Source organism: Prevotella heparinolytica (genome assembly GCF_002998535.1).
GTDB classification, from domain to species: Bacteria; Bacteroidota; Bacteroidia; order Bacteroidales; family Bacteroidaceae; genus Bacteroides; species Bacteroides heparinolyticus.
The window spans coordinates 2,577,744-2,635,414 of record NZ_CP027234.1 but is presented as its reverse complement, the minus strand read 5'-3'; the positions used below and the strand labels follow the sequence as shown (position 1 = coordinate 2,635,414).

The 57,671-nt window shown below is 49.9% G+C and carries 41 protein-coding genes, 1 tRNA gene and 2 pseudogenes (2 of these 44 cut by a window edge); 31 read left to right on the top strand and 13 right to left on the bottom strand.

The features are described from left to right. From ftsZ to C3V43_RS10560, 3 genes are all read left to right on the top strand, one after another. A protein-coding gene (ftsZ, locus tag C3V43_RS10570; RefSeq protein ID WP_106069779.1) for a cell division protein FtsZ crosses the window boundary here: on the top strand, positions 1 to 1,284 show its 3' portion. It extends 42 nt beyond the left edge of the window; 1,284 of the gene's 1,326 nt are visible here — the last part of the coding sequence; its start codon lies off the left edge, out of view; it ends in the stop codon at positions 1,282 to 1,284. Positions 1,285 to 1,373: 89 nt separating this feature from the next. Beyond that, positions 1,374 to 1,823 carry a GatB/YqeY domain-containing protein gene (locus C3V43_RS10565; protein ID WP_106069778.1) on the top strand — a complete coding sequence of 150 codons (450 nt, stop codon included), beginning with the start codon at positions 1,374 to 1,376 and terminating at the stop codon, positions 1,821 to 1,823. Positions 1,824 to 2,513: 690 nt separating this feature from the next. Continuing rightward, on the top strand, positions 2,514 to 3,008 hold the full coding sequence (locus C3V43_RS10560) for a DUF3836 domain-containing protein (protein WP_106069777.1): 495 nt from the start codon (positions 2,514 to 2,516) through the stop codon (positions 3,006 to 3,008). 11 nt (positions 3,009 to 3,019) lie between these two features. Here C3V43_RS10560 and recO read toward each other — a convergent pair whose 3' ends face one another. Next, the gene (gene recO, locus C3V43_RS10555; protein ID WP_106069776.1) at positions 3,020 to 3,748 is read right to left on the bottom strand and encodes a DNA repair protein RecO; all 729 of its coding nucleotides are present in this window, start codon (positions 3,746 to 3,748) and stop codon (positions 3,020 to 3,022) included. A gap of 285 nt (positions 3,749 to 4,033) precedes the next feature. On the opposite strand from recO, the gene C3V43_RS10550 reads away from it, so the two are divergent. The 3 genes from C3V43_RS10550 to gyrB all read left to right on the top strand — a co-directional run bounded on the left by C3V43_RS10550 (position 4,034) and on the right by gyrB (position 6,582). After that, positions 4,034 to 4,105 (top strand) — tRNA-Glu (locus C3V43_RS10550). Between the two features lie 36 nt (positions 4,106 to 4,141). Beyond that, complete coding sequence (gene rpsT / locus C3V43_RS10545; protein ID WP_106069775.1) at positions 4,142 to 4,396, top strand: 30S ribosomal protein S20; 255 nt, start codon at positions 4,142 to 4,144, stop codon at positions 4,394 to 4,396. A 212-nt stretch (positions 4,397 to 4,608) separates the two neighbouring features. Further along, entirely contained in the window at positions 4,609 to 6,582 is a 1,974-nt protein-coding gene (gyrB, locus tag C3V43_RS10540) for a DNA topoisomerase (ATP-hydrolyzing) subunit B (RefSeq protein ID WP_106069774.1), read from the top strand. 392 nt (positions 6,583 to 6,974) lie between these two features. Here the strand turns inward: gyrB and C3V43_RS10535 are convergent, their stop codons facing one another. Then, positions 6,975 to 7,556, bottom strand: a complete 582-nt coding sequence (locus C3V43_RS10535) for a DUF3109 family protein (RefSeq protein ID WP_106069773.1) — start codon at positions 7,554 to 7,556, stop codon at positions 6,975 to 6,977. Positions 7,557 to 7,736: 180 nt separating this feature from the next. On the opposite strand from C3V43_RS10535, the gene C3V43_RS10530 reads away from it, so the two are divergent. Further along, the gene (locus C3V43_RS10530) at positions 7,737 to 8,366 is read left to right on the top strand and encodes a porin family protein (protein WP_106069772.1); all 630 of its coding nucleotides are present in this window, start codon (positions 7,737 to 7,739) and stop codon (positions 8,364 to 8,366) included. An 84-nt stretch (positions 8,367 to 8,450) separates the two neighbouring features. Here C3V43_RS10530 and gpmI read toward each other — a convergent pair whose 3' ends face one another. Then, positions 8,451 to 9,965 carry a 2,3-bisphosphoglycerate-independent phosphoglycerate mutase gene (gpmI, locus tag C3V43_RS10525; protein ID WP_106069771.1) on the bottom strand — a complete coding sequence of 505 codons (1,515 nt, stop codon included), beginning with the start codon at positions 9,963 to 9,965 and terminating at the stop codon, positions 8,451 to 8,453. A gap of 194 nt (positions 9,966 to 10,159) precedes the next feature. On the opposite strand from gpmI, the gene C3V43_RS10520 reads away from it, so the two are divergent. From C3V43_RS10520 to C3V43_RS14955, 7 genes and pseudogenes are all read left to right on the top strand, one after another. Further along, complete coding sequence (locus C3V43_RS10520; RefSeq protein WP_106069770.1) at positions 10,160 to 11,713, top strand: outer membrane protein assembly factor BamB family protein; 1,554 nt, start codon at positions 10,160 to 10,162, stop codon at positions 11,711 to 11,713. 552 nt (positions 11,714 to 12,265) lie between these two features. Continuing rightward, positions 12,266 to 13,039: a hypothetical protein gene (locus C3V43_RS10515; RefSeq protein WP_106069769.1), complete on the top strand. Its 774-nt coding sequence runs from the start codon at positions 12,266 to 12,268 to the stop codon at positions 13,037 to 13,039. Between the two features lie 2 nt (positions 13,040 to 13,041). Beyond that, entirely contained in the window at positions 13,042 to 13,848 is an 807-nt protein-coding gene (locus C3V43_RS10510) for a DUF7689 domain-containing protein (protein WP_106069768.1), read from the top strand. A 21-nt stretch (positions 13,849 to 13,869) separates the two neighbouring features. Then, a complete protein-coding gene (locus tag C3V43_RS10505) occupies positions 13,870 to 14,484 on the top strand; it encodes a hypothetical protein (protein ID WP_106069767.1) in 615 nt (204 codons plus the stop codon). Between the two features lie 28 nt (positions 14,485 to 14,512). Further along, positions 14,513 to 17,047: a TonB-dependent receptor gene (locus C3V43_RS10500; protein ID WP_106069766.1), complete on the top strand. Its 2,535-nt coding sequence runs from the start codon at positions 14,513 to 14,515 to the stop codon at positions 17,045 to 17,047. Between the two features lie 2 nt (positions 17,048 to 17,049). Further along, a complete protein-coding gene (locus C3V43_RS10495) occupies positions 17,050 to 18,045 on the top strand; it encodes a DUF4249 family protein (protein WP_106069765.1) in 996 nt (331 codons plus the stop codon). A gap of 14 nt (positions 18,046 to 18,059) precedes the next feature. After that, positions 18,060 to 18,149 (top strand): annotated as a pseudogene (locus C3V43_RS14955) (glycosyltransferase); the annotation flags it as partial. Between the two features lie 383 nt (positions 18,150 to 18,532). On the opposite strand, the gene C3V43_RS14825 reads toward C3V43_RS14955, so the two are convergent. Further along, positions 18,533 to 18,685, bottom strand: a complete 153-nt coding sequence (locus C3V43_RS14825) for a hypothetical protein (RefSeq protein ID WP_164996242.1) — start codon at positions 18,683 to 18,685, stop codon at positions 18,533 to 18,535. Positions 18,686 to 18,840: 155 nt separating this feature from the next. Between C3V43_RS14825 and C3V43_RS10485 the strand changes: the two genes are divergently transcribed. Then, positions 18,841 to 19,767: a magnesium transporter CorA family protein gene (locus tag C3V43_RS10485; RefSeq protein WP_106069764.1), complete on the top strand. Its 927-nt coding sequence runs from the start codon at positions 18,841 to 18,843 to the stop codon at positions 19,765 to 19,767. A gap of 26 nt (positions 19,768 to 19,793) precedes the next feature. Here the strand turns inward: C3V43_RS10485 and C3V43_RS10480 are convergent, their stop codons facing one another. From C3V43_RS10480 to C3V43_RS10465, 4 genes are read right to left on the bottom strand one after another with little or no spacing between them, the layout of a single operon-like run. Further along, entirely contained in the window at positions 19,794 to 20,399 is a 606-nt protein-coding gene (locus C3V43_RS10480; RefSeq protein WP_106069763.1) for a ribonuclease HII, read from the bottom strand. A 59-nt stretch (positions 20,400 to 20,458) separates the two neighbouring features. Continuing rightward, positions 20,459 to 21,100: a hypothetical protein gene (locus C3V43_RS10475; protein ID WP_106069762.1), complete on the bottom strand. Its 642-nt coding sequence runs from the start codon at positions 21,098 to 21,100 to the stop codon at positions 20,459 to 20,461. Positions 21,101 to 21,110: 10 nt separating this feature from the next. Beyond that, a complete protein-coding gene (locus tag C3V43_RS10470; RefSeq protein ID WP_129588752.1) occupies positions 21,111 to 22,043 on the bottom strand; it encodes a 4Fe-4S dicluster domain-containing protein in 933 nt (310 codons plus the stop codon). Continuing rightward, positions 22,019 to 22,552, bottom strand: coding sequence for a hypothetical protein (locus C3V43_RS10465; protein WP_129588751.1), 534 nt, complete (start codon positions 22,550 to 22,552; stop codon positions 22,019 to 22,021). Before C3V43_RS10465 ends, C3V43_RS10470 begins: the two co-directional genes overlap by 25 nt. 721 nt (positions 22,553 to 23,273) lie before the next feature. Between C3V43_RS10465 and C3V43_RS10460 the strand changes: the two genes are divergently transcribed. After that, positions 23,274 to 24,896 carry a tetratricopeptide repeat protein gene (locus C3V43_RS10460; protein WP_106069759.1) on the top strand — a complete coding sequence of 541 codons (1,623 nt, stop codon included), beginning with the start codon at positions 23,274 to 23,276 and terminating at the stop codon, positions 24,894 to 24,896. A 24-nt stretch (positions 24,897 to 24,920) separates the two neighbouring features. On the opposite strand, the gene C3V43_RS10455 is transcribed toward C3V43_RS10460, so the two are convergent. Beyond that, positions 24,921 to 25,814, bottom strand: a complete 894-nt coding sequence (locus tag C3V43_RS10455) for a helix-turn-helix domain-containing protein (protein ID WP_235655839.1) — start codon at positions 25,812 to 25,814, stop codon at positions 24,921 to 24,923. Between the two features lie 81 nt (positions 25,815 to 25,895). Between C3V43_RS10455 and C3V43_RS10450 the strand changes: the two genes are divergently transcribed. The 15 genes and pseudogenes from C3V43_RS10450 to C3V43_RS10380 all read left to right on the top strand — a co-directional run bounded on the left by C3V43_RS10450 (position 25,896) and on the right by C3V43_RS10380 (position 50,293). Beyond that, the gene (locus C3V43_RS10450; RefSeq protein WP_106069758.1) at positions 25,896 to 26,741 is read left to right on the top strand and encodes an aldo/keto reductase; all 846 of its coding nucleotides are present in this window, start codon (positions 25,896 to 25,898) and stop codon (positions 26,739 to 26,741) included. A gap of 56 nt (positions 26,742 to 26,797) precedes the next feature. Next, positions 26,798 to 27,397 (top strand): flavodoxin, encoded by a 600-nt coding sequence (locus C3V43_RS10445; protein WP_106069757.1) that lies wholly within the window; start codon positions 26,798 to 26,800, stop codon positions 27,395 to 27,397. 303 nt (positions 27,398 to 27,700) lie between these two features. Continuing rightward, positions 27,701 to 27,967: pseudogene (locus tag C3V43_RS10440) on the top strand (cupin domain-containing protein); the annotation flags it as partial. Between the two features lie 251 nt (positions 27,968 to 28,218). Further along, positions 28,219 to 31,389: a SusC/RagA family TonB-linked outer membrane protein gene (locus C3V43_RS10435; protein ID WP_106069755.1), complete on the top strand. Its 3,171-nt coding sequence runs from the start codon at positions 28,219 to 28,221 to the stop codon at positions 31,387 to 31,389. A gap of 21 nt (positions 31,390 to 31,410) precedes the next feature. Beyond that, positions 31,411 to 32,925: a RagB/SusD family nutrient uptake outer membrane protein gene (locus C3V43_RS10430; RefSeq protein WP_106070559.1), complete on the top strand. Its 1,515-nt coding sequence runs from the start codon at positions 31,411 to 31,413 to the stop codon at positions 32,923 to 32,925. Between the two features lie 140 nt (positions 32,926 to 33,065). Continuing rightward, a complete protein-coding gene (locus tag C3V43_RS10425; RefSeq protein ID WP_106069754.1) occupies positions 33,066 to 33,344 on the top strand; it encodes a LysO family transporter in 279 nt (92 codons plus the stop codon). Next, positions 33,341 to 33,943 carry a LysO family transporter gene (locus C3V43_RS10420; protein ID WP_106069753.1) on the top strand — a complete coding sequence of 201 codons (603 nt, stop codon included), beginning with the start codon at positions 33,341 to 33,343 and terminating at the stop codon, positions 33,941 to 33,943. Before C3V43_RS10425 ends, C3V43_RS10420 begins: the two co-directional genes overlap by 4 nt. 164 nt (positions 33,944 to 34,107) lie before the next feature. Continuing rightward, a complete protein-coding gene (gene lacZ / locus C3V43_RS10415; RefSeq protein ID WP_106069752.1) occupies positions 34,108 to 37,227 on the top strand; it encodes a beta-galactosidase, LacZ type in 3,120 nt (1,039 codons plus the stop codon). Between the two features lie 81 nt (positions 37,228 to 37,308). Next, on the top strand, positions 37,309 to 39,240 hold the full coding sequence (locus C3V43_RS10410) for an MGH1-like glycoside hydrolase domain-containing protein (protein WP_106069751.1): 1,932 nt from the start codon (positions 37,309 to 37,311) through the stop codon (positions 39,238 to 39,240). 149 nt (positions 39,241 to 39,389) lie between these two features. Continuing rightward, complete coding sequence (locus C3V43_RS10405; RefSeq protein WP_106041464.1) at positions 39,390 to 39,956, top strand: RNA polymerase sigma factor; 567 nt, start codon at positions 39,390 to 39,392, stop codon at positions 39,954 to 39,956. Between the two features lie 57 nt (positions 39,957 to 40,013). Beyond that, positions 40,014 to 40,997 carry a FecR family protein gene (locus C3V43_RS10400; protein ID WP_106069750.1) on the top strand — a complete coding sequence of 328 codons (984 nt, stop codon included), beginning with the start codon at positions 40,014 to 40,016 and terminating at the stop codon, positions 40,995 to 40,997. Then, positions 40,994 to 43,030: a beta-glucuronidase LacZ4 gene (gene lacZ4, locus C3V43_RS10395; protein ID WP_106069749.1), complete on the top strand. Its 2,037-nt coding sequence runs from the start codon at positions 40,994 to 40,996 to the stop codon at positions 43,028 to 43,030. Before C3V43_RS10400 ends, lacZ4 begins: the two co-directional genes overlap by 4 nt. Positions 43,031 to 43,463: 433 nt before the next feature. Continuing rightward, a complete protein-coding gene (locus C3V43_RS10390) occupies positions 43,464 to 46,883 on the top strand; it encodes a TonB-dependent receptor (RefSeq protein WP_106069748.1) in 3,420 nt (1,139 codons plus the stop codon). Between the two features lie 21 nt (positions 46,884 to 46,904). Next, positions 46,905 to 48,839, top strand: coding sequence for a RagB/SusD family nutrient uptake outer membrane protein (locus tag C3V43_RS10385; protein WP_106069747.1), 1,935 nt, complete (start codon positions 46,905 to 46,907; stop codon positions 48,837 to 48,839). 101 nt (positions 48,840 to 48,940) lie between these two features. Beyond that, positions 48,941 to 50,293, top strand: a complete 1,353-nt coding sequence (locus tag C3V43_RS10380) for a sulfatase (RefSeq protein ID WP_106069746.1) — start codon at positions 48,941 to 48,943, stop codon at positions 50,291 to 50,293. A 30-nt stretch (positions 50,294 to 50,323) separates the two neighbouring features. On the opposite strand, the gene C3V43_RS10375 is transcribed toward C3V43_RS10380, so the two are convergent. The 4 genes from C3V43_RS10375 to C3V43_RS10355 all read right to left on the bottom strand — a co-directional run. Then, positions 50,324 to 52,525: a sodium-translocating pyrophosphatase gene (locus C3V43_RS10375; protein WP_106069745.1), complete on the bottom strand. Its 2,202-nt coding sequence runs from the start codon at positions 52,523 to 52,525 to the stop codon at positions 50,324 to 50,326. Positions 52,526 to 52,705: 180 nt separating this feature from the next. Beyond that, positions 52,706 to 53,026, bottom strand: coding sequence for a heavy metal-binding domain-containing protein (locus C3V43_RS10370; protein WP_106069744.1), 321 nt, complete (start codon positions 53,024 to 53,026; stop codon positions 52,706 to 52,708). A 483-nt stretch (positions 53,027 to 53,509) separates the two neighbouring features. Next, entirely contained in the window at positions 53,510 to 56,731 is a 3,222-nt protein-coding gene (locus tag C3V43_RS10360) for a cyclically-permuted mutarotase family protein (RefSeq protein WP_106069742.1), read from the bottom strand. A 28-nt stretch (positions 56,732 to 56,759) separates the two neighbouring features. Beyond that, positions 56,760 to 57,671 carry the 3' end of a family 20 glycosylhydrolase gene (locus C3V43_RS10355; RefSeq protein WP_235655838.1) on the bottom strand. Its footprint extends 1,149 nt past the window's final position, so only the last 912 of its 2,061 coding nucleotides appear in the window; the start codon falls outside the window, past its right edge; the stop codon is at positions 56,760 to 56,762.

Genomic DNA, 57,671 nt, shown 5'->3' with positions numbered 1-57,671 from the left:
AAAATCATCAAAGTAATCGGTGTGGGTGGCGGTGGCGGCAATGCCGTGAACCACATGTATCGGGAAGGCATACATGATGTGGCTTTCGTGGTGTGCAACACCGACCGCAAAGCTCTTGAAGAGTCACCCGTACCGGTGAAACTGCAATTGGGGCACGAAGGCTTGGGAGCCGGCAACCTTCCCATCAAAGCCAAAGAAGCTACCGAAGAGAGCATCAGCGACGTGCAGAATATGCTGAACGATGGCACCAAGATGGTATTCATCACTGCCGGAATGGGTGGAGGAACCGGAACCGGAGCCGCACCGACCATAGCCAAGATAGCCAAGGACATGGACATACTGACGGTGGGCATTGTCACCATCCCGTTTCGTTGGGAAGGCGATAAGAAGATAGACCAAGCGTTGGACGGCGTAGAGGAAATCAGCAAACACGTGGATGCGTTGCTCGTCATCAACAACGAGAAATTAGGCGAGATATATCCCGACCTCTCCGTGAAGACAGCCTTTGCCAAAGCCAACGACACCTTGCTGGTGGCCGCCAAGAGCATTGCCGAAATTATCACTATGAGAGGTATCATAAACCTCGACTTCAACGATGTACGCACGGTGATGAAAGATGGCGGCGTAGCCATCATGAGTACCGGCTACGGCGAAGGCGACAGCCGCGTAAGCATGGCCATCCGCAACGCCCAACACTCGCCGTTGCTGAACAACAACGACATCTTCAACTCCAAGAAAGTGCTGCTCAACATCTCGTACAGCAGTGAGCACGAACTGATGATGAGCGAAATGGACGAGATAAAGGAATTCATGAACCGCTTCAACCGCGACTTCGAGACAAAGTTCGGCATGGTGGAAGACGACAAGTTGGAGCAGAGCGTAAAGATTACCCTGCTCGCCACCGGGTTTGGTATTCAGGACATCCACATGAAGGAGATGGACGACCGCATCAACCAGCGCACCGCCGAAGAACAGCAGCGCCTTGCCGAATTGGAAGAAGAGGAAGAACAGAAGCGAAGCCGCCGCGAAGTGTACTACGGCAAAGACGTCAATGCACGGTCGCAGCGTAACCGCCGTCGCCACATCTACCTCTTCAATCCCGAAGACCTGGATAATGCCGACATCATCGGCATGGTAGAGAACTCGCCCACTTACTTACGTGACAAGAGTACGCTAAATGCCATCAAGCAGAAAGCCGAGAGCAACGCCGAAGAAGCACTTGCTGCCGAGGCTGCCCGCGAGGCGGAAGCCAACGAAGGGGGAATTATCCGGTTTAGCATATAATGCCCAACCATGTGCCGGGCCTGATACAATCTTGCCGGACACACAAACCATTCTTTAAATAGTAAATAGTCAAAATAGCAAATAACAAAATGGATTTATTTGAAAAAGTCAGCGAAGACATAAAAACCGCCATGAAGGCTAAAGATAAAATAGCCCTCGACACCTTGAGAAATGTAAAGAAAGTATTCCTCGAAGCAAAAACAGCCCCCGGCGCCAACGATACCTTGAGCGACGCAGACGCTTTGAAGATTATCCAAAAACTGACCAAGCAAGGCAAGGATGCCGCCGAGATCTATGTACAGCAAGGCCGGCAGGACCTGGCAGATGCCGAACTGGCCCAAGTGAAAGTGATGGAAGCCTATCTGCCCAAACAGTTGTCTCCCGAAGAGTTGGAAGCAGCCTTGAAAGAGATTATCAGTGAAGTAGGCGCCACCGGCGGTAAAGACATGGGCAAGGTGATGGGCGTAGCCAGTAAAAAATTAGCCGGACTTGCCGAAGGACGCGCCATCTCTGCCAAAGTGAAAGAACTGCTGGGATAAAAACAGCTCCACCCGAATCATACTGCTTGTTTATAGAAGCGTGCTTCAACCCTATTGCTTTCTCTCTATCGGATAGAAGAGAGACGGCAGCGGGTTAAAGCACGCTTTTTCTATCCCCGGACGCTACCAACAGACTATCCGGGCGGCATAGACAGGATGGGGGCAGAAGTGCTTGTATCTGCCTTTAAAAAAGAAGATGATTTCATGAAACATAGGGAAGAAAGCCCGCAATGTAACAATCGTTTACCTTACTGAAAACCTCTTCGAGGAAAAAAGAAAAAGCAAAAGCACCCTTGCCAGAGCACCCTCTGACGAGGGGGTACATAAGTATACGACTGATGTACCATCAGTATACGACTGAGGCACCATCAGTATAGGACTGATGTACCATCAATATACGTCCTATCCGTCCCATCTTTTTTTTCTCGGCCCTCAAAAAAGAAAATTTGGCAAGATTTTTCAAAAGGAAAGCCGAAATGTCCGTTCATAGGCGGACAACCGTTCGAAAACGAACAGTCAAGCAAACCATAATCACGCTGATTTACAGACAATTACCTGTTTGGCACAGCTATTGACCATTATCTTGCGAAGACGCAGGAGCAAAAGAGAGGACAGGCATGCAACTTTCCAACCGGCTGCAGCGTCTAAAAGTAAAACAAGGAAAGTAATAACCCTAAAAAATAAAAGAGTATGAAAACAACAGTTTTATTCAAGGCAATGGTATTCGCAGCAATGATTATGGCAACTGCTATGAATATGAAAGTGAAAGCACAAGAAGAGAATTTCATCACCAACGAAGAAGTAAAGAACGGACTAGTGACGGCCAAAACCATCTTCAAGCAAGAGGGAAGCTACCTCAGCAAACAGTTCCGCTATGAATTTACGTACGATGAACAGAATCGTCTCACCGGCAAACAAGCCAGCAAATGGAACAGCATAAAGGAACAATGGATGCCCTATTATAAGATAACCTACACTTACGGCACCGAAAAAATCATCATGGATTATGCGCGCTGGAATGAAAAACACCGCGCCTACGACAAAGATGTACAAAGAAGCCAATACGAGCTGAACGAAGAAAACATGCCGGTGGCACAGAAAATCTACCGGCAAAACGCAGCAACCCATGATTGGACACTGGTCAGCTTCAACAAAAAAGACCGCCTGGCCAACGGATGGGTATAAGAGTAATGAAGTCAGTCGAACAATTCTTTCAACACTTCGATTGACTTCAGCACCGGGAAATCAGGAAGATGCAACCGATAATACTCGTTCATGATGATCAGGCAACGCATGCGTTCCTCGCGGCTCATGGCAAAAAGATGCATCGTCTCATAATTCATCCGCATCAACCGTGTCAGCCGGGCGGCTTCTGCCGGAACGATATAATTAGAATGGACCTGCGGCCGCAAAGAGGTGAAGCAGGCATTCCGCAAATCGAAATAGTCGCCCGGACGATAATCTTCCAAATTGGGATAGAGCCCCAGGAAACGGGAAAGGCGCATCAGGAAAACCAGATGAAAATTGGCAAACCCTGTTCGGCATTCATCCAACCAAATAACAGAATGCTGCAAATAGGCAAACAATGGGCGGTTCTCAGCCTCCTCACGAACTGCACGATAAAGAAATTCTGACAGAAACATGGCTATGGCCGACTTATAGGGGTTATAAGGCAAGGAAGAGAACGGATAATGCGACTTCGCCTCCCTCACTTTATATATGGTGGAGGTAGGACGAAGTTCAACCTCCAAATCAACCAACGCCAACGGCTGGAAAAGCACCGACTTCACCATCGCCTTGCGCGAACGGGGAACAGACACCAGGAACGAAGCCCTGCCAAACGCCTCTGTATAGACATCGACTATGAGTGAAGTATCTTTGTATTTCAGGGTGTGCAGCACAATCCCCAACGTTTTCTGTAACATTCCGTCCGCTCTTGTTTGGTTTCAATCGGATAACAAAGCTACGAAAAAAGCCCGAGAAACAAAGAGCGAATAAAAAAGAATAAGAAAAACAGCAAAGGACAAAAAAATAAAGCATTAATACCTTATTGATTATCAGCCCATAAAATAAGAAAAAACGAAGATAAAGCAACTAAGCCAAATTATTTTTTAGCAAGAACATTTTGCCAATTCAAAAATAGTTTCTACCTTTGCATCCGCAAACGAGAGAAAAGGTGTTTGCACAAGCGGAAACGCTCGACAAAGGATGGCCCGTTCGTCTATCGGTTAGGACGCAAGATTTTCATTCTTGAAAGGGGGGTTCGATTCCCCCACGGGCTACAAATAAAAATAAACGAATTAAAAAGATTAGTCGAGATGGCAAATCACAAATCATCACTGAAAAGAATCAGACAAGAAAGAGCAAGAAGACTTCACAACAGATATTATGGCAAGACCATGAGAAATGCTGTTCGTAAACTTCGCAACACCACGGAAAAGGCCGAAGCAATCGCCATGTATCCCGGTGTTACAAAAATGTTGGATAAATTGGCAAAGACCCACATCATCCACAAAAACAAAGCGAACAACTTGAAGTCCAAATTGGCAATCTACATCAACAAGTTGTCATAATCAGATTTGTCGTGCACAGAATACAAGAGGCTGAGCTTTTTTAGTTCGGCCTTTCTTATTTGTACCCGGTTCACCTTCCCCACTCCCCCCCCTATTATCACCACTTCCTGTACTAAAAAGCTGTAAACTAATCGAATTTATCCACGCAACAAACGTCATATCTCAATAAAATTCAGTATATTTGCTCTGTTATTACAATAAGAAAAAATATTATGACTGAAGAAGAAAAGATAATTGGCGAGAACAATTATTCCGCAAGCAACATTCAGGTTCTGGAAGGATTGGAAGCTGTGCGGAAACGTCCCGCCATGTATATCGGAGACATCAGCGAGAATGGTTTGCACCATCTGGTGTACGAAGTGGTGGACAACTCCATCGACGAAGCCATGGCCGGCTATTGCGACCACATCGAAGTTACCATCAATGAAGACAACTCCATCACCGTACAGGACAACGGTCGCGGTATTCCGGTAGACTGGCACGAAAAGGAACAGAAATCCGCTTTGGAAGTCGTTATGACCGTGTTGCACGCAGGCGGTAAATTCGACAAAGGGTCTTATAAAGTATCCGGCGGTCTGCACGGCGTGGGTGTATCTTGCGTAAACGCACTTTCCACACACATGACCACTCAGATATTCCGTGGCGGGAAAATCTACCAGCAGGAATACGAATGCGGAAAGCCTCTTTATGCCGTCAAAGAAGTTGGTGTTTGCGACACGAACCTGTCGGGAACCAAACAAACCTTTTGGCCGGACGGCAGCATCTTCACCGTCACCGAATATAAATATTCCACCCTCCAAGCACGCCTGCGCGAATTGGCCTACCTGAACAAAGGCATCTACATCACACTGACCGACCTTCGCCAGAAAGACGAGGAAGGCAATCCGATAAACGAAACATTCCACAGCGAGGAGGGCGTCAAAGAATTTGTACGCTACCTCAACAGCAACAACACTCCGCTCTTCGACGACGTCATCTATCTGAACACCGAAAAGGCAGGCATTCCCATCGAATGCGCCATCATGTACAATACCGGCTATCGCGAGAACCTGCACTCTTATGTCAATAACATTAACACAAGAGAAGGAGGTACGCACGAAGGAGGTTTCCGCGCCGCACTGACCCGCGTACTGAAGAAATATGCCGACGACAACTGCGCCAAAGCTTTGGAAAAAGCCAAAGTGGAGATTTCCGGCGAGGACTTCCGCGAAGGGCTGATTGCCGTCATCTCCGTAAAGGTTGCCGAACCGCAGTTTGAAGGACAGACCAAGACCAAGTTGGGCAACAGCGAAGTGAGCGGCGCCGTGAACCAAGCCGTGGGCGAGGCGCTGACTTACTATTTGGAAGAGCATCCCAAAGAAGCCAAAGTAGTGGTAGATAAGGTGCTGCTTGCCGCAACCGCACGTGTTGCCGCACGCAAAGCCCGCGAGTCCGTACAACGCAAATCCCCGATGTCGGGCGGCGGCATGCCGGGCAAGCTGGCCGACTGCTCCAGCAAAGACCCCGAGGAATGCGAACTCTTCCTTGTCGAAGGAGACTCCGCAGGCGGTTCGGCCAAGCAAGGACGCAACCGTGCGTTCCAAGCCATCCTGCCGTTGCGCGGTAAAATCTTGAATGTGGAAAAAGCCATGTGGCACAAGGCATTCGAAAGCGACGAGGTAAACAACATCATCCAGGCATTAGGCATCCGCTTCGGCGTGAACGGAGAAGACAGCAAGGAAGCCAACATAGACAAGTTGCGCTATAAGAAAGTGATTATCATGACCGATGCCGATGTCGATGGCTCTCACATCGACACGCTGATTATGACACTCTTCTTCCGCTACTTCCCGCAAGTCATCCAGCAAGGCATCCTCTATATCGCCACCCCACCGCTTTACCTCTGCACCAAAGGCAAGGTGAAGGAATATTGCTGGACAGACCAGCAGCGTCAGAGGTTTATCGACACTTATGGCGGAGGCTCGGAGAATGCCGTCCATACACAACGCTACAAAGGTTTGGGTGAGATGAATCCGGAACAGTTGTGGGAAACCACCATGAATCCGGAAAACCGCATGCTGAAGCAAGTGCATCTTGAGAATGCCGCCGAAGCCGACTACATCTTCTCCATGCTGATGGGCGAAGACGTGGGACCACGCCGCGAATTTATCGAAAAGAATGCAACGTATGCAAACATCGATGCATAACCTCGGTGACGAAAGTCGCCAAACCATACATCTTTATTAACTAACTTCGCATCTTACAACGAAGAAGCTCCGGACGGGCAGGAATTTCCTGCTGACCGGAGCTTTTCTTATTAACGTGAGTTCGATATAAGAAATTTCTCTAATATGTTATCTATAAGGCACTTAGAGATTTATAAACCCTAAAATAAAGAAATAATCTTGTAATTCGAGTATTTATTACCACTTAAAAGGGTTATAGTGAGCTATTTTATCTAATCAAGTCCATTTTAAGAAGAATTGATAATAACTTAATGTACTTATAATCAATAAGAAACGGAATATTTTCATTTAATTCTTATATCGAACTCACGTTCTTATTACAGCGCATCTTGTTTGTTTATAGAGCCGGAGGATTACAGCATCTTCTGCTGCCTCATCTCATCTGCCACCAATTCCAATTCGGCATACCAATCCTCGCCGAATTTGCGAATCAACGGCGCTTTCAGAAACTTATATACCGGGAGGCTCTCCCTCTGTCCAAGCAATACGGCAGCTTTGCACACATCCCAACGATGGTAGTTCACAGCCTTGTAAGGTCCGTAATCACCTACTCTGATAGGATATAAATGACAGGAGACCGGTTTATAAAAATCGGTTTTCCCTTCCCGGTATGCCTTCTCGATGACACAATAGCAACAACCTTTCTCGTCATAGCAGGTAAAGACGCAATCTTTGCCGTTGACGATGGAAGTCACCAAATCTCCTTCTTCATCCGTATATACCACACCTTGCTTCTCTATTACGGCACGAGCTTCGGGAGCCAGCTCATCCCAAATCACCGGCAAGGCTTCTTCCAGTTTCCCCACCTCTTCCGGCTCCACCGGTGCTCCGGCATCTCCTTCTATGCAACATGCTCCCTTACAGGCGTCCAAGTTGCAAAGAAACTTCTCGCGCAGCACATCAAGGCTGACCACTACATCATCTATCTGAACCATTTCTCTATCGCACATTATAAAATGAGGTCGCAAAGATAACACTTCCATCTGACTGAAACCGGTCTTATCATCAAAAAACAAAGGTAAAGAACCTGCTTTTTTAATATATTATTTATCTTTGCCCCCGGTATCTAACTGATATCCATTCGAAATCAACTGAACTATTAAAGTAAAAAAGACATGAAAAAGAAAATTATGTTAGTGCTATTTGCACTGGTAGTTTCCATGAGCGGTTTTGCACAAGTATCATGGAACGTAAAAGGAGGTCTGAACATGAGCACCTATGTAGGCGACAACACAGACGATGCCAAGTTCAAACCGGGCGTACGCATCGGTGTGGGTATGGAGTATGCTTTGAGTGAGATTATGTCATTGCAACCCTCTTTATACCTTAGCTCAAAAGGAGCAAAGTTTTCCGGTTCCGCCAATTTCCTCGAAGAAAATATCAAAGGCGACATCACCTTCAATCAAACCTATCTGGAATTGCCTGTCAACCTACAATTCCGCTTCAATGCTGCGGGGAACACCAACATCGTTGTGGCCGGCGGTCCTTACTTTGCTTACGGCATAGGCGGAAAGACGACCGCTACAGTTACTGCCGGTGACAACTCAATAAAGAAGAAAGCCGATACATTCGGTAAAGATGGGGTTGACTTGAATCGTTTCGATGCCGGTATCAACATTGAAGCCGGTCTTGAATTCGGTGCCATCCTCGTTGGCATCAACACCCAATTGGGAGTTTGCAGACTTGGAGAGAGTGGATCGCCCAGAAATGCCAACATCGGTGTTACCGTAGGATATAAATTCTGATAACAGACTCTCAAAAACAAAAAGACCGTAACCTCTTTGAAGATTACGGTCTTTTTTTCTATTTATAGATTCTAAGAAACGCTCTTACTTTATCAAGTCCTTTCCTGTCATCTCCTCAGGCTGTTTCATGCCCAAGATGTGCAGGATAGAGGGAGCTACGTCGGCAAGTACGCCGTTCTCCACCTTCGCACTCTTGTTTTCAGTGACGTAGACAAAGGGAACGGGATTGAGAGAGTGAGCCGTATTCGGCGTTCCGTCTTCGTTCAGCGCATGGTCGGCATTGCCGTGGTCGGCAATGATGATTACCTCGTAGTCGTTTGCTTTGGCAGCCTCCACTGTATCTTTCACGCATGCATCGATGGCTTTCACCGCCTTCTCGATGGCTTCATAAACACCGGTATGTCCCACCATGTCGCCGTTGGCAAAGTTCACGACGATGAAGTCGAACTTCCGGGTACGGATGGCTTCCACCAATTTGTCTTTTACTTCGTAGGCACTCATTTCCGGCTTCAAGTCGTAGGTAGCCACTTTCGGTGAAGGAACCAGAATGCGCTCCTCACCGTCGTACGGAGTTTCGCGGCCTCCGTTGAAGAAGAACGTGACATGAGCATATTTCTCGGTCTCGGCCATGTGGAGCTGCGTCTTGCCGTTGGCCGAAAGATATTCGCCCAACGTGTTCTGAACGTTTTCCTTATCGAAAAGGATGTGCACGCCCTTGAAGCTTGCGTCATACGGCGTCATGCAATAGTACTGCAAACCCGGCACGGTGCTCATGCCCTGTTCCGGCATATCCTGCTGGGTCAGAACGATGGTCAGCTCTTTGGCGCGGTCGTTGCGGTAGTTGAAGAAGATAACCACATCGCCTTCCTTGATGGTGCCGTCGAAGCCTCCGTTCACAATCGGCTTGATGAACTCGTCCGTAACGCCCTCGTCGTACGACTCCTGCATGGCCCGGACCATGTCCGTAGCCACCTTGCCTTCACCGTTTACCAACAAATCATAGGCAACCTTGACGCGCTCCCAACGCTTGTCACGGTCCATTGCATAGAAACGCCCCACGATGGAGGCAATCTTGCCGGCTGACTTGCCACAATGGGCGGTCAGCTGCTCGATGAAGCCCTTACCGCTCTTCGGGTCGGTGTCGCGGCCATCCATGAAGCAGTGGATGAAAGTGTTCTCAATGCCATATTCCTTAGAAATATCGCAGAGTTTGAACAAATGGTCGAAAGAGCTGTGTACACCGCCGGTAGAGGTCAACCCCATGAAGTGAATGTTCTTTCCCTTCTCTTTTGCATAAGAAAAAGCCGAAACGATTTCCTTGTTTTTCAGGATGCTTCCATCGGCACAGGCACGGTTTATCTTCACCAAATCCTGATATACGATACGTCCGGCACCGATATTGAGATGGCCTACCTCGGAATTGCCCATCTGTCCGTCGGGCAAACCCACATTCTCGCCGCTTGCCTGAAGTTGCGAGTGCGGGTAATCGGCCAGCAGACTGTCCCAATAGGGAGTAGGCGTATTGAAAATCACATCGTCTTTGCCTTGATCGCCGATGCCCCAGCCATCAAGAATCATTAAAAGGGCTTTCTTGCTCATAATATCAATCGAATTTTAATTGTACAATCCTTTTACATCATAAAAACAAACTTTGCGCAAAGATGTTCTTTTTGCGGATACAAAGGTACAAAAAACAGGAGTTAAAATCTATGATTTCAAAAGAATTATATACTTTTGCCACGTGTTTATACCACCCGTAAACCAATGAATAAACTCATAAACAGCCATTCGTCATGAAAACACGCTTCCTGCTCCCATTGCTCTGCTTCGTTTCTGCAAGCCTGCTTGCCCAAGTACAACCCGACACTGTTTCCATCGGGACAAAAGCCGACGGTACAGAGTTGCGCGCCATCGCCTACTCATTGCCGCAACGAGCCGAAACTTTCTCCATGAGCGAAGAGGGAGATTACCTCTGCATCAACTTCCGCGAAACGACCAAGAGCGGGAAGTATCTGCAAAACAAAGGTGAAATCGGTTTCTACGATTTAAACCGGCAAGAACTGTTGTGGAAAAGTCCCATCAACTACCTTTCCACCGCCACCAGATGCCTCTCGCAGGGTGTGCTTATCAACCGCAACGGCAAGGTGTGGCTGCTGAACAAAGAAGACGGAACGAAACGATGGGAAACCAAACTGCACCCCATCTACATAGACGATTCGCTGGGGCTGATGCTGGGCTACCAATCGGCCACCTCGAACAAGCTGTGCGCCATTGACCTGAATTCGGGCAACGAGCTGTGGCAGACAAAGATGCCCCACCAATACGGTTGGAGCCGGATAGAGGAGTTGGCCGACGGACGGCGGCTCATCGTGGCAGACGAACTGCACCGGCTGAATTTCCGGACAGGCGAGATGGAGACATTCCCCGGAAGCCCCGGCGCCTACGACACGAAAGCCGCCATATTGCAAGGATTGGCAGCAGTGGCTATGGGAACGATGGGTGCGGCAGTGAGCGGAGGAAACATGTACTACGCCTACGTTCCAGTAGCGAACAACACCATCACCTCGCTCTCATCGAACATCCTGCAACACGAAGGCCGGTATTATTGGGCCGACCGTGAGCAGATAGCCTGCATCGACTCGACCATGAACCTTGTCTGGAAGCGGGAGTTTCCGGACGTGAAAGCCGGGCGTTCCATCCTCTTCGTACAAGACGACAAGCTGTACATGCTAAGCTACGGGTACGGATTGCGTGCAAATGGCAGCCGAAAGAAGTACGGACGCCCTTTCATTGCCTGCTACGACCTGCAAGAGGGCACAGAACATTTCTTCAACAAGCTCAGTATGAAGAAAGACATCGTAGAAGATGCGCTGCACACCAAGGATGCGCTTTACATGCTTTTCGACGATGGCCTGGCCTATCAGGAGCTGACCGACTCCGTCGTGAACATCACCCCTTGGGATACCGACCGGAACGGACACCTCTACGCCATGCGACCCGACACCCTTTATGCCGCCAACAACGACTGCACCGCTTTCACACCCCTGTATTTCGACGGGCAATACTGCCCGGTATATAACGATAAGGGAACCCTTTACGAGATAGACAAAGAGCTGAACATCAGCCGCACTTACCACTTGTCAGAAGTGTACCCCATCCGCATCCGTCTTCGCGACTACCTCTGTATAGGATTCAACAACAAATACCATTTCATTCACCGGATAGGCATGCCCGTAGCCCGGATGCCGCTTTCGCTCCGCAAAGGCGAAGCAATCGGCAACAAGCTGTTGATGCTGACCCAAGAAAACCGCCTGCTTTTCCTCAACATGAACGAGGCCGTCCGGTAACCGGCCGGTGATAGGGAGCGGCAGTGACGGACAGCCGCCTCAAGCACGACGCATATCCGGAGAAAAGAAGCATTAAAAAGGCCGGAATCCAAGACCGGACTTCTTTTGAAAAATATCACCAAATAAAGCCTTTTGGAGAAGCGATGAAAAAGGAGAAGCGAAATCAGTCCTATATCGAGGGTACATCAGTCGTATACTTAGGATACCTAAGTATACGACTTAGGTCACCCCCTCTCAGAAGCACTTCCGGCACGTTCTTTTTTCACCCTCCCAATTCTTTGCCAAAGAGAAATTCGGACAGTAAACAATTACAACATTCCTTATTCTCCCCCTTGCTGCTTCCTCTGTTTTATGCCCGAGTTCGATATAATTCTACACTGCCATTTTAGTGACATCATAACTATTTACCTAATTTACAAAGTAATATGTACATGGGAGTTATACCGAATTCAAGCCATCAGAGGGTTAAAAAAGAATAAATAAACAATCCTTTTTTTTTGATTTATAAATGTTTTTTTATTTTAGGCTCATACAGTTTAAAAACGTTTTGCTATGAGAAAAATTTTATTTGTTGTTATTCCATTTATATTGCTATATGCGTGTGATGGAAATGTAAATCGTGTAATAGAGACTGAAGCACAGAAGCAAGTAGAAGTAAAAGCTGTTGATGCCCCTTTCTCTTTTGATGCTGTAACGAACCCTACTGTTTGGCGAACATTTCAAAGCCTTGAAGAAATGCAGGCAGCTTGCCAAATTCCGGATGAAATACTGAAAGGTATGTCAACGGATGATTTAATACAAACATGTATGAGTTATCCATTATACGGGAATTATTTAGCTTATAATAATGAGCTGGATGGCATAAAAACAATAATGGATCATTTCAATGGTTTTGCGGAACTGCAAAAACGACAAGATGCTGCTGATAAGTTGATAGCCTATTATGAAAAAATTGATGTGGGAAATATTGCGAAAAAAGCAATGACACGCTCTTCTACTACAAATAATGAGTTGTCTATTTTACATATAGGATACTTGGAGCTGATTTTATGTTCGGAAGCTATTCCTAATCTGTATTCAGATTCGAATATATCTCGCTTAGAAAGCGTACGAGATAAAAGATACGAAGAGAAGTTGCTGTATCCCAATATTTATAGTATGCATTCTATTAAAAAATCCCTACTATTAGGGGCTCAAATAAAGTTGAAATCGGATGTAGTGGATGCCAAAACAAAGAATTTTCTCTCTAACTATGTGAAAATGGGAGGCGAAGTAGAGAGTTTGGAAGATTATACAAAAGTTTCATTAATCATTAACAACAAATAATTATGAAGGCTTATATATTCAGTTTATGGATGCTATTTTTATCCATAAGCACTTATGCAGAAAACCATGTCACATTATACACTAAATGCGGGAAAGCTGTCACAGGAGTAATTCTTCCGGAAATATCAGATGCGGAAAAAAATGCACTGAATACCTTTACCATCTCAACCTACCCTAACGCCACTTTTTTGGCAGGTTCTACTCGTTCATATAACTGTCATAGTTATGCCTGGAATATGACACAGGGCGGTCAGACTTGCTGGGTTGATGCAACAATAAACACATCCAATGATAACCTTTCTAAATATTGGACAGGAGATTATTACACGAGTACTACTCCGCAACTTGCTCAAAAGATTTTTTATATCCAGTCTGACCATTCGGCCGTGGTTTCTTCTGTTTCAGGCATGTATGAATCTAAATGGGGAAAAGGGCCTTTGATGCGGCATGCCCCGGGATACGGTCCTTATAATAACATGAACACGAGGAAATACTATAGGCATGTAAATATTAATGGTTTATTGAATTGCAGTAGTGGAACAGGAGAAACTTATGTGGGAATTAGTAGCGATTATTCTCCCGCTACTTCCGAAATTTTACCATATGGAAGTTTTGTGCAGACAGCCTGGACGGTAGAGGATGCAAAAGGTGATAATGCTATAGGAACTAAAGCTAACGTTTCAATATCAGGGGCAAACGCCACCATCTCATTCAATACGCCCGGGCTTTATGATCTGACTTATAGCATACATTTATCCACTGGCGAGTTGCTGGCTACCTATTGGTTTATGGCCGTTGTTGAACAATAGACTTTAAAAATACCACTCACTATGAAACGTTATTTATTTTGCTTGTTTTCCCTGCTTTTTTCAAGTGCCGTATGCGCTCAGGAGTACATCCCCCGGCACGAGTTCTTTGCCGGCTATGGCCTGAACCCTACTTTGTCTTTGCCTGAACCGGGATTGCCGCTGAACACCTATTTCAGCAGTCGTTACTCCACGGGCAACGAGCGGCTGTCAGGCGTGCTGAATGCGGGCTATCTGTATCACGCCTCCCGTTCCTTTGCCATAGGCGTGACTTACTCTTTTCTGACAGTGAAGCAAGAGGCGTTTTTGGGCTCTTCGGATGTGTTGGGCAAAATAAGCAACGACTGTCATCTGCTGATGCTGACCGGCAAGTTTACTTGGCTGCGCCTGAATGGGTTGTCTTTCTACAGCCGTGCGGGTGTGGGGCTTGCGATGACAAAAAAATATAAGATTGAGGTTTGCGTGCCTCCGGAAGATCCGTTTTTGAAGGCTGCCAAAATTGAGGACGGCAAATCCGCGGCGTGGCAGGTGATGCTCGCGGGTGTGGAATGGAACTTTGCCAAGCCGATGGCCGTTTTTGCCGAAGGAGGCATGGGCGGCGCAGGGTGCGGGATAGCCGGGCTGAAACTGTTTTTTTGATTAAACCGCAACGAATCATTCCATCGCCATGAAACCGATTATTTGTTTCGTCGGTCTGTGTTTGTCGTGCCTCATCGGGCTGTGCGCGCAGACGGTCTCCGTCAGTGGGTATGTGAGGGACGCCGCTTCCGGCGAAGCTTTGCAGGGTGCCAATGTCTACAGCCCGTCCGGACATTACGGGAAGACGACTGACGAGAAAGGCTTTTTCCGCTTCCGTATGCCTCAAGGCAAACCGGTGGAGCTGACTTTCAGCTTTGTAGGCTATACCCCGCAGACACACTGCCTTGCGCTTGTCGGCGACACCGTGCTTGCGGTGGCGTTGCTGCAAAACAACCGATTGCCCGACGTGCGGATATACGCCCCCCGCCGCGACTTCGGGGTGAAGAACTCGCAGATGAGTGCGGTGGAGCTGCCCGTGGCGCAGGTGCGCTCCATGCCCGCCCTGTTTGGCGAAACCGACGTGATGAAGGCCTTGCAGCGACTGCCGGGCGTACAGTCGGCCGGCGACGGCAATGCGGGCATCTACGTGCGTGGCGGAGACTACGACCAGAACCTGATTACGCTGGACGGCTCCACGCTCTATAACTCGGAACACCTGAAAGGCTTTGTCTCGGCTCTGAACACCGACATGATAGAAAATATCATCTTTTATAAGGGAGCTTTCCCGGCACGCTATGGGGCAAGGCTCTCCAGCGTGGTGGATATCGGCATAAAAGACGGAGACATGAGCCGCTATCACGGAGCCCTCAGCGTGGGTATGCTTGCGTCGAAAATACATATTGAAGGGCCTGTCCGCCGTGGGACGACTTCGCTCAACGTGGCGGCCCGGGCTTCTTATTTCGATGCCATTGTGCAGCCTCTGTTGAGAAAAGTGTATGACAAGCCGGAGGTCATGCGCCCCTACGCGCAAATGAACTACTATGACATCAACGCCAAGCTGGTGCACCGCTTTTCGGGCCACGACAAGCTGTCGGCCGTATTTTATAAAGGGAGGGACGTGAATGACGCGGCTCCGACAGACAGCAAGCAAAAATACCGCCGCCAAGAATATGAGTATTCCAACGAAAAGATGAACTCCACGGAAAACTCATGGGGCAACATGGTGTCGAGCCTGTTTTGGACGCATGCCGTGAACGATCGGCTTTCGGTGAACACCAACCTGAGCTACAGCCGTTACAATTACCGCTTGCAGATGAGGTCGAAGATATACAACGAGACATACAATAATTCGGTGCCTGAGGCGAAGCCTTGGAAACTGTATAAAGAAGACTCTTATGCACGCTACCACTCGGGTATAGACGACGCGGCACTGACGATAGACTTTCACTGCCTGCCGCAGGCAAGGCACAGCGTCCGCTGGGGGGCGAAAGCCGCCTTGCAGCGTTTCACGCCAATAGTGGATGTCTATAAAAACGTATATACCAAGGAATGGGACCTCGGAAAATATCGGGAATTCACGCAACTTGTGGACACGGTGCTGGGCGAGAGGCAACGCCTGAAGACTTTCGCCCTTTATGCAGAAGACGATTTTGAGCTGGCGGAGCGGTGGAAGGTGAACGCGGGCTTGCGATACACGCTGTTCGCCGTGAAAGGAAAAACCTATCACTCTCTGGAGCCACGCTTGTCCGCACGGTTTCTGCTGACGGACGACATGGCACTGAAGTTCTCGTATTCGCGGATGACGCAGGGCATTCACCTGCTGAGCAGCAGTAACTTGGTCATGCCCTCGGACATATGGGTGCCTGTCACCGGAGATATCGCACCGATGCAGGCCGATCAATGGGCACTGGGGTATAACTACACGACAGGCAAGGGAATAGACCTGTCGATAGAAGCATACTACAAGCGGATGGACAATGTGATAGACTATCGGGAGGGAGTGTCGTACATGACCTCCTCGGCCGACTGGCAAAAAATGGTGGCGATGGGCAAGGCACGCTCATATGGAGTGGAGCTGTTCGTGCAGAAAAAAGCGGGCAGCACCACAGGATGGATAGGCTATACGTGGGCCAAGTCGTTGAGGACATACGACCGCCCCGGACAGGAAATAGCCAGTGGGGAAGAGTTTTACGCGGGCAATGACCGCCGGAATAACTTCAACGCAGTGCTGACGCAGCGCCTCGGATCGCATTGGGAGGTGTCGGCCGCATGGACCTATCAGACGGGGCGGAGGGGAACGCTTACCACCACGGCACTGTATAGTGGGATGCCGGATGAATACGACCCCTACGGAGAACCGTTTGCCAGCGATACTTACATGCATGGAGATGGTGAGGCAAGCAGTCCGGCGGGCGGAGCGTACTTCCGGAAATTCCTCCGTTTCTATTCTTATGCCGAGCGGAACGGCTACCGGATGCCCGCCGTTCACAGGTTGGATATCAGCGTGAACTTTTCCATCAAGCACCGGCAGGCCGAAAGCATCTTGGGGCTGAGCATCTATAACCTGTATAATAGGCAGAACATATCGAACGTCTATATAGGATATGAACGTAACGAAACGGTACTCAAGGGCATTTGCATGTTCCCTTTCATGCCGTCATTGAATTACACCTTAAAGTTTTAGGAATGATGAATCTGAAGAAAATAGTGGTGGGATGCGCAGGGCTTCTCCTGCTTGCGGGCTGCGAGCGTGTACTGCATTTTGAGGATGGGGGCACTCGCCTTCGCGGCCTCGTGGTCAATGCGATTGCCGCCACGGACACCTTGTTCGCGGTGTCGGTTTCCCAAGCCTATCTTTTCAAGGAGGTGCCCGCATTGCTTTATTTTGATTATTGGAGGTATTCCATGTGTCCCGACTCTTTTTATTATGATAAAGCCGTACGTTCCGATGCGGAGGTGGAACTGACCGTCAACGGACAAGAACGCTACATCTTACGCTACGATGAAATTCACCGGAACTATGTGAGCGACTATACACCCCGCAGCGGCGACCGGCTGGAATTGTGTGTCAGGGCCGGGGAGGAAGAAGAGGCGGAAGAGGTGACAGCCGAGACGGTGGTGCCCGCCTCACGGAAATTGGAGGTGCTGGGCTGCGAGAAATTTTACGATAAAAACTGGTATTCCAGTTCGGGAGAACTGATGGACTTCTCGACAGATACGGTGGCCCGCATCACGCTTCGACTGACCGACCCCAAAGGGGGCGACTACTACCGGCTGAAAGTCAGAAGCTCCTCCAACCCGGCCCCGAATGACTCGTGGCCGGTTTGGAGGTACAGCGACATCTATACTTCCGGCGATATTATCTTCATGGATCAGCAGTTGGAGAAAGCGTTTGGCGGCTGGCCCGCCCACTTTTCGAACGTGTTCGACGACCATCTGTTCGACGGGAAAGAATACACGTTCACGGTGGAAACCCGCTTGCGGTGGGGCGAATCCCCCCATGCCGTCATAGAACTCCAGTCCATTACTCGTGATTTGTATTACTACCTGAAATCGGCCATGCTTTATCGGATTACGGATGAGGACTCTTATACTGAGTCCATACTTATACATAGCAATGTAAACAATGGCTGGGGCATATTGGGAGGGCTTGGTACACAAAAGCAAATCGTATGGTTTTGAAGAAACTGTTTTAGAACCGCAGGGCATCTCTCGCTGAGCGTTTCCGCATCATGCCGAAACACTATGGGATGATAAGCACGGCAACCCATCACGCATGGTTAGTGCCGCCTGCTCTAAATTTATGGCTTTCGGCAACCTGCCGCCACTTTCGCAAAGATATTTCCCCCGGGTGGCGGGATAAAGTCTCCAAAATGGATTATTCCGGCAAACCCACCCCATCGGTCGTCTCTTTTTTTTAAAAATCTTACCAAATAAAGTCTTTCAGAGAAGCGATGAAAAAGGAGAGGCAAGCTCAGTCCTATATCGAGGGTACATCAGTCGTATACTTATGTACCCCCTTGTCAGAAGCTGTTCTGGCAGGGGTATTCCGGTCTTCGTTTTCTTTATCGGATACAAGCTTCAGGGTAGTAAATAATAATTACACACAAACATCCTTGCAAGCGATTCATGCAATTTCCTCTTGAAGGGCAGACGGAAAGAGAACTTATTATCCCCGCCCTGTATTGAAGCAGCCGCTTTCCTGCCCGGAAACCGCCTTGATTCTGTTTTCGGCCTTCCTGCCGGACAACGACAGGGCTTCTCCCCCGAAGAAGCCGTTTTGCAGGCCGACAGTACAAAAAACAGCGACTAAAGCGTACATTTTGAAATGATTTATGTACTTTTGTCACGCTTAAAAAATCTAAAAGAAGAGAATATGGACGATTCAAACCCACGAACGTGCAACAATATTAACCATTAAAACGAACGGAGACGTTGCCCGCAATGCCTCTGTTCCAAACCGAAAGGAGGCAAACAATGAGAAAGTATCTGTACAGCGAAAACGGCTTTGTGGAAAAAGCCGAGTGGCAACCCAACTGCTGGGTAAACGTGGAATGCCCTGACGATGACGATTTCCGGTTTCTCACCGAAGAACTGAAAGTTCCCGAATCTTTTCTGGAAGACATTGCCGACGTGGACGAACGCCCGCGCACGGAAAAAGAAGACAACTGGCTGCTGACCATCCTGCGCATTCCCATGCAGAGCAACCAGCGCGGCGTGCCGTTCATCACCGTTCCCATCGGCATCATCACCAACAACGACATCGTTGTCTCCGTATGCTACCACCACACGGAGCTGATACCGGACTTCATCCAACATACCCGACGCAAAGGCATCGTCGTGAACAACAAACTCGAACTGATTCTGCGCATCATCTACTCCTCGGCCGTATGGTTCCTGAAATACCTGAAGCAGATAAACAACGACGTGACCGCCGCCGAGAAAGAACTGGAAAAGAGCATCCGCAACGAAGACCTCCTGCAACTGATGAAGCTGCAAAAGACGCTGGTATACTTCAACACCTCCATCCGCGGCAACGAAGTGATGATAGGCCGGCTGAGAAACATCTTCCAGGGAACCGGCTATCTGGATATGGAACTGCTGGAAGACGTTATCATCGAGCTGAAACAGGCCTACAATACCGTGAACATATACAGCGACATCCTTACGGGAACCATGGATGCTTTTGCCTCCATCATCTCCAACAACGTAAACTCCATCATGAAACGCATGACAAGCCTCTCCATCACTCTGATGATACCCACCCTGATTGCCAGCTTCTACGGCATGAACGTGGACATACATATAGAGGAGTTTCCCCATGCCTTCGTGTTCATCGTCCTGTTGTCGGCCCTGCTGTCGACAGTGACGTTCGTATGGTTCAGGAAAATCAAGTGGTTTTAGCCTGTCTCCGAAAGGGGAATATCTTCTTAAAGAAAGTCGAGCGCCAGTTGTCCGTCGCTCAGCAGATTGAACGTCATGCGGTGATAAGGAGTTGTGCCGTGGGCTGCAATGGCGGCACGGTGCTTCTTGGTGGGATAGCCCTTGTTGCCGTCCCAACCATATAGGGGATACTCTTTGTGCAGCCCGTTCATATAGTCGTCGCGATACGTCTTGGCCAGTACGGAAGCGGCGGCGATGGAGAGATACTTCCCGTCGCCTTTCACCACGGTGGTATGCGGCAAATCGCGGTACTTCCTGAAGCGGTTTCCGTCGATAAGCAGATGTTGCGGACGCACGGAAAGGCGGTCCAAGGCACGGTGCATGGCCAGAAACGAAGCGTTGAGGATGTTTATCTTGTCTATCTCTTCGGGAGAAACAATGCCCACCGCCCACGCCAAGGCTTCCCGTTCGATGACTTCGCGCAGTGCATGACGCTGCTTCTCGGTCAGTTGCTTGGAATCATTCAGCAACTCGTTCCTGAAATCCTTGGGCAGAACAACGGCGGCGGCATAAACCGCACCGGCCAGACAGCCGCGACCGGCCTCGTCGCAACCCGCCTCCACCAAGTCTTCATGCAAATAAGGTAATAGCATAGTTCGTATATCGTTATCTTTGAGAGGCAAAGATAAAATAATTACTGCGTAGTTACCCTCTATTTTATGTTTTTCATCTCGCCGAGACTATTCTCTTTTTTCAGTGGAAAAATGTCATCTTTCAAACTGTAGCCCATCGTATATTTTTCAATATACTTCACTCGTCCTCCATCTGGATGTTCATTGGTCAATTGGAGTTTACAGCCTTTTCGCAATGCTATGTCGAGATTCTCAATTGCTTCCATGGAGATATTCAAATCTGCCGGAAATGCAAAATTTGCACACTTCAATATTCCATTCAAATCGAAATCAAGCCACATAAGGAAAGTGTCGTCATTGATGTGTTCCAAAACATCCTTTTTCAAATATGGTTTAAGATAGATATATAACGCTTGTTTTAAATAGCGACTGATTTCATGCTTATTGTCAATTCTGTAAAAAAATTGCCACTCTATTTCATTCTTTATACCCTCAAAAGGATCATGGACATTAGAAGTAATCACTACTCTATGATCTCCTGATTCATCCGAACCATAATAATTCACAATATATCTGTAAGTTTTCCCTATATACAATTCTGTTTTTGATGGGATATTATAGATATTCGATTTAGCAGAGTCTGTCTGTGCATAAACGTGTATGCTTAATAATAAGATGAATAATAAAAAGAAGTGTTTTTTGCATTTTGTTTTCATAACCATATTATTTAGATTAAATACAATTCTGGGATAAAGATAGAGCTTTTATTATCGCATTACTATTATAATGGGAAGGAAAATTCTTATGCATGTATGCACGACTGCATGTTTTGAAAACCTCTGCCCACTTGGAGAAGTCTTCGTTAGGAATGGATGTGGGAACTTTCTTTCTGTTTTTTGTAATATATTTCAGCCAATCTCTATATTCTTTGGATACTGCTCCATTCGCTCCATTATCGATCCATGGACTTCTTCTATAATCTCCATTATCCCCATATTGGATGTAATACATTATATCAGTGAACAAAGTTCTTTCATACTCCATCATTCCATCGGATTCTATTCCCCAATTTGAATGTTTTTGCTGAAATAAGTGGAACATTTCATGAAATAAAGATTCACCATCTATGGTAGAAGCGTTCCTAAAAGTGAGACTAGCATTCGAAAAGTTATATCCAGCATTTCCTAATAACGAAGGATCAATACTAACACTAGTGAACCTATATCCATTATTAATTAAGTAGTTATAAATGGCACTACTACAAACTTCCAACATTTCATCAAAAGCTCTATCAAGAGATTGAAGTGCAGCCCCATTAAGATTCTTATTTTTGAAAATCAATTTATTAAACTTAGCGGGTAAAGCAGGTATGTCTCCCCACTTTCCTCCTCCATTATATATTCCAGAATCATTATTATCTTCCATACCACCACTTTTTCCTCCATCTTCTTCTTCAATAGTACAACGTAACCATGTATCGGAAGTTAATTTATATTTGAGACAATTAATTGGACATACACTTACACACTCTCCACAGCAGTTGCATAAAAATGTGTCTACAAATGTATTTTTATATTCCTCGTTGACAAAAGCCAATTTAATAGCTTTTGTAAGACATATATCACTACAAGCTCCACATCCTATACAATCAAAGAAGATTCCCATATTTTTATTTGATTTAAACTACGCGTATTCGCATTTGCAACAATAAAATTCTTTTTAAAAGTATCTGCTTGCATAATACAAGGCAATGAGAATTCCTTATCCAGAATAAGTTCCGGGTAAAATCTTTTTACTCTAATAGGAATTCTCAGAACAGTCGGCTCCGGAAACTGAACATAACTTATAATATCTTCAGGAACATCTGTCTCTATTTTGAATGTATGAAAGTTTATTTGCTTGATATCAATTATCCTATTCTCGAATTTATAAAAATCAAAATTACATTTCATAATGGCAAATGTTGTAATAAATAGTATATAGTCTGCCTTATTCTTTCTGAGAATTTCTTCATCATTCACAAAGTCAATTTTATCAGCAATTACTATGGAGCGTTCTTGCCTGAATACATCAGGGTTTCTTTCGTAGTACCCCTTATTGGATTCCCTTAAATATCGTAAAAGCTCAGGTTTGTATTTATCACTTTCACTTAGGAACGACATCTCATCCGGCATACAACTATGAATGATGTAGGCTAAAGTTAGGCCCTTTATCCCCTGCCCCATCTTCAAAAAAATGTGCGTCTATCCATTACAATAAAACATTAAAAATAGTTCAATACAGACATTTATTTTTAGTTCTCTCTATTCGAGGGAAAAAAGTAGCATAAATTTAACCTGTGAAATCTATTGTATTCTTCCTCATGATATTGGAAACCAACAAAACACAAACGATATTCGCCATGATTATTAAGAACAAAACTACTAAAAAGTTATGTATTATCAATGGGGTTAACAAAAAAATAAAATAGTAAACTTGAAAAATCAGTGTTTGCCAACAGAGTGGGAACTTTTCAAAATATTGTTTTGACCAAAACAGACACATTAGCACATGGATTAAAGGCAAATATGAAGAACAAGATTGCATCTATATAAAAAGTTATTATCAGAAAAGATTTATCAGAAATATATCAATAAATAGCTCAAGAAAAAGTCAAATCCGATCACCTATGACATCAGTCAGAGCACAACATGAATTTATACTCCCCACTTACTGCATACACTCCTTCTACAACAATTTGGGAAAATTGTTTGTGCATATCCAGAAAATAAGATAACAAGTGCTTTTCTAAACATTAATTTTCCCGAACTCATAAGAACTGTTTTTCAAATCTTTTCAGAGGCAGACGGGAGTTTTGAGAAGAAATAATTAAATTTGCGGAAATAAGACGAGACGATGAAGAAAGCCTTTTATTTATTACTCACATGCCTTCTGTGGGCAACGACACCCCTGCAAAGCCAAGATATAAAGCAAGCTCAAACCCTGATCGGACAAGCACAGAAATACCTGTACAACAACCCTAAGCAGGCCTCCTATTATGCCTCTCAAGCCTCTGCCCTGTTCCCCGAAGACAAGCCGAACGAAGTTCGCGCACAAGCCATGCTACTCTACTGTCAGGCAGAGCAACTGCTGGGTAACTTCGATTTAAGCATCAAAAACCTGTATGACACGCAGAAGTACATCCATCCCGCCAACAAAAAACAAAACGCCTGCCTCTGCTCCCTCATGGGGCGTGTATATAGCAAGCTGGGCGACTACAACAAAGCCATCGAACTGAACGACAAGGCAACCTCCATCTTCAAATCCATCGGCGACTCCACCTCCGTGGCCGGATGCTACAACGAACGCGGAGTGATGCACCACTTCCTCAACGAGTTTGCCGTTGCCGAACGGTTCTTCCAGAGGGCATTGGCCATCAACCGCGCCCAGCGCAACCTGAAAGAGATAGCCACCAACCTGAACAATCTCTGCCTGTATCAAGGAAATACGGAAGAGAAGCTTTCCTTTATTCAGGAGGCCATCGTCATCAACAAAAATCTGGATGCGCAATGGTCGCTGGGCGAGAACTACAACAACATGGGAAAACAATATTACTACGGCGGGCAGTACGACAAAGCGCTGGAGGCCTTGCGGAAAGCCCATGAGTATGCCCACAACATCGGCGCCCGCGAGCTGATTTGCGACAACTACGAATATTCTTCCATGGTGTATGCCGCCATAGGCGATTTTGCCAAAGCCTACGAATTTTTGGACAAGATGTATCACCTGAGCAAAGAGTTGCAAAGCAGCAACAAGCTGCGCAACATCGAGCAGGAAATCTCCTACAAAAGATACCAAGACCAGAAGTATGCCACCGAATTGCAAGAGCAGGCTTACAGGATAGAACTGCTGAAGCGCAACATCTGGCTGCTGGGCAGTGTCCTCGTTCTGGGTGTGGCCTTTTGCATCTTTCTTTATAAATGGTATAAACGCAGGAAAGACCTGCAATTGGTAAAGGCGCGCTACCAGCTCGAACTGTCGGAGCGCGAAGTCTCCGAACTGAAGCTGCATCAGCAGGAACTGGAGCTGGAGCACGTGCAAAACGCGCTCAATACCAGCCGTCAGGAAGCCATGAGCTTCGCCGTATTCCTCAGAAGCCGCAACGAACTGCTAGACAAGATACGCGAAATGATAAAAGAAGGGTATAAGATGGACAACCAACTTCTCATCCCCCATCTGAAAAAGGTGAATGCCTTCATCAGCCAGTGCCAAAGCGGAGACAAGAACAACAGCGCCGTACTGACAAATGTGGAAGACAAGAACAAGGAGTTTCTGCAACGCCTCGTTGGCCTCCATCCCAAACTGACGCAAGGCGAAAAGTATCTTGCCACATTGCTAAGGGTGAACCTCTCCACCAAAGAGATATCCATGCTGACCGGCACCACTCCGAAAACCATCAACATGAACCGCTATCGCCTGCGCAAGTCGCTCAATCTCTCTTCGGAAGAAGACCTGACCGACTATCTGCAAAACATATAGCCGGACCATGTTTATTCTACCCCTTCACTTCTTATCTGGCTGCAAACTCAACCGATATTGACTGGGCGACATTCCCAAATGCTTCGATACATAGCGGCTGAAGTAGGAAAGCGAAGCAAAATTCATCATTTCGGCAATTTGCGTAAGCGACAGACGTTCGTCTTCAAGAAAGCCCTTGAGCATAGGAACAGTATAGCGGTCGATAAAGGAAGTGACATTGCTGCCTGTGGTTCGACGCACGGTGTCCGAGAGATATTTGGGCGTAACATGAAGCCGGTTGGCATAATAGGCAACTTCCCGCTCGGTGCGGCTGATACCTGTCTGTAACAGTTTCATCAGCTCCTTCACAATAAAACTACGGCGGTCGGTCGATGCCTGTGCACCGTAATACTTGGCATGGAAATCGAAGAGATCGTACATCATCGTCCGGCACAGACTGCCCATCAGTTCGCGATAGAACAGATGCGAGGTGTCGGCCATACGGTCGCGCAATCGGTGGATATCGTTCGTAAATTTCCGGGCATCCTCTTCGCAAACGGGAATAATGGGGTTGTTGTAAAGTGTAATGCCGCCACCGATGCCGAAGTTGTTGGCAGGAAGCTGAGCGTTCAGGAAATTGAGCGGAGCGGCGAAGAACTCAATCCGCAGGTCGGGGTGAGGCGCAAGGTTGCATACCTTGTCGGGCAGAATCAGGATGGCTATATCGTTGCGACAGATATGCCAACAACGGTCGTTGAACACAAAGCTACCCTCGCCGTCAAAGCATATCAAATGCACACACCAACGATAGAAATGTTTGTCGTTGACCTGTGAAAAATCTGTAGAAAACACGAAATCCGGTTCTTTATTCTCGTTCATATCGCCAAAGTTAAGCAATATTCCGATGGCATGGTATACGATTTGCGCAAAAAGTGACATCTTCAAGGCGTTTTGTGAAACAACAAGAACTATCCATCACCGTAACTTTGCAATCATAAACCCCAAAAAAAAGAGAAGAAAATGAAGTATGTAACGTTAAACAACGGAGTGAAGATACCTCAATTGGGCTACGGGGTATATCAAGTGGAACCGACAGAAGCCGAACGTTGCGTGAACAACGCGCTCGGCGCAGGTTATCGGATGGTGGATACTGCGCAAGCGTATCACAACGAAGAGGGCGTGGGCGCAGCAGTGAAGAAGAGCGGCATTGCCCGCAGCGAAATCTTTCTGGTGTCTAAAATATGGATAAGCAACTACGGCTACGAACGTGCCAAAGCGAGCATTGACGAGAGTCTGCGCCGATTGCAGACCGAATACATCGACCTCATGCTGCTTCATCAGCCTTTTTGTGACTACTATGGTGCCTATCGCGCTTTGGAAGAGGCTTATCGGGAGGGCAAATTGCGCGCCATCGGTGTGAGCAATTTCCAGCCGAACCATTTCATTGACCTTGCGAGCAATGTCGAAATCGTACCGGCAGTGAACCAAGTGGAGACGCACGTCTTCTGTCAGCAAATCAGGAGTAAGGAGTACATGGATGAGTTCGGCACGCATACGATGTCGTGGGGACCGCTTGCCGAAGGTCGCAACGGACTCTTCGTAAATCCTGTGTTAAAGGAAATCGGCAAGGTGCATGGCAAGAGCGTGGCACAGGTTGCCCTCCGCTACCTCACCCAACGCGATGTCATCATCATTCCGAAGTCCGTCCACCGCAACCGTATGGAAGAGAACTTCAACATCTACGACTTCGAGCTTACACCCGACGAAATGGAGCGTATCAAATCCCTTGACCTCGCCAAAAGCGCGTTTTTCGACCATAACGATCCGGAGACCGTGAAGATGTTTATGGGATGGAGAGCACTCTGATGTGATAAAGAATGGCAAGTATCATAGATAACACTCCATAATAAAAAAACGATTTTATGAATGTATCGAGAATTATAACCGCTATGGTTGCACTGCTGATATCCGTGGCGTGCAGTGGCAGCAAAAAACAAAGCAACGAAATGAGAAAAGGAAAAGCATTGATAGTATTCTTCTCCCACGCAGGCGAGAACTATGCAGTAGGAAACATCAAAGAGGGCAATACGAAAATTGTGGCTGATTATATAAAGGAGCAGACAGGAGCAGACGTGTTTGAGATTGTGGCCGAAAAGAGTTACGATATGCCCTACTCGGAACTGATAAAAGTGGCACAGGCAGAGAAAAAGAGCGGAGAGCTACCCGCATTCAAAGGCTCGATAAGCAACGTGGACGAATACGATGTAGTTTTCATCGGCGGTCCGATATGGTGGGGCACCTATCCGCAGGTAATGTTCAGCTTTTTCAATAAATACGACCTCAACGGAAAGACGCTCATACCGTTTACCACCCATGAGGGTAGCGGACTCGGAAGTACGGTCGGAGACGTGAAAAAGCAGTATCCGAAAACCACGGTTACCGGCGCATTCGCCATCTACGGGCACGAAGTGAGGACGGGCAAGAGCAAAGTACTGCAATGGCTCAAAGGATTGGGATATTGAAAGGAGATACTGCAACACCTTTTTTTCACAAATCGTTCACACCGCAGCAAAAGCAACCGCCTATGCCGAAAACAGGTATCATACTGACAATCTGTGCGGTAGCGGTTATCTGCATAACCGCTGCCGCACAGAAGAAAACAACAAACTATCAATCAATGAATGAGATGGAAACATTAGATCTAAAATGGCAAGACATGGTGGCAATAGCTTGTTTGGAAGCCAAAGGAGATGTTGACAGACTGGCACAGGCCATTCGCAATGGATTGGACAGCGGGCTGACCGTCAACCAAATCAAGGAGGCATTGTCGCAACAACTGGCACATACACCACAAAGGCGGACAAATCCTCATCTGCGTAGGTGGCCGCGGCTGGTATCAGGAGTGGGGCGAGCCGGCACGTGCGCTCAAACCCGGCGACGTAGTGAACATTCCTGCCGAAGTAAAACATTGGCATGGAGCTGCCTCCGACAGTTGGTTTCAACACATTGCCATTGCCGTTCCTGCCGAGGGGGCAAGTACCGAATGGTGCGAACCGGTGACGGATGAAGAATATAAGAAGTGCAATCAGTAAAAAGAAAGAGACGGCAGGGCACATAAAGCGTTATGTGTAGTCCGAACCTCACTCTTTATGAATTGTAGATACATAAACAAACAATTATTCTCTATGAATCAATTGTTTACGTTAATAATTGTAGATTATAAAACAAAGAATAAGCAGCATTTGTAGTTCTCTTGTAGATACTTTTATTTGTTTTTTCACGCTTATGCTTAATAACTTAGCATCGTGAAAAACAAGAATATTAACCTTAAAAACTTATTCACATGAGTAAAAGTAACTACTTTAAAGAAAGAGCGGCTCTGCTGCTTTTCTTCTTTGCTTTTATGTTACCCATAAGCGCACTGGCACAAGCTATCCGGCTGACGGGTAACGTGACCGATGCAACCGGTGAAAGCATCATCGGCGCCAGCGTATTGGAAAAAGGAACGACGAACGGAGTGATTACCGACATTGACGGAAACTTCGCCCTGAACGTTTCGCCCAACGCAACCATCATCATCTCTTATGTGGGCTATGCTGCTCAAGAAATTCCACTGAACGGCCGCAATACCCTGAAAGTAGTATTGAAAGAAGATACCGAAATGCTGGACGAAGTGGTCGTGATAGGCTACGGCACGATGAAGAAGAGCGATATGACGGGAGCCATCTCCTCCGTCGATGTGGAAGAGCTGTCGAAGCGCACTACCACCAATCCGGCCGAAGCACTGCAAGGAAAGATTGCGGGCGTAAACATCATGAAGTCCGGAGGTAATGCCGGCGCAGGCGTGCAGGTGAAAATCCGCGGTGTGAAAACCTTTGGTGATAACGAACCTCTTTACATCATCGATGGTTTTCCCGGCGACATCAACTCGGTGAACCCGCAGGACATTCAGGCGATGGAGGTGCTGAAAGACGGTGCGGCGGCAGCCATCTATGGTTCGGTAGCAGCCAACGGTGTCATCATCGTGACCACCAAAAACGGAAAGAAAGGCGAAACCAAAATAGACTTCAGCGCATACGTCAGCATGACGGATGTGGCAAAGAAACTCGACTTGCTGAATGCCGACCAATACAAGAAAGTGCATACGCAAATGTATGAAAACTGGAACTCGCATGTAGAGAACCATAAATCGCAGTACGACCCGAAGAGCAACGGCGCATGGAAAAAACAACTGTTGGAACTCGAACCTTACATGACCAAGAATACGGGCATCGACACCGACTGGCAAAACGCCATGTTGCGCACGGGCCTGTCGCAGAACTATATGGTCAGCATCAGAGGCGGCGGCGAAAACACACAGTATTCGGTGTCGTACAACCATGCGGACGACAAAGGAATCTTCTTGGGTAATGACTACCGTCAAGACAACGCCCGCCTGAAACTGCACACAAGCAAGTACATCTTCGACATAGACGCCAACATGGCTTTCAAGTTCACCGACAGCAAACAGCCGGAGTACCAACTGAAAGAGATGTACATGATTTCTCCGTTAGTACCTATCTATAACGAAAACGAGCAATACGGCTTCGGTCTGACCAACTTCGACAATCTGCCGAACAACCGAAATGTGATGGCCGACCAGCATTACGAAAAGTCGACCGACAAACGCTATCACACCACCGCCAACATAGCCTTGACCGCTAACTTCACGAAATGGCTCAGCTTCAAGACAAGCTATGCTTACCGGGGAGAACATCAGCGCCAAACTTACCACACCCCGACCTATATAGCCGACGTAAAATCCAAACGCGACTACCCGTACCACAGCGAGACTTCCGCCTATTGGGAAGAGCACGTATGGGAAAACCTGTTGAGTTTCAACAAGGAATTTGGCAAGCACACTGTCAACGCAGTGGCAGGTACGTCGACCATGGCTCGCAGATATACTTGGCACTCGGTAGGCGTGGAAGGCAAAACCACCACTTATAAGGTGGAAGACGGGCAATTAGTGATAGGCGAACAACCCGGCGGCTTCCTCGATTCAAGCTTCTCTACCGTAGGAGCAGGTGCGGGCGGCACATTCAACGGAAGCGGAAGCAAATGGGATTACAGACGGGTGTCTTTCTTCGGACGTGTGAACTACAACTACAATAACCGCTACCTCGTTCAGGCTACCGTGCGCAGCGACGGCTCTTCCAAGTTCGGTGCGGACAACCGTTGGGGATTCTTCCCGTCGGTGGCCGTGGGCTGGAGAATCAGCGAAGAGGCGTTCTTCCCGAAAGACATTGCGCTGAACAACCTGAAGCTCCGTGCCAGTTGGGGACGGCTGGGCAACGAGAATGCTCTGGGATTTTACGATTTCCTTGCCTTGATTTCGACCTACAACACCAAGTATCAGGGATATGTGAAAGGCAACGGAGACAACGCATGGACGGGAAGCATCGCCCGTGGACTGGAAAACCGTTCGCTGAAGTGGGAAACCACCGACACGAAGAACATCGGACTTGACTTCGGCTTCTTCGACAACAAGCTGACCGGAGCCTTGAACTACTATTACAACCAGACCGAAGAGCTGCTGATAACCAAAGCACTCCCACCCTCTGCCGGTCTGAACAACCCTATTCTGAACGTAGGCAAAATACGCAACTCCGGCATCGAGGTTGAGCTGAACTGGGCCGACTCGAAAGGCGGATTCGACTACAACGTAGGCATGAACCTCAGCACCACAAACAACAAGGTGGTGGAACTGGCAGACAAGAGCCAAGTGCTCTATGGCGAGGGTCTGAAATACGGAAGCGAACACTTCCCCACCCAGACGCGCGTGGGCAAACCCATCGGTGCATTCTATCTCTACAAGACCGAAGGCCTGTTTCAAAGCAACGCCGAAGCCCGCCAATACAAAAATGCTGACGGACAAGAGTATCAGCCCTTTGCCGATGCCGGCGATATCCGTTTTGCCGATACGAACGGCGACGGTTCCATCGACGATGACGACAAGGTGTATTGCGGTTCGGGCATCCCCACACTGGAGGTCAACCTCAACTTCTCTGCCGGCTACAAAGGCTTCGACCTTTCCTTTGTTTTGGGCAGCGCATGGGGACATAAGCTCTACAACGGAAACAAGTATTTCTACGAAGGCATGAACTCCGGTTCCAACTTCCTTGCTTCGTCGCTCGATGCGTGGACGCCTCAGCACACAGATACCAACGTGCCCCGCGCCATCTTCAACGACCCCAACGGCAACCTGAAGGAATCCGACCGTTTCATCGAGAAGGGCGACTTCATCCGTCTGCGCCAGTTGCAACTGGGCTATACCTTGCCGAAAGCCATGATGCAGAAAGTATTCATCGAGAAACTGCGCTTCTACGTAAGCGGCGAGAACCTCTTCACCATTACCGGCTACGACGGCATCGACCCCGAATTCTCGCGTGCAAGTGTGCTGAACACCGGTATCGACAAGCTGATTTATCCGTTTACCCGTTCGTTCACACTGGGTGCACAACTAACATTCTAACCAATTTAATACGATATGAAAATGAAAAAAGCAATATACATAGCCGGCCTTTGTTTCGCATCGCTCCTGACAGGCTCGTGCGACGATTATTTAACCTTGGAGTCGCCCGACCAACTTACTTCGGGCAGTTTCTGGCGCAACGAGAGCGACGCGCAAGCCGGCATCTCGGCTGCCTATTCGCAGTTGGAATATTACATCGACACTTGGGAGTTTGCCGAGGTGAAGTGGCCCGTAGAGGCTTATCGCGAGGACATCATCAACATGGGCAACGACGCACGCAACTATCCCAACTGGCTGGAACTGTATAGCTTCACCTATACCAACGGTAACTCGCAATTCAGCAACTACTGGTGGAACAACTACAAGGGAGCCAGCTTCGCCAATCAGGTAATAGAGAAGGTGACGGCCATGAAAGAAGGCTCCATTGCCCCCGCCATGCGCACCCAGATTGTAAACGAGGGACGCTTCCTGCGTGCCTACTACCACCTGAAACTGCTGCTGAACTGGAAGGAAATCATCATCCGCGATAAGTATATCACCAGTCAGGCCGAACTGAACAAGGCACTCTCTTCACGCACCGACGCATGGGATTTCATCATCGAAGACCTGAAAGAGGCCACGGCTCTGCCCGCCTCCTACGACAACGATAACTTGGGACGCGCCACCTGCGGAGCAGCCTATGCCTATCTGGGATTGTCTTACCTGACACGTGCCTACGAAGAACCGGAAAAGAAGTCGGAGTACTTGACTTTGGCTCTCGATGCCTTGAACAAGGTGACCGGCTACGAGCTTGTCAAGAAATTCTCGAGCATGTTCGACGCCACCAACAAGAACAGCAAGGAGTCCGTCTTCGAGTTGCAAACTTCTATGAGCAGCGCCAACGGAGCCAATTACCGCACCCAGCTTCACCGCTGGATAGGCGTGTCGGAACTGATGGGATGGGACGAAATCCTTCCGAGCAATGTCTTGATAGAAGAATTCATGAAAGAGGGCGAGACAGCCACCACGGGACGTTACGACTCGCGCTTCTACGAAACCATCTTCTTCCGATGCGACTACTACAACGACGGCACGGGACGCGTTTACGGACGCAACTACGACGACTGGTTCGAGGGCAACAACCGCCCGGCATTCCGCAAATTCATGCCTGCCGACTATGAAGGGCTGAACAACAACTACTGTGCCATCAACATCCCTTTGATGCGCTACGCCAATGTATTGCTGATGAAAGCCGAGGTGCTGAACGAGCAAGGGCATCCCGAACAAGCCATTCCGTTGATTAACGAAATCAGAAGCGTGCACGGCGACATGCCTGCCATGAAAGGTACTTCGCAAGCCGAAGTGCGCGCGCAGATAGAGCACGAGCGCATGATTGAGTTTCCGCTGGAAAACTGGCGCTGGTACGACCTGCGCCGTTGGGGCAAGCTGGCATCGGCACTGGCAAGCGCCGGACGCGCCGGATTCGACGAAACGAAGCATGCTTTCTATCCCGTGCCTCTGACCGAAATCAATGCCAACGACCTGATAAATAAGTAGAAATTAATTCTCTCTGACACAACCTCAGTACAAGGCGGCATCTGTTCCGACTGTGCCGCCTTGTTGGCCTTGAAAACTTTTTCTTTGCCGAGACTTAGTGGGGTTGTGCTATCTTTGCCTACAAAAAAAACGACATAGATATGTTTGCAATCATCGGACTGATGCTCACCGGAATGCTGCTGGGCTATCTCTTACGGAAACGGAATCTACGGAAAATCTCCCAAATCATTACCCTGCTCATCTGGCTGCTGCTTTTCATTCTCGGCATAGAGGTGGGAAGCAACGAACAAATTATCAAAGGCCTGCACACCATCGGCATGGAGGCCGTGATACTGACGCTGGGTGGAACGCTGGGAAGCGTCACCGCCGCATGGGCCTTGTGGAAGAGCCTGTACAGACAGAAAGGAGGCGAAGTATGAAAGGAAGTCTCGTCATCGTCGGCTTTTTTGTGCTGGGTGCGCTGTGCGGAGTTTCCGGCCTGATACCTTTCGACATTGCCGAAACCGACATCGGCTACTACGCCCTCTGCGCACTGATGTTCAGCGTGGGGATAAGCGTGGGCAACGACCCGCAGACACTGAAGAATTTCCGCTCGCTCAACCCCCGGCTGATATTTCTGCCCGTGATGACGATACTGGGCACGTTGGCAGGTTCGGCGGCGGTCAGCCTCATCCTGACTCACCGTTCCGTAACAGACTGTCTGGCCATAGGGGCGGGCTTCGGTTACTATTCGCTCTCCAGCATCTTCATCACCGAATACAAGGGAGCCGAACTGGGAACCATCGCCCTGCTGGCCAATATCAGCCGCGAGATACTGACACTGCTGGCAGCGCCTCTGCTGGTACGGTGGTTCGGAAACCTCGCCCCCATCTCGGCCGGAGGCGCCACGACGATGGACACCACGCTGCCCATCATCACGCGGACGGCCGGACAACAGTTTGTGGTGGTTTCCATCTTCCACGGCTTTGTGGTAGACTTCAGTGTCCCGTTTCTGGTCACCCTGTTCTGCTCCTTATAAGGGCTTCGGACACGGTTGTGGACAGGCTTCGGCAGCCGTCTTGTCAAACACTTGTCCCTGACGCATCAAACACAAGTGTCTGACATGATAAACACAAGTGTCTGACAAATCAAGGAAAACAGCGCGTCAGCCATACCTTATTTATATATCAAATCTTATTCATAATGAAAACCAGACTTTATACCTTTCTCCTCGCCTCGCTGCTTTGCAGCAGTGCCCCGGCCGATAACGAGCCGTGGCAGAACCCCCAAGTCAACGAGCTGAACAGAGAGCCGATGCACGCCCACTTCATCCCCTTTGCCAGCGAAGCCGGCGCCATGAAACAACGCTCGTTGCCGCCCGAAGTGCGTTTCGACGTGAATTCTGCGGCAGAACGGCGCATATCGCTGGACGGCACTTGGAAGTTTCTCTTCTCAAAGAACAACGGGCTTTGCCCCAACGACTTCCACAAGCCGGGATACGACACACGGAAGTGGAGTAAAATAGAAGTTCCCGGCAGCTGGGAATTGCAAGGCTTCGACGCCCCCATCTATACGGACACACGCTATCCGTTCCCCGCCAATCCGCCGTACGTGCCCGCCGACTACAATCCGGTAGGCGCTTACGTCCGCGAGTTCAGAGTTCCGGCAGGTTGGGAAGGCATGGACGTCTTCCTCGATTTCGAGGGTGTGGAGTCGGCCTATTACGTATGGGTGAACGGCAAACTTGCCGGATATGCGGAAGACAGCCGCCTACCATCGCACTTCAACATCACCCGCCTGCTGAAGAAAGGCAACAACCGGCTGGCCGTGAAGGTGTTCAGATACAGCGACGGCTCCTACCTCGAAGGGCAGGACTACTGGAAATACAGCGGCATCGAACGCAGCGTATATCTCTATGCCCGTCCCGAAAGCCGCGTGAAGGATTTCCGGATGACTTCCGAACTCGTCAACAACTACAAAGACGGAGAGCTGAAACTGGATGTACTTCTGCACAGGCCGAAAACGGGACAAACCGTAGAGGTAAAGGTGCTGGACGCAAACGGCGTAATCTACAGGCAAAAGAAAACCACCGCTTCTGCCGCCGACACGCTCTTTGCCCTGCAACAGCAATTTCCCCGCGTGCGCGCATGGAACGCCGAAACGCCCCACACCTACACGCTGGTAGTGAACACCTACGATGCACAAGGCAAATCTTTGGAATCTTTCACCCACCTCTTCGGCTTCCGCACGGTAGAGATGAAGAACGGCATGCAGCTAATCAACGGGAAAGCCGTCTTGTTCAAAGGCGTGAACCGCCACGAGCACGACGCGCACAAGGGGCGCACCATCAGTACGACTTCCATGATACAAGACATCCGGCTGATGAAACAGTTCAACCTGAACAGCGTGCGAAACTGCCACTACCCCAACAACTACGCTTGGTATGAGCTATGCACCGAGTTCGGCCTCTACATGGTAGACGAGGCTAACATCGAAAGCCACGGCATGATGGACCATAAGGACGGAACGCTTGCCAATTATCCCGACTGGGAGCTGCCGTTCATGCAACGCATGAGCCGCATGATGGCCCGCGACCGCAACTGTTCGGCCGTCGTCACTTGGTCTATGGGCAACGAATCGGGCTACGGCAAGCACTTCGAGACGCTCTACGACTATGCCAAGAAGGCCGACCCGACACGTCCCGTCCAGTACGAAGGCGGCGGCTACGACGGCAAAAGCGACATCTTCTGTCCGATGTATGCACGCATCTGGGCGCTCCGTCGGCACGTGAACCAACGGGATGCCCGCCCCCTCATCCTTTGCGAGTATGCCCATGCCATGGGCAACAGTGTGGGCAACCTTCAGGACTACTGGGACTTGATTTACAAGTACGACCAACTACAAGGCGGCTTCATCTGGGATTGGGTGGACCAGACTTTTGCCATCAAGGATAAAGCCGGACGAGACATCTGGGCCTTTGGAGGCGACATGGGCTTCGTGGGCATCGTCAACGATTCCAACTTCTGCGCCAACGGTCTGGTGGCAGCCGACCGCACCCTGCATCCGCATATCTACGAAGTAAAGAAGGTATTGCAATACATCCACTTCGAGCCGCTTGCTTTCACCGCCAACCGGATAAAAGTAACCAACCACCACGACTTCATCGGGCTGGAAGGATACCTCCTGTGCTGGTCTGTGGAGTGTAACGGACAGGCCGTTCAAAGCGGAGAGGCCGATTTCCCGGCCATCGCACCCGGTTGCACTGCCGACATGGAACTACCCCTGAAGCCTCTCCCTGCCGACGGCAAAGAGTATTTCCTCACCCTGCGCGCATTCACCAAGCAGCCGGTGCCACTTATCCCGAAAGGACACGAAGCGGCCATCGAACAATGGGCTTTACCCACTATCCCGGCAGCCAACCCGGTTCGCCCCATAACCGGGACACTGACCACACGCCGTAACGAGCAAACACTGACCGTGAGCGGCAACGACTTTCAAGTGGACTTCTCCACCCTGACCGGCGAGATGACCGCACTTGTCTACAACAGAAAGAACCTGATTAAAGAAGGCCTGCAACCCAACTTCTGGCGCCCGCTGACCGATAACGACATCCCCAACGGACACCTGACACGCTGCGGAACATGGAAACACGCCGGACGTGATGCAAAGCTGCAAGATATTAACTTGACAGAAGCCGGGCATCTTGCCACCGTCACTGCCACCTATCGCATGGAAGCGCAAGACGCCACCTTGCAAACCGGTTATAAAATCCGTCCCGACGGCTCCATTCAAGTGACGATGCACTTCATTCCCGGCAAGAAGCCGCTGAGCGAGATGCCCCGCTTGGGCATGCGCATGGTGCTGCCTGCCGAATACGAAAGGATGTCATGGCTGGGACGCGGCCCGCACGAAAGCTATGCCGACCGCAAGACCGGTGCTTTGATAGGCCTTTACAACACCACCGTATGGGAGCAATTCCATCCGTATGTGCGTGCCCAAGAAACAGCCAATCACTGCGATGTGCGTTGGGTGGCCCTGCGCAATGCAGCCGGAGAAGGTCTGCTAATAACCGGAGAAGAACCGCTCAGCATCAGTGCATGGAACTTCCCGATGGAGGACATCGAATATCGTCCTTCGCAAATGGAACGCCGACACGGCGGAAGCATCCAAAAGAAAGAGATGGTATGGCTCAACATCGACCACCGGCAGATGGGCGTGGGAGGCGATAACACATGGGGAGCGCAAGTGCATCCCGAATATACCATCACCCCGAAAGAGTGGAGGTATGGCTTCAGGCTGCAACCGCTTAAAGCGGTGGAATAAAAGATGTACTTTCTTTTTCCTTGACGCAAAAGAAAAAGTACACAAACATATCGTTATAAAACCATTAACCCCTTTAAATATATGAGATACAAATTTACATTCCTCCTTTGCTTTCTCCTGCTTGCGGCAGGACTTGCCTCCTGCACCTCCGAGGCTCAAAGCACACAGCAGAGAAGGTACGCCTTCAACAACATACTCGACATAGCCTATACCCCCGACACCCTGCATCGTTGCCACGGCTGGTTCACCGATGCCGGCTCGTGGATGGGCTTCACCCTGCCCGAAAAGGAGCAATGGATAAACGGCTTCTGCGGCCCGTTCAGTCTGGACATGTTTCGACGTCAATGGATGGCACAGTCGGCCGTAACCGTTGGCTTCGCCAAAGAGCCGCAGGGACTCTTTGTGTCCGACTCCACCTGCTATTATCCCGGCGAGTTGTACATGTCGGCTCGTTCCGCCAAGGGAAGCATCACGCAACGCCTCAACTTCGCCGACGCCTCTACCGCCCTGCTGCGCATCGAAACCGACAAAGCGGAGAAACTGCTTCTGACAGGTAGCCGATGGGCCGACGACGTAAGCGTGACCGTAGAGCAAAGCTCCGTCATCGCCCGCCATCCGAGTGGAGAAAGCGTGACCATAACCTTCACGCCGGATGTTATGCTGACCGAAACGGAGCATAACTATACGGCCCTTGTCTCCGCTTCCAAACGCACCGTCAACGTGGCCATCTCTTTCTTTGCTTCTGAAAAGGAGATGACCGTGGGATTACAGAATCTCCCGGCATTGCTCAACAATCCCGAAAACGCCTTGCAAGCCAATGCCGAGCGTTGGGAAGGTTACCTCAGCAAAGTGCTGCGCACGGACATGAAGCCCGAATACGACCGCATTGCCGTGAAAGCCGTCACCACCCTTATCTCCAATTGGCGCACGCATCATGGCGGACTCTTGCACGAAGGCATCGTACCCAGCCATGCCGTAGACTACTTTGTCGGTTTCTGGGCATGGGACAGTTGGCGTTTCAGTGCCGGAACCGCCAAGTTCGCCCCCGAACTGGCCAAGAACAACATCCGCGCCATGTTCGACTATCAGCAGCCCGACGGCATGATTATCGACTGCATCTATACCAACCCAGCAGAGAACAACGCACGCGACAGCAAACCGCCTTTGGTGTGCTGGGCTGTGGACGAAATCTTTGAACAAACAGGCGACACGGCTTTCGTTGCCGAAATGTACCCGCAACTCTTATCCTACTATAACTGGTGGTACCAGAAACGCGACCATAACCGCAACGGCATGTGCGAATACGGCTCCACCGACGGCACATTGGAAGCCGCCGCATGGGAAAGCGGCATGGACAACGCCATCCGCTTTGACAACGCCACCATGCTGAAGAACGAAGGAGCCGACGATGCTTGGAGCATAGATCAGGAGAATGTAGACCTCAATGCCTACCTGGCATTGGAATGCCGGCTGCTGAAAAAGTTCGCCGGACTGCTGAATACCTCCTTCTCCGGTCCGGACTATGGCGACCGAGTGGGCGATTACTTCTTTGACAAGCGCATCAACTTCTTCTGCGACCGCCGGCTGAAAGACGGTTCATTCATCGAAGAGCCGGGTTGCGAGGCTTACACCCCGTTGTGGACGCAAATCGCCACGCAAGCCCAAGTAGACAGCATGTTGCCGATGTTGCGCGATACGGCCAAGTTCTCGACGTATATCCCCTTCCCCACCATTGCCGCCGATAACCCCAAATACGACCCGCGTGGCTACTGGCGCGGCCCTATCTGGCTCGACCAAACCTACTTCGCCATTCGCGGACTGCGCAACTACGGTTACAGCAAACTGGCCGATGAATATACCCTGCAAGTCTTCGACCGTCTGAGCGGACTGAAAGAAGGTGCCCCCATACACGAGAACTACGGAACCCACAACGGCGAATGCCTGAAAGCTCCCCACTTCAGTTGGAGCTCATCGCATCTGCTGATGCTGTACGAGGAGTACGGCAAGGAGTAGACCATAGCCACAAGAAACGCGAAACCTTGCAATCAGATAAAGCCTGCCCACTACAAAGGAGCAAAATCTCTTTTAACAGTCGACAGGCTTTCTTTCTCGATATGTTCCATTATCTTTAGGCCGTTTAGGCGCATAATCAATTTAATACTATGGAGGAAGCTCTATTAATCACCCGACTTAGAAACGGCTCTTATTCGGCATTCAATACCCTATACCGAATGTACGCCAAGCGTTTATACGCTTATTGCCTGCAATTCACAAAGTCGGCCGAGGAATCCTGCGACATCGTACAAGAGACATTCGTCAAGTTGTGGGAAAATAGGAATAAGCTGCAAGACTGCCCTTCAATCCGCCCCCTGCTGTTCGCCATAGCCAAAAACGACCTGATAAATGCTTATAAAAGGCGTATCAACTCACCAGCATACGAAGACTATGTCTGTTTTCAAGATGCCTTAAAGGACGAAGACACGCATCTCCATATCGAATATCAAGAGTTTTTGGACAACGTAGAAAAAGCCATCGGGAAACTGTCGCCCTCCCAACAAAAAGTCATCCGGCTATCTCGCTTCCAAAACCTTTCCAACAAGGAAATAGCCACTCAAACCGGTTTAAGCGAACAAACCGTAAAGAACCAACTATCCATCGGACTGAAAAAACTGCGAGAACTCATCACCGAATTCATCAGCTTGGCACTCCCGTTATTATTCGTTAATTAAATCCGTGCCGAACGGTACTTTACATCTATTATATTGTACTATCCAAAAAAGAAAAGAATGGAAAACTTAGAAAAGAAATACAGGCAAGACCGACTGAGCCGAAAAGAGCTTGAGCTTCTTCGCCAGCAAGTAAATTCGGAAGAGAGGCAAAAGACGGAAGCCCGCTTGCTCGACATCTGGATGAACGAAGATACGGAAAACGAGACTGCCGTAAGCGAGACTGAAATAGCACGGATGAAAAAGGCCATCGACCACAGAACGGAACGGGAAACGAAACCTTTGCGCCGTTTGGGCATTGCCATGAAAGTAGCCGCCATATTAATTCCCGTATTGCTCATATCCACCATTACATTATACAGACAGAACAGCCGGCTGAACTCGAAAGAGATAATCGTAAGCACCGGCGGTAATGAAAAGGCGCATGTGACCTTGCCCGACGGGACAAACGTTTCACTCAACGAAGAGTCGTCCATCCATTATCCGGCGGTCGCTTTCAGCTCCGGGCAACGACATATCCGCTTCGAAGGAGAAGGCTATTTTGAAGTAAAGAAAAATTCGCACATGCCGTTCAGCATCCACACCTGCCATTTGGAAGTGGAAGTAGTGGGAACCAAGTTCAACCTCAAAGCCCGTAAGGACGAACAACATGCCGTGGTCACTCTCGATGAAGGCAATGTCCGCCTGACCTCTGTTCTTTCCCGGCAGTCATTGGCTATGAAGCCGGGCAACAAAGTCACCTTGAACTATCAGACCGGCAATTTTAGCCTTGAGACGGAGCCTCGGAAAGAAACTCCGGACTGGAAGAAACGTCAATTCGTATTCCGCAACTCCAGACTGGAGCATGTGGTAAAAGTATTGGAAAAGAACTATGCCGTGACCATCGAGATTGCCGAACCGGCACGCTCGGAAGATTTGTTTACAGGAACCATCACAGCCTCCAACCTGCACGAAGCCTTAGATATTGTCGCTACCACCTATCACCTCATTATTCAATATACCCCAAAGAAAATACTATTGACAAATAAAAAACACCAACCATGAAAGCATTCATTTCAAGTCTCACAGCCATTATCTTATTTGCGTTTACAGAACCCGCACTCGGCCAGCGACAAACCTATTCGCTCAATCCCGACTGGCAGTTCCGCTTCTCACACCAAGTGCATCGGAATACGGAACAAAGAGTGGATCTTCCGCATACTTGGAATGCGCAAGACGCACTGTCAGGAAAGATAGACTATAAACGCGGCATAGGCAACTACACCAAAAAGATATTCATCCCCGAAGCATGGAAACAGAAACGCCTGTTCATCCGGTTTGAAGGAGCCAACAGCATAGCCAACCTCTTCGTCAACGGCAAACATCGGGGCGAACACAGAGGAGGTTACGGAGCGTTTATCTTCGAACTGACAAACCACGTCCGCTACGGAGAGGAGAACTCCTTGTTGGTAAGAGTGAACAACGCAGAGCAACTCGACGTAATGCCTCTGGTAGGTGACTTCAACTTCTATGGAGGCATTTACCGAGACGTAGAGTTCATAATAACGGACAACGTATGTATTTCTCCTTTGGATTATGCCTCGCCGGGACTTTACCTGACACAGCAGGACGTAAACGAAAAACAAGCCAAGGTACAAGCCACCGTAATGTTGTCCAACGTATATACCACCCCACAGGAACGAGCCATAAGATTACAGATAAAAGAAAACGGAAAGATTATTGATGAATACGAAAGGAAAGTGACCGTGCAGGCCCAACAGCATAATCAACCGGTATCTTTCACTTTCAAAATAGACAATCCGCACCTTTGGAACGGCACGCAAGACCCTTTCATGTATCAAGTCACTGCCTCCGTATGGGAAAAGAAACAACAGACAGACTGCGTGACACAACCTCTGGGACTGAGATATTACAGCGTCGATGCCGACAAAGGCTTTTTCCTGAATGGAAAACATCTGAACCTGCACGGTGTTTGCAAGCATCAGGACAGAGCCGAAAGGGGAAATGCCCTCCACCCTTACCATCACGAAGAGGATGTCAGCCTGATGCGCGAAATGGGAGTGAACGCCGTTCGTCTGGCGCATTATCCGCATTCCACCTACCTATACAGCTTGTTAGACCGCCATGGCATCATCGCTTGGGCGGAAATTCCCTTTGTAGGTCCCGGCGGATATGCCGACAAAGGATTTGTAGACATACCGGCTTTCCGCCACAACGGCAAGGAACAGCTCAAGGAACTGATTCGCCAGCACTACAATCACCCCAGTATATGCTTCTGGGGATTGTTCAACGAACTGAAAGAAGAAGGAGATAATCCGGTCGAATACATCAAAGAGCTGCACGAATTGGCACACCGGGAAGACCCGACACGTCCCACCACAGCGGCCAGCAATCAGGAAGGCGATATGAATTTTATTACCGATGTAATAGCATGGAACCGCTACGACGGATGGTATGGAGCAACTCCCGCCTCATTGACCGAATGGTTGGATAAAACACATCGGGAGAATCCGCAACTCAAAATAGCCATCAGCGAATACGGCGCCGGCGCCAGTCTATACCATCAGCAGGACAGCCTCCGGCAAAGCACGCCCAAAAGTTGGTGGCATCCGGAAAATTGGCAGACGTACTATCATATACAGAATTGGCGGATTATTTCCAAACGTCCCTACGTCTGGGGAAGTTTCGTGTGGAACATGTTCGACTTCGGGGCGGCGCACCGCATGGAAGGAGACCGTCCGGGCATCAACGACAAGGGACTGGTGACGTATGACCGCCGAACCCGAAAAGACGCTTTCTTCTTCTACAAAGCCAACTGGAATCCCGAACCGATGCTCCACATCTGCGGCAAGAGAAACAACCGGCGTACAAAAAAAGAAACAGAGGTATGGATATTCGCCAACGGAAAGGAAGTCACACTCTATGTGAATGACGAAAAGCCGCAGACAGTAAAGACCGACGAATGGAATACCGCTACATTCAACATCTCGCTTATGCCCGGAGTAAACCGACTAAAGGCACAAACCTATATTAACGGAAAAATAGAGGAAGACGAATGTGTCTGGACGCTGGAGTGATGCACAAATCGTCATGAGACAGAAGTACATCATGTTATGAAAAAAACAGACCGGGGATGCAATATGTTTTATAACACATTGCTTCCCCGGTACTTTTTGAAATCCGTTTTGTACTACCATTAAAACAAACCGTAATCTCATTAACTGTACTAATACATACCTGAGTTCGATGTAAAAAGAGACTCCGCCTATACAAAAAACGCTCCCGGAGGCATTCCCGGAGGGGTCAATCAGTGGTGCCAAGTCTCGTATATGCGACGTGTGTGGTCTCGTATATGCGACGTGTGTAGTCTCGTATATGCGACGTGTGTGGTCTCGTATATGCGACGTTCAGCACCTCATATATGCGAGGAAAACGGCAAGATATATACAAGTATTTAACAGGCATATAACATCTTGTTTTATACCGAATTCAGGTTAATACATAATAAATATGAAGAAGAATAGAGTAAAACAGTTCTGCCTACTTACACTGTTCATGTTGTGGACAAGCTTTTACGCTTTCGCCCAAGAAGAACCGAAAGTCAGCATCCATCTGAAAAACGCTTCTCTGCAAGAAGTCTTTAGTTCCATCGAAGCGCAAACCTCATACCGTTTCTCTTATCGGGAAACTGTAATAGACAACCGGAAAGACATCTCCTTGCAGATGGAGAACACCTCGGTATCTTCTGTGCTGAACCAAGCCTTGAGAGGGCGAAATCTAACCTACAAAATAGTATCCCACACCTCGATTGTGATTACCGACAAAGTAAATCAAACAGGAAACCAAAACCGGCCGAAGAAGATAACCGGTATTGTTCGAGATTCCGGCGGAGAACCTGTTATCGGTGCCAGCATCTTGGCCGAAGGCAGCACCTACGGCACCACAACCGATATTGACGGACGCTTTTCATTAGACGTTTCACCCGGCAGTCTGCTGATATTCTCCTATATAGGATATCAGTCTCAGAAAGTAGCGGTAAAGGACAAATCGGTATTGGAAATCGTTTTGAAAGAAGACACCGAACTGTTGGATGAAGTGGTTGTTGTGGGATATGGCACGCAAAAGAAACAAAACCTGACCGGAGCCACAACCACTGTCAATATGGACAAAGTTTTGGGCAACCGCCCCGTAGCCTCTACCGGTACCGCTTTGCGAGGCGTCATTCCCGGATTGCAGATTTCCAATGGGAACGGCGAACCGGGGGCTTCCAATAAATGGTCGATACGCGGTGCCATCGGAACCATAAACGAAGGGGGAGGCTCTCCTCTCGTATTGGTGGATAATGTGGAAATGGACATCGACATGCTCAATCCCAACGACATCGAATCGGTGACGGTATTAAAAGACGCCGCCTCGTCGGCCATCTACGGTGCCCGGGCTGCTTTCGGCGTCATCTTGATTACGACGAAAAAAGGAAGCAGAGACGACTCTTTCCACCTCAACTTCAATGCAAACTGGGCCATGTCCACCCCCATGAACCTGCCCAAGAAAGCCTCTCCGCTGCAAACAGTGGAAATGTATAAGAACACCGGAGACTTCAGCGGCCCTCAAAATCTGGACAAATGGATAAACCTGATTAAGGATTATAATCAGTCGCCATCATCCTATCCAAACGGATATGTCATGGGAACAGAGGCCGAGGGTGACGCCGGCATCAAGTACTCCATGGCCGAAACAGACATGATTGAGGACATGATGTCGTCTGCCGGATTCCAACAAATCTACGACGTGGTGGCCGACGGAGGCAATAAGAACATGTCATACCGCATGTCTCTGGGCTATGTCAATGAAGACGGCATCCTGATAAGCTCCAAGGACTCCTACGAACGCTACAACGTCACCGGCTACATTCGCTCCGACGCCAAACCATGGATAAAACCCGAACTCGACTTCAAATACAGCAACTCTACCAAAAAATTGCCGGAGACCAATGCCAACTTCGGCATTTGGGGTGCAGCCATCGCTTTTCCAAGCTATTACTCCATCGGCAGCGGAAAAGTGGATAATACGGCCTACGACTACAACACCCCGGCCAATTTCATCAAAAACGCATACGCCACCAACGTGCAGCTGGATAACCTGCGCCTGACCGGCAGAATCACCTTAATTCCGTTAAAAGACTGGAACGTGGTAACCGAATATACGCTCAACAAGAAGTTCTATAACAAGAAATCGTTCAACCCCATTTATACTTATCTCCGTTGTCAGGACGACGTATTGGAACAGTCGGCCACGGAAACCACTTCGGCCTACAACGTGGCGGAAGAAAAGACAAACTACTCTTCTTTCAACCTTTACAGCACCTACTCATTCGGATTGAGCGAGCGGCATTTCTTCAAGGCAATGGCCGGTTTCTCTCAAGAGTCATACAAATGGGAACAGCTCCTCAGCCGAAAAGCCAATATGATTAACCAAGACATGCCAAGCATATCGGGCGGCGTGGGCGAAGTCTATTCCGATGACAATTTCTCATCATATACTTTGCGCAGCGGATTCTTCCGGATGAACTACAGCTATGCCGACAAGTACCTGCTCGAAGTAAACGGCCGCTACGACGGTTCTTCCAAGTTTCCCACCAACTCACGTTTCGGTTTGTTCCCATCTATCTCGGCCGCTTGGCGAATCAGCCAAGAGCCGTTTATGCAAGGCATGGAAAAGGTGTTGAGCAATCTTAAACTCAGATGCTCGTACGGAACCATAGGCAATCAGAACATTTTGCCCTACAAATGGTTGCCGGGCATGAGCATACGCAAAGCGGCATGGTATCTGAACGGAGGATATGTCTATACGTTGAACACACCCGGTTTGGTAAGCAGTTCCTTTACATGGGAGAAAGTGAAAACACTGGACTTGGGACTGGACGCTTCTTTCCTGCAAAACCGCCTGAACATGACTTTCGACTGGTACGTGCGCGACACGAACGGCATGCTTGCCGAAGGCAGCAAAAAGCCGTCGGTGCTCGGCACAACCGCGCCATTGGAAAACACGGCGAACCTGCGCACCAAAGGTTGGGAACTTGCCGTGAACTACAACGGAAGCATCAGCAAAGACATCGACTATACCATCGGGATAACCCTGTATGACAGTAAAACCAAAATCACCAAGTTCGACAATGTTTCCGGCTTGCTTTCGCAGCACTACAACGGGCAGTATATCAACGAAATCTGGGGATATGAGACAGACCGTTACTATACGGAAGACGACTTCAACTCCGACGGCAGCCTGAAACCCGGCATTCCTTATGTAGACGGTTATTCAAGACCTAATCCGGGTGATGTGCTCTATATAGACCATGACAAGAACGGAATCATAGACAAGGGACAAAACACATTGTCCAACCCCGGCGACCGCAGCATCATCGGCAACTCCAGCCCACGCTACCAGTATGGTATAAACGGGGGAATATCCTATAAAAAACTGTCGTTCTCTTTCCTGTTGCAAGGTGTAGGCAAGCGCGACTTATGGATTTCGAACGAACTGTTCTGGCCGTGGTTCGACGAGTATTCCACCCTGATGAGCGGCCAACGAGACTATTGGACAAAGGAAACCCCCGACGCTTACTTCCCACGCGTCTACGACAAGGCCAAGAAAAACACGAGCGCCAACCGATTGCCCCAAACCAAATACCTGCAAAACGGCGCATACCTGTCCATACGCAACATCACCGTGTCGTACAAGCTGCCCAAGAAGTGGCTGAAACCGGTCAGGATAGCCCAAGCCTCTGTCTTTGCAAGCGGAGAGAACATTGCCACATTCGACCACCTTCCCGACGGACTGGACCCCGAAGCCGAGCTGAACAGAGAAAACGCACGAGGATGGACTTATCCTTACCTGAGAAAATGGTCGGCAGGAGTAAAAGTAACATTCTAACAACCATATAAAGCTACAGATATGAAAAAGATATATTACATAATAGCATCGGCAATGACAGCCTTGTGCAGCGGATGCAACGACGGTTTCCTCGAAGTATATCCCAAAGACCAACAAACCGAAGTGACCGCATTCACCACAAATGCCAGTTTCAAGACTTACGCATGGAGCCTGTACGAGATATTCGAGGGATACTCCGACACGAACTTCAGCGATGAAATCAATGCCGGCTACTTCATCACGAAGAGCAATTCGGCCGCCGGAAGCCTGTCTAAATGGGCAACCGGCGACATCACCGTGCCTGCCAATCCCGAAAATTACGAAGACACGGAAAATCCCGATAAGGTGACGTATCATCACGACTGGGATTTCGCGTTCATACGTCAGGTGAACCTGATGCTCGACAACATCGAATCCTCACGGATGGACGAGGCCGATAAAGAGCATTGGAGGTCGGTGGGCTATTTCTTCCGCGCATACCGCTACATGGAATTGCTTTCACGCTACGGCGACGTGCCTTGGGTGGAGCATGTGCTGAACACCCATTCTACGGAGCTGACCATGCCCCGGACACCCAGAGTGGAAGTGGCCGACCATATCTTGGATAACCTACAATATGCCGAAAGCCACATCCGCCAAGGAGGCGACGGAAACAACACCGTCAACCGGAACGTTGTCAATGCTCTGATTTCACGCTTCGGCCTTTTTGAAGGAACATGGAGAAAGTACCATAATCTGCCGGATGGCGAAAAGTTTCTGAAAGCATCAATTGAAGCATCCCGAAAAGTATTGGCCGCCGTGCCCGACGTACACCCGCAATACGACGCCTTGTTCAATTCCAACACCGACAACATGAGCAAAATAAAGGAAGTACTCCTTTATAAAGAGTATCGCAACGTAAAGGGAGAAGGACACTCCAGAGTGAGAAGCCTGCGCACCGGCGAGGCACGGACGGAGGCCACCAAAGACTTTGTAGACCGATTCCTCTGCACCGATGGGAAACCGATAAGCACCAGCGACGTATATGAGGGCTACAAAGAAACCGACGGTTCCAAGAAAGAGTACGCCAATTTCAGAAACCGCGACCGCCGGCTCTACCTGACCATCATTCCTCCATACATGACGGACAATGCACGTTCCGGCAATATCACCGCCTTCAAACGCTACGAGCCGACAAGCCCGAAAGCCTACGCCGATGAGTTCATCCAACTTATCAACGCCAACTCCGGTTCCGGATGGGCAGGCAACAAGACACTGCCCGCTTCCAACTTCAAAAACTACTACACAACGCGCATGCCCAACCTTTGGCAATCGAGCAATGGAGTGTGGAACTGGCAGAAAGCCTATATGGGCTATATTCCATGGAAGTTCTACAACACGTGGGTGATATGCCCCAGCAACGACTCATCCAACGATTCGGCAGCACCCATATTCAGGGTGGGCGAAGTGATGCTGAACTATGCCGAAGCGGCCTGCGAGTTGGGCGAATTTACCCAAAGCATAGCAGACGCCACCATAAACAAACTTCGTACGCGCGGCGGAGTAGCCCCGATGAAAGTAAGTGCCATTACAGACGGCTGGGACAAGTATCGCGAACCGGACGTTAATCCCCTATTATGGGAGATACGCCGCGAAAGAATCGTGGAACTTGCGTGCGAGGGCTTTGCCTTCAACGACATCAGACGTTGGAAGAAAGCCGAAAGCCAACTTTCAAAAATGCCGATGGGAGCCTATATAGTGAAAGCCGATTACGGAAACCCAAGCAGCATGAAAGTGGCACGGTATAATGAAGACGGCACAATCAACACCTCCAACACGCTGAAAGAAGGCCATCTGTATATCTTCACCATGCAAGGGCTGAAAGGATGGCAACCGCACTATTACCTCTATCCTGTGCCGCTGAGCGAACAGGCTTTGAATCCTAACCTGACACCCAACCCCGGATACGACAAATGAGACGAAGAATGAATGGTTTACGAACTTTGGCAACGGGAGGACTCGCCTTATCGGTTCTCCCATCGCTTCTGCATGCACAAGAGGCGGCACAGTCCGGACGGATGAACGTGCTGATGTTGATTGCCGACGACATGAGACCGGAATTAGGCTGCTACGGCATCGAAGCGATACACACTCCGCACATTGACCGACTGGCCTCCACCGGCCTGCTCTTCCGGAATGCCTATTGCAACATTCCTGTCAGCGGTGCATCACGTGCCAGCCTGTTCACGGGCATGTACCCCCGTTACCCGCAACGATTTACCCACTACGAGGCATCGGCCTCAACAGATGCCCCCGACGCCATTCCCCTTTCCGGGTGGTTCACGGCTCACGGCTACCACACCGTCTCCAACGGCAAAGTGTTTCACAACATCACCGACCATGCCGAGAGCTGGAGCGAACATCCGTGGCGGGTGCACCCCGACGGATACGGGCACGACTGGGCGGAATACAACAAATGGGAGGTGTGGATGAATGCCGAATCGGGCAACAGCATCAACCCCCGGACCATGCGCGGCCCATTCTGCGAATCGGCCGACGTGGACGATGAGGCCTACGACGACGGCAAAGGCGCCACCCGTACCATCGAAGACCTGAAAAGGCTGAAGGAACTGGGTAAACCCTTCTTCCTTGCATGCGGTTTTTGGCGTCCCCATCTGCCTTTCAATGTTCCTAAAAAGTATTGGGACATGTATCGGCGCGACGAGATACCTTTAGCCGCCAATCGTTTCCGACCACGATATTTGCCGGAAGAGGTTCAAGGCTCGCAAGAGATACTCTCGTATGCACGGGTCGATACCAAAGCGGAAACTTTTCGACGTGAAGCCAAGCACGGCTATTATGCCTCCGTGAGCTATGTAGACGCGCAGATAGGCAGAATCCTCACGGCGTTGGAAGAGTTGGATTTGGCCGACCATACCATTGTCGTACTTTTCGGCGATCACGGATGGCAATTGGGAGAACACGGTTTCTGGGGCAAGCACACGCTGATGCGGGAAGCCACGCGGATACCGCTCATCGTACGCGTGCCGGGCATGAAGCGAGGAGCAACCGAATCGCCCGTGGAGCTGGTGGATATATATCCTACATTGTGCGAGCTTTGCCGCATCGGTATGCCTCAAGGGCAGCTGGACGGAAGCAGCTTCGTTCCCATATTGAAGAACCTAAAGGCGCAAACCAAAGAGCATGTCTACATACAATGGCAAGGAGCAGATAACGCCGTAAACAAAAGATACAGCTACGCCGAATGGCCTCAAACGCCTGGAGGGCAAAGCCGGATGTTGTTCGATCACCGTACCGACCCGACAGAGAATGAGAACGCAGTCGGGCAAAAGAAATACAGCCGGACAATCCTCAAATTATCCGGCTATATCCGAAAGAAGAAAAACAGCACAGAGGCAACAGCCCGATAAGCACATTTATATGGATTGCAGGGGATTGCCTCAGAACAAGCTCCAAGCCACCGTAAGCCCTGCCATCACAATGGCTACCATGCTCATCAGCTTGATGAGGATGTTCAGGCTTGGACCGGAGGTATCCTTGAACGGGTCGCCCACGGTGTCGCCCACCACAGTGGCTTTGTGTGTCTCGCCGCCCTTGCCGCCGAAGTTACCTTCTTCCACGTATTTCTTGGCATTGTCCCATGCGCCGCCGGCATTCGCCATGAAGATGGCAAGCACAAATCCGCTGCTCAATCCGCCAATCAGCAGACCCAGCACACCGGGAACACCGAAGATAAGTCCCGTCAGGATGGGAGCGATAATGGCTATGAGCGAGGGCACCACCATTTCGCGCTGCGCCCCTTTGGTGGAGATGGCCACACAACGTTCGTAATCGGGTTCGGCTTCGCCCGTAAGGATGCCCTTGATTTCGTGGAACTGGCGGCGTACCTCATCCACCATGTGAGAAGCGGCGCGCCCCACGGCATTCATCGTCAACCCGCAGAACAGGAAAGCCATCATGGAACCGATGAACATGCCCGACAGCACCTTCGGGTTCATCAGTGTCACATCGTAATGGTGCATGAAGTCGAAGAACGTGGCATCTTGCACGGAGATGGTTTGGCCGCCAGAATGTATCTCAGTCATCCCAATCCGGGTAAGTCCGATACGTATCTCCTCGATATACGAAGCCAGCAGGGCCAAGCCCGTGAGGGCGGCAGAGCCGATGGCAAAGCCTTTGCCCGTGGCGGCGGTGGTATTGCCCAGAGAGTCGAGTGCATCGGTGCGTTTGCGCACTTCTTCGCCCAATCCGGACATCTCGGCGTTGCCGCCCGCATTGTCGGCAATAGGCCCGTAGGCATCCGTAGCCAGTGTGATGCCCAGTGTGGAAAGCATGCCTACGGCAGCAATGCCGATGCCGTAAAGTCCCAGTCCGACGTTAGAGAAATCGAAGCCCGAAGCGAAGAGATAGGAGGCGATGATGCCCGTCACCACGGCAATCACCGGGATGGCTGTGGAGAGCATGCCCAACCCGATGCCTGAGATGATGACTGTGGCAGGGCCTGTTTTCCCGCTCTCGCTCAGCTTCTGGGTCGGCCGGTAGGATTGAGATGTGTAATACTCTGTGGAACGGCCGATGACAATGCCCACTACCAGTCCCACTACCACCGAGCACGCAATCCAAGCCCAGTTATCCAGCTTCAGCAACCAAAGAATGAAGAAGGTGGCCACCACAATCAATATGGAACTAAGATTGGTACCCAACGCCAGCGAGTTCAGCAAGTCCTTCATCTTTGCATTCTCCTTGGTACGCACGGAGAAGATGCCTATGATGGAAAGGAGTATCCCGACCGCCGCAATCAGCATGGGCGCAATCACCGCCTTGAACTGCATCAGCGTGTCGCCCGAATGGATGAAGGCGGCAGCGCCCAGAGCAGCCGTGGCAAGGATGGAGCCGCAATAGCTCTCGTAGAGGTCGGCGCCCATGCCCGCCACATCGCCTACGTTGTCGCCCACGTTATCGGCAATGGTGGCAGGGTTGCGCGGGTCGTCCTCGGGGATGCCGGCTTCTACCTTGCCCACAAGGTCGGCGCCCACGTCGGCCGCCTTGGTATAGATGCCGCCGCCCACACGTGCAAAGAGCGCCTGCGTGGAGGCTCCCATACCGAAGGTGAGCATGGTGGTGGTGATGATGCAGAGTTTATGGGTGGGCGTCATCACGTCTGCCGGAATCACGGCGTTGAGCAACAGGTACCAGAAGGAAATATCGAGCAAGCCGAGGCCTACCACTACCAGTCCCATCACCGCCCCGCTGCGGAAAGCGATGCGCAAACCTGCGTTCAACGAGTTTCGTGCGGCATTTGCTGTACGTGCCGAAGCGTATGTCGCCGTCTTCATACCCAGAAACCCCGAAAGTCCCGAGAAGAAGCCGCCGGTAAGGAAAGCGATGGGCACCCAAAGGTTCTGCACCCCGAAACCATACGCCATGATGGAGAAAAGGATGACCAGTCCGAGGAACACCCACCCCACAATCTTGTACTGCTGCTTGAGGTAGGACATCGCTCCCTTGCGCACGGCGGCGGCAATTTTAACCATTTGAGGAGTTCCCTCACTCTCTTTCATCATCTCACGGTGGAAATACCCGGCAAAGCAAAGTGCCAGGATAGAAGCGGCCGGAACCAGCCAGAAAAGTAATTGGTCCATAGCATAAGTTATATTAAAAGGTTTTTTAACAACTGTCTAAAAATAAAGAATCGGAACGAGAAAAGCAAACGGGAAAGAGATATTTTTCAGAAAAAGAGATTGCGCGGAGAAAAAACAAAAAATCCCCTGAATGCATGTGTACACGTATCCAAGGGAAACAGACGTTATCTGCCGTCGTTTTTACTCTATCGTCACCGCCGTTCCGCAGGCCGTCACCATCAGCATGCTGCCGCTGCCGCCCACCGTTTCGTAGTCGAGGTCGACCCCAATCACGGCATTGGCGCCCATCATACGGGCATTTTCCTGCATCTCGTGCAAGGCTGTTTCTTTGGCTTGACGAAGCACTTCCTCGTAAGAGCCACTTCGTCCGCCCACCACATCCCGGATGCTGGCAAAAAGATCGCGAAACACATTGGCTCCGATAATGGTTTCTCCGGAAGCAATGCCATAATAACGGGTGATGCGTGTACCCTCAATCGTAGGAGTTGTAGTCACTAACATGATATTCTTCTTTTAAGTTATTCTGCTATATCAGACGCACAGCAGATAGGAAAAGTTGCAGCAGACACGCATTTTTTTATGTTTGCCCGCACTTTCACCCCCCCCGATAATGATAGCGCAGTTTTTGAGTGTAGAAAAAAGATGACAATCGGCACTTTGCGCATCCCTTTCTGTGAGTGAATGGATATTAGGTTGATTTTCAGTCGATAACGTCCCTCTTTTTTCTCTTCTCCGAGGTGGCGTATGAGAGGCACCGAGGAACGAGGCCTCCGACACCGAGGAACGCCCTCTTCCACACCGAGGAACGAGGCTTTCGGCACCGAGATACGATTTACCCCTATCGCATCCATACATTATATTTTACAAATGAGCGCTCCGGCAGAAGATGCCTACTATATGGGGGACTCAATCTCGAGAAAAAGAACCGTATCACTACTCAAAAAATAGAGTAATGATACGGCTTCTTAATATTTAAAAAGTCTGCTATTTCAAGTTTATTTTAGTAACTCCGGGTATGCGGATGCCGGGCTTCAGTTCGCCGCCGATGTAGAAGCAAGCGCCGTTGCCACCCACCAGCGCCGCGCCTGCACGGGCTGCATCGGCTACCTCGGCCACCTCCTGCCAACTATTGGCGGCGACATCATAGAGCAGGATGCGGCGGTTGAAACGATACCACTCTGCCGGATGGCGCAGGTAGTCCTTCGCCGGACTGCTGCGCAAAGCCGAGAGGAAAATATCCTTGTCCACCCCACCCATACAAAGAATGCGGCCATCGTCCAAGGCAATGGTAGCGCCGCCGCCCAATGAAACGGCCTCGCCATTGCGCCCCGTGGGGGTGGGCACCGGTATCCATGTATCAAAGGCGGGGTCATAGCAATACCCATTCACGGAAAGCGTTGCCTCACGCCCTTGCGAGGCGGGAGCGAAACCTCCCCAAAGGAAGAAACGATAAGCACCATCGACATGCACTCCTGCCGAAACGGGCTGTATACGGGGATTTCCGGGGAAAGGCGTCAGTTCTTTCCAGCCCTCGCCGGGCCGCTCCAAATCAAGACAGAGGAACGTGTTCGAGGCAGCTCCCTGCCGGTTGCCTCCTGCCACGTAGATGGTGTTTCCCATCAGGCTGCCCGTCAGGTTGTCCAGCGCATAGGGCAACGAGGGAAGCGTTTCTATCCGTACCTTTTTGTCTTTATTACCGATGACAAGGCGATAGACGTTCGTTGTACTGCCTTCGGCGTTCATGCCACCGATGCAAACCAGTCCGTCGGCCGTAGGCACGGAAGCACCGTAAGCCAGAGGCATGGGCAGTTCGCCCACCTTGCGCCAAAGCAGCACGGAGTCGGCAGGAAGCGGGGCGGCATAGATGCCTCGATAGTACCGCTTCCGTCCGCCATCGGCAGCCGGAACATCGGGGAAATTGCAACCGCCCGCCATCAGCAACCGGCCGTTCACCACACCGGCAAAGCAGGCGGAAACTCCGAGTTCAAATCCTTTCTCTTGTTTCGGGAAACCTTTCATCGGGCGCAGTTCTACCGCACGGCACGGCGGCAAGGCGGCTTGGGAGAAGGTCTGAGAAGAGTTCAGGAGAAACCGTAAACCCTCATCATACGAGTCATGGGGCATCTGTCCCAACCAGCGCAAATCTTCCGTGCGGAACGTGGAAGCGGGAAGCCCGGCGTCATTCACCAGATTGGCTCGGGTAAAAGGCTGCCAGCCGTAACGCACGTAGTGCGGATGCTTCACCGCCTCCGACCACACTTTCAGGCGTCCGTCCTCCACGGTTGCTTCCGCAGGGTGGAACAGTCCGTCCGTCTCGGCCACTTCAAACGTGCGCAACGGCTGTCCGTCGGCGCTTCGCAATCCGTCACCGTAATCAAAAGTAAGGTAGACGGCTCCGTCACGGAACGCAGCCTTGCGCAGCAACGGACCCGAGGGTGTCAGTGCCCGATGATAGGTGTCGCTCAACGCCCAGCGTGCCAGCCGCTCGCCCACCGGTTGTTTCTGCATGGGGTGCACGTCCAGCGAGTCGCCCACATCGCTACTCACCGCCATACCTGTATAGGGCATCTCCCGCATCAATCTGCGCTGGCTGTCTCTGAACCACGGCCACGACGGACGGTTCAGACTCGACAACTGCACGTAGTAGAAAGGCAAGCGGGCGTTTTCCCACTTCTTGCGCCAACTGCCCACCAGCAGTTTGAACAGCCGTTCGTGGGCATCCTTGTTATGAGCATTCGATTCTCCTTGATACCAGATGACACCTTTCAACGGATAACTTTGCAAAGGGACGATGCCCGCCTCGAACAGGTAGCAAGGCTCGTACGGATGGCGTTGATAGGGATTGGCAGACTTCTTGATGTTCAGTACCGCGCGACCGCGCACCCAGTCTTGTATGAAATCGTTCCGTTTCCAATCTTTCAGGATGGCGGGAAACTCCTGCTCAAGCGTGCCCCGGTCTATCCAAGCTTCTGTAGGCGAGCCTCCTACGGCATTGCAAATCAGCCCTACGGGCACTTGCAGGCTGTCTCTCAGCATGCGACCGAAGTAGTAAGCCACTGCCGAGAAATCGCCCGCAGTACGGGGTGTGCAGGCTTCCCATTCCGCCTCCTCGTAATAGTGTAAGGCGTTGAGCGAATCCAGTATGGCAGAATCCCATTCCACGGCATTCGTACGCCAGCGGGCTTTTATATCATAAAATCGCAGTTCATCGTCATCGGCCTTCGGAATATCCCGTCCGGCGGTAGCCGCCTGCTTCAACATAAACTCCATGTTGGACTGCCCGGAGCAGAGCCATACTTCGCCCGCCAACACATTCCGGTAACGCAAAGTCTTGCCGGATGTCGATACCGTCAGTTCATACGGTCCGCCGGCTTTCAAGGGCAACAAGCGGGCAGTCCACCTTCCGTCCTTACCGGCTACGACACTGCAACGTTGCCTGCCGATGTTCACCGTCACCCGCTCGCCTGCATCGGCCATGCCCGACACATCCAGCGGTACATTACGTTGCAACACCATGTTGTCTGTGTACAAAGCCGACAGGCGCAAGCCCCCGTAATCGCCTGTCAGGGCGGAATAGACCGTACGTGCCAGCAGTGTTGCGCCTTCGGCTGTAGGATGGAGGGCATCTGGCAATAAATGAGGATAAGGATAAAGCGGCGCATGGAAGTCGATGAGCTGCACGTCGGCACAGCGTGCCACCGCTTCGATGGCTGTCTGTATTTCGGCATGCCAATCGCGCGTGCCGGAAAGGAAACGTGCGTGCCGGTCGGATATGGGCGAGAGCCTTGCTATCAGGATGCGAACATCCGGATTCGCACTGCGCAACGAATCTATCAGCGACAGATAGTCGCTTACAAAAGCATCGCGATGGTGCGGCCAATTGCGCGGGTCGGTATCGTTGATGCCGAGGTGTATCACCGCAATGTCGGCGGCAAAACGGAGCGCATCCCTGAACTCCTGCTGTTGCATATACGGCCTGTGCCCCCGATTGAGCAGCGTGGCTCCCGACTTGCCGAAGTTGCCCACTTCATACCGTTTGCCCAGCATCTGTTGCAACTGTGCAGGATAGGCCTGCTTCTCCCTGTCGGGCAATCCAGCTCCGTAAGTGATACTGTTGCCTATACAAGCCACTTTCGTCTTTTGCTGCGCCAACGAGGAGAAACAAACAAATAAGACAGAAGACAAAACCAATAGTAAATGTTTCATGGCAAATAGAAATAAGATAAGTTACAGATTATCGGACAGGCAGTTTCCGTTCGGGAGAATAAACCAACCCGTCGACAGCTTTCTCGCCGCCGGGTGTCACGAAGACGCAGGTAAACATCCACTTCACCAACCTCACCTCAGGTGTGGTGAACCTGCCCACCGGAAGTTTCAAGAGCACCTTGTTCCACCCCTTGCTCAATTGCACGGAGAGGGGCGGACGCGCCACGCAATTCTCATTGCCGAGGGGTGTTTCATTGTTCTTCACCCCGTGGGTAGCCGTCCACACGGGCGGAGCAACTTCCCGGCCGTTAATCCAGATGCGGCTGCCTTTATGGTCCCACTTACCCGGCAAAGGCGGCAAATCGGGTTCCGAACGCGAATAATTCTGGAACTCCGCCCACAGACCCACCGTCTGCTTACGGGGAGAATATACATACGTATAGGCGTAGGCCGTGCTATTTTCTTCGGGATGCTTATAGAAAGCCGGTACGGTTGCACCCCATACATGCCGCAGATAAATGCCTGCTCCCACGGCAGGACGCACGCCATAGGTCTTTCCGTCATACTCATAGCTGTCTGCAACGATGGTTTCGGGCGGAAAACTCTTGTCAAGACTCCCTCCGTTGGGGAAGGCGTCGGTGATGTGCCAGCGCACATCGGTCTGTCGCACATAAGCAAACGGATAGCCGGCGAAGGTATGTTCCTTGTGCCACAGCAGCCGGTGTTCAAAATCGGCAAAGCTCCTGAATGTATCTGCCTGCTCGTCGGCAGGAAGCACAGTGCCGTCTTTGTCGAAGTACTCCGTTCCCCCACCCAGCCACGCACGCTCGGCCATGGCCAGCATGTTGGGGTAGAAATGGTTTTCGAGGATGATGTTGCGTTCAGAGGGTAGCAGACGGTCGTTCCAGATGCCCAGTATGCAGCCAGCCAAGTCGTCGGA

Bases quoted from the DNA above. Each gene is read 5' to 3' on its own strand.
- C3V43_RS10565 (WP_106069778.1), top strand. From the start codon at position 1,374: ATGGATTTATTTGAAAAAGTCAGCGAAGACATAAAAACCGCCATGAAG.
- C3V43_RS10560 (WP_106069777.1), top strand. From the start codon at position 2,514: ATGAAAACAACAGTTTTATTCAAGGCAATGGTATTCGCAGCAATGATT.
- recO (WP_106069776.1), bottom strand. From the start codon at position 3,748: ATGTTACAGAAAACGTTGGGGATTGTGCTGCACACCCTGAAATACAAA.
- rpsT (WP_106069775.1), top strand. From the start codon at position 4,142: ATGGCAAATCACAAATCATCACTGAAAAGAATCAGACAAGAAAGAGCA.
- gyrB (WP_106069774.1), top strand. From the start codon at position 4,609: ATGACTGAAGAAGAAAAGATAATTGGCGAGAACAATTATTCCGCAAGC.
- C3V43_RS10535 (WP_106069773.1), bottom strand. From the start codon at position 7,556: ATGGTTCAGATAGATGATGTAGTGGTCAGCCTTGATGTGCTGCGCGAG.
- C3V43_RS10530 (WP_106069772.1), top strand. From the start codon at position 7,737: ATGAAAAAGAAAATTATGTTAGTGCTATTTGCACTGGTAGTTTCCATG.
- gpmI (WP_106069771.1), bottom strand. From the start codon at position 9,965: ATGAGCAAGAAAGCCCTTTTAATGATTCTTGATGGCTGGGGCATCGGC.
- C3V43_RS10520 (WP_106069770.1), top strand. From the start codon at position 10,160: ATGAAAACACGCTTCCTGCTCCCATTGCTCTGCTTCGTTTCTGCAAGC.
- C3V43_RS10515 (WP_106069769.1), top strand. From the start codon at position 12,266: ATGAGAAAAATTTTATTTGTTGTTATTCCATTTATATTGCTATATGCG.
- C3V43_RS10510 (WP_106069768.1), top strand. From the start codon at position 13,042: ATGAAGGCTTATATATTCAGTTTATGGATGCTATTTTTATCCATAAGC.
- C3V43_RS10505 (WP_106069767.1), top strand. From the start codon at position 13,870: ATGAAACGTTATTTATTTTGCTTGTTTTCCCTGCTTTTTTCAAGTGCC.
- C3V43_RS10500 (WP_106069766.1), top strand. From the start codon at position 14,513: ATGAAACCGATTATTTGTTTCGTCGGTCTGTGTTTGTCGTGCCTCATC.
- C3V43_RS10495 (WP_106069765.1), top strand. From the start codon at position 17,050: ATGATGAATCTGAAGAAAATAGTGGTGGGATGCGCAGGGCTTCTCCTG.
- C3V43_RS14825 (WP_164996242.1), bottom strand. From the start codon at position 18,685: ATGTACGCTTTAGTCGCTGTTTTTTGTACTGTCGGCCTGCAAAACGGC.
- C3V43_RS10485 (WP_106069764.1), top strand. From the start codon at position 18,841: ATGAGAAAGTATCTGTACAGCGAAAACGGCTTTGTGGAAAAAGCCGAG.
- C3V43_RS10480 (WP_106069763.1), bottom strand. From the start codon at position 20,399: ATGCTATTACCTTATTTGCATGAAGACTTGGTGGAGGCGGGTTGCGAC.
- C3V43_RS10475 (WP_106069762.1), bottom strand. From the start codon at position 21,100: ATGGTTATGAAAACAAAATGCAAAAAACACTTCTTTTTATTATTCATC.
- C3V43_RS10470 (WP_129588752.1), bottom strand. From the start codon at position 22,043: ATGGGAATCTTCTTTGATTGTATAGGATGTGGAGCTTGTAGTGATATA.
- C3V43_RS10465 (WP_129588751.1), bottom strand. From the start codon at position 22,552: ATGCCGGATGAGATGTCGTTCCTAAGTGAAAGTGATAAATACAAACCT.
- C3V43_RS10460 (WP_106069759.1), top strand. From the start codon at position 23,274: ATGAAGAAAGCCTTTTATTTATTACTCACATGCCTTCTGTGGGCAACG.
- C3V43_RS10455 (WP_235655839.1), bottom strand. From the start codon at position 25,814: ATGTCACTTTTTGCGCAAATCGTATACCATGCCATCGGAATATTGCTT.
- C3V43_RS10450 (WP_106069758.1), top strand. From the start codon at position 25,896: ATGAAGTATGTAACGTTAAACAACGGAGTGAAGATACCTCAATTGGGC.
- C3V43_RS10445 (WP_106069757.1), top strand. From the start codon at position 26,798: ATGAATGTATCGAGAATTATAACCGCTATGGTTGCACTGCTGATATCC.
- C3V43_RS10435 (WP_106069755.1), top strand. From the start codon at position 28,219: ATGAGTAAAAGTAACTACTTTAAAGAAAGAGCGGCTCTGCTGCTTTTC.
- C3V43_RS10430 (WP_106070559.1), top strand. From the start codon at position 31,411: ATGAAAAAAGCAATATACATAGCCGGCCTTTGTTTCGCATCGCTCCTG.
- C3V43_RS10425 (WP_106069754.1), top strand. From the start codon at position 33,066: ATGTTTGCAATCATCGGACTGATGCTCACCGGAATGCTGCTGGGCTAT.
- C3V43_RS10420 (WP_106069753.1), top strand. From the start codon at position 33,341: ATGAAAGGAAGTCTCGTCATCGTCGGCTTTTTTGTGCTGGGTGCGCTG.
- lacZ (WP_106069752.1), top strand. From the start codon at position 34,108: ATGAAAACCAGACTTTATACCTTTCTCCTCGCCTCGCTGCTTTGCAGC.
- C3V43_RS10410 (WP_106069751.1), top strand. From the start codon at position 37,309: ATGAGATACAAATTTACATTCCTCCTTTGCTTTCTCCTGCTTGCGGCA.
- C3V43_RS10405 (WP_106041464.1), top strand. From the start codon at position 39,390: ATGGAGGAAGCTCTATTAATCACCCGACTTAGAAACGGCTCTTATTCG.
- C3V43_RS10400 (WP_106069750.1), top strand. From the start codon at position 40,014: ATGGAAAACTTAGAAAAGAAATACAGGCAAGACCGACTGAGCCGAAAA.
- lacZ4 (WP_106069749.1), top strand. From the start codon at position 40,994: ATGAAAGCATTCATTTCAAGTCTCACAGCCATTATCTTATTTGCGTTT.
- C3V43_RS10390 (WP_106069748.1), top strand. From the start codon at position 43,464: ATGAAGAAGAATAGAGTAAAACAGTTCTGCCTACTTACACTGTTCATG.
- C3V43_RS10385 (WP_106069747.1), top strand. From the start codon at position 46,905: ATGAAAAAGATATATTACATAATAGCATCGGCAATGACAGCCTTGTGC.
- C3V43_RS10380 (WP_106069746.1), top strand. From the start codon at position 48,941: ATGAACGTGCTGATGTTGATTGCCGACGACATGAGACCGGAATTAGGC.
- C3V43_RS10375 (WP_106069745.1), bottom strand. From the start codon at position 52,525: ATGGACCAATTACTTTTCTGGCTGGTTCCGGCCGCTTCTATCCTGGCA.
- C3V43_RS10370 (WP_106069744.1), bottom strand. From the start codon at position 53,026: ATGTTAGTGACTACAACTCCTACGATTGAGGGTACACGCATCACCCGT.
- C3V43_RS10360 (WP_106069742.1), bottom strand. From the start codon at position 56,731: ATGAAACATTTACTATTGGTTTTGTCTTCTGTCTTATTTGTTTGTTTC.